The following is a 57,671-nucleotide window of genomic DNA, read 5'->3' on the forward strand; positions in this document are numbered from 1 at the left end:
CGCGCCGCACATGGCGTTATTACGAGGCCTTCGTGACGCCGCAGGAAAACCACCTGCCGCCTGATAACTTCCAGGAAACGCCGGAGCCGATCGTCGCTTCGCGCACGTCGCCCACCAATATCGGCGTCTACCTGCTTTCCATCATTTCGGCGCGCCAGTTCGGCTGGATCAGCTTTGCCGATACTCTGGAGCGGATCGAGAACACGATCCAGACCGTCGAGAAGATGGAGAAACATCGCGGCCATCTCTACAACTGGTACCATACGGACACGTTGCAGACGCTTGGACCCCGCTATGTTTCGGCGGTGGACAGCGGCAATCTTGCCGGTCACCTGATTGCAGTTTCGTCGGCCTGCCGCCAGTGGGCGGAAGCGCCTTCCGCGCATCTTCAGGGCAATCTGGACGGTATCGGCGATCTGGCCGGCATCCTGCGCGAAACGCTGAAAGCGCTGCCTGACGACCGCAAGAACCTGCGTCCGCTGCATCGCCGTCTCGAAGAGCGTATCATCGGGTTCTCGAACGCTCTGGCGTCCGTCAAGCGCGAGCATGAATTCGCATCGATCCGCGTCATCAATCTGGCGGTGCTTGCGCGCGACATCCAGAAACTCGCTACCAATGTCGATCACGAAGTGAAGTCTGCGCAGAGCGCGGAAGTGACCCGCTGGGCGCAATTGCTGGTGGATTGCTGTGAGGCGCATATTTCAGACAGCGCCATCGATCTCACCAATATGGAACCGTTGCGCCAGCGTCTCGCATCGCTGCGCGACCGCAGCCGCAACCTCGCTTTCTCGATGGACTTCACGTTCCTGTACCGCAAGGATCGCCGTCTTCTGTCGATTGGCTATCGCGTCGAAAGCAAGGAGCTGGACGAGGCCTGCTACGACCTTCTGGCGTCCGAATGCCGTCTGACCAGCCTGTTTGCCATCGCCAAGGGCGATCTGCCGACAGAGCACTGGTACCGTCTCGGCCGTCAGGTCGTGCCGATCGGTGCGCAGGGCGCGCTGGTCTCCTGGTCGGGTTCGATGTTCGAATATCTGATGCCCCCGCTCGTCATGCAGGAGCGTCAGGGCGGCATTCTCAACCAGACCAACAATCTGATCGTTAAGGAACAGATGAACCACGGCCGCCGCCTCGGCACGCCATGGGGCATTTCCGAAGCGGCGTTCAACGCCCGCGATCACAACATGAACTACCAGTACACCAACTTCGGCGTGCCGACGCTTGGTCTCAAGCGCGGCCTTGGCCAGAATGCGGTGATCGCGCCCTATGCGTCGATCCTCGCCAGCCAGTACGATCCTGATGGTGCGCTTGAGAACCTCGACAAGCTGCGCAAGCTTGGCGCGCTTGGCCAGTACGGCTTCCATGATGCGGTGGATTTCACACCGACACGTGTGCCTGATGGTAAGGTCTGCGCGGTGGTCTACAACTATTATGCCCACCACCACGGCATGTCGATTGCGGCCGTCGCCAACGTCGCTTTCGATGGCGTGCTGCGCGAACTCTTCCATTCCGATCCGGTGATTGAAGCGGCCGAACTGCTGTTGCAGGAAAAGGCACCGCGCGAAGTGCCCGTCATGAGCGCGAAATACGAGCCGGAAACCCCCGGCAAGGAACAGGCGGACCTGTTGCGTGCGGAAGTGCGCTCCATCGTCGACCCGGCCGCGCGCGACCGCGAAGTGGTGTTCCTTTCGAACGGCCATTATTCGACGATGCTCACCTCGACGGGTGCCGGTTATTCGAAGTGGAACGGTCAGGCGATTTCCCGCTGGAAGGCCGATCCGACCGAAGACCGCTGGGGCACCTTCATCTTCCTGCGCGACACCACCAACGGACAATGGTGGAGTGCGACGGCAGAGCCGCGTGTTATCGAAGGCGAAAAGACCAAGACGATCTTCACCGACGACAAGGCCGAGTTCCACAAGACCACCGGCGATCTGCAGAGCGTGGTCGAATGCATTGTCGCCACCGAGCACGATGCCGAAGGCCGCCGCGTCACGCTGCTCAATGTCGGTTCCGAGGATCGCTATATCGAAGTGACCTCCTATATGGAGCCCGTCATTGCGTCTGAAGATGACGACAACGCCCATCCGCTGTTCTCGCGCATGTTCGTGCAGACCGAGATCGGCCGCCGCGGTGATGTCATCCGCGCCTGGCGCAACCGTCGCAGCCCGAACGAGCCCGGTACCGTCATCGCGCATCTTGCCGCCGACAATGCCGGCCCGTCGCGCCCGACGGAATTCGAGACCGATCGTGCCAAGTTCATCGGCCGCGGCCGCTCGCTGCGCGAAGCGGCGGCTTTCGATGCCGGTGCGACGCTTTCCAGCAACGACGGCTTCACGCTTGATCCGATCCTGTCATTGCGCCGCACCGTACGCGTGCCGGCGGGCAAGAAGGTGAGCGTGATTTTCTGGACGATTGCCGCGCCAAGCCGCGAGGAGGTCGACAAGGCGATCGACCGTTATCGTCATCCGGACGCGTTTGCCCATGAACTCGTGCACGCCTGGACACGCACGCAGGTGCAGATGCGCCATGTGGGCGTCACCTCGCAGCAGGCGGCCGCCTTCCAGCATCTCGGCCGTTATCTGACCTATCCGGACATGCATCTGCGTGCGGATTCGGAAACGCTGAAAACCGGCCTTGCCTCGCAGCGTGCTTTGTGGCCGCTCGCGATTTCAGGCGATTTCCCGATCTTCAGCCTGCGCATCAACGACGATATGGACATGGATATCGCCCGTGAGGCGCTGAGCGCCCATGAATATCTGCGTTCACGCGGCGTGATCTTCGATCTCGTTATCGTCAACGAACGGGCTGCATCCTATGCACAGGACATGCAGCATGCGCTGGATCATATTTCCGAGGCGCAGCGCCGCATCAATCCCGCCGATGGCGGTCGTCCGCACGTCTTCTCCGTGCGCCGCGACCTGATGGACGAAGAGACGTGGAGCGCGCTTCTCGCCGCTTCCCGCGTCGTTCTCCACGTGCGCAACGGCAAGATTGTCGACCAGATCAACCGTGCGGTCTCGCTGTTTGCGGCCCATCGCGGCCCCGATGGCACAAGCGATGCTGCGCAGGCCCGTCTGCCGGTACCGTCCTTCCCGGTTGCGGAACAGGTCGAAGATGCGGGTGATCTCGATTTCTGGAACGGTTTTGGCGGCTTCGCCAGGAACGGCCAGGAATATGTTGTGCGCCTCAATGGCGGGCAGTCCACGCCGCATCCGTGGATCAACGTCATCTCGAACGAGAGTTTCGGCTTCCACATTTCGGCCGAAGGCGCCGGTTTCAGCTGGAGCCGCAATTCGCGCGACTATCAGCTGACGCCCTGGAGCAACGATCCGGTCGTCAACCGGCCGGGTGAGGCCTTCTATGTCGCCGATGTGGAGACAGGAAAGCTCTATACGCCCTGCGCCGCGCTGTCGCGCGATCCCGAAGCCATGTTCGAAACCCGCCATGGTCTGGGTTACTCCGTGCTGACAGGCGTGGCAGATACACTTGAAGTCGAAGTGACGCAGACCGTCGATCGCGAAAAACCGGTCAAGTTCTCGCAGGTCATCGTTCGCAACAAGGGTTCGAAAAGCCGCCGCCTGAAGGTCTACGTCTATGTAGAATGGGTGCTGGGCAACAACGCCCAGAAATCCGCGCCGTTCATTCTGAGCAGGCACGATGCCGGCAGTAATGCGATCTTCGCGTCGAACCCCTACAGCATCGACTATAGCGCCCGCACGGCGTTCCTGACGCTTGACAGCGAGGCGAGCGGCTTCACCACCAGCCGCCGGGAATTCATCGGTCGCTTCGGTTCGGCACAGGCCCCGCAGGGTATCGTATCCGGTGCCGCACTCAGCGGCAGCACCGAGGTCGACGGTGATCCCTGCGCTGCGCTGATGCAGGAAATCCATCTGAAGCCCGGCGAAGAACGGCATATGACCTTCATTCTCGGCGATGCCGACAATGCGGAAGAAGCCGAAACGCTGGTGAAGGACGTTCGAAAAGCGGACTTCCAGACGGTGCTGGACGAGAGCAAGGCATTCTGGACCGGCTTTACCGGCCAATTGCAGGTTTCCACGCCCGATGCCGGCTTTAACCACATGGTCAATAACTGGCTGCCCTATCAGGCGCTGGCGTGCCGTATTCTGGCGCGCACGGCCTTTTACCAGTCGAGCGGCGCCTTCGGCTTCCGCGACCAGCTTCAGGATACGCTGGCCTTCCTGCTCTATCAGCCGGATCTCGCCCGCAAGCAGATCCTGCGCGCAGCCGGTCGCCAGTTCCCCGAAGGCGATGTGCAGCACTGGTGGTTGCCTCTGACGGGCGCCGGTGTTCGCACGACCATCTCGGATGACGTGGTCTGGCTCGCATATGCGATCAACCAATATGTCTCGGCCACGGGTGATGTCGCGATCCTCGATGAAAGCATCCCCTTCCTGAAGGGGGCGGCATTGATGCCCGGCCAGCATGATGCTTTCTTCCAGCCGGAGATCAGCGACAGATCCGCCACGCTTTACGAACATGCGGCGCTGGCGCTTGATCTCGCCATTCATCGCACCGGCGAAAATGGCCTGCCGCTGATCCTCGGCGGCGACTGGAACGACGGCATGAACCGCGTCGGCGTCGGCGGCAAGGGCACCAGCGTCTGGCTCGGCTGGTTCCTTTCCGGGGCGTTGCGCGATTTCATCGAGATTGCGGAAAAGCGTGGCGATACCGACCGCGTCGGCAAATGGGCGGCGCACCGGGAAAGGCTGCGCAATGCGCTGGAAACGGCCGGTTGGGATGGCAGCTATTACCGGCGCGGTTATTTCGATGACGGCACGCCGCTGGGTTCGGCCGAAAGCGAGGAATGCCGGATCGATTCTCTTGGCCAGAGCTGGAGCGTTCTCTCCGGCGAAGGCGAAGAGGGCAGGTCGCGGCAGGCCATGGATGCCGTCATGGAGCATCTGGTCGATGAGCAGACCGGCATTATCAGGCTGTTTACGCCGCCCTTCTCGCGTGCGCCGCATGATCCGGGCTACATCAAGGGATATCCGCCGGGTGTGCGTGAAAACGGCGGGCAATATACCCATGCCGCAACCTGGGTGGTTCTTGCCCTCGCCAAGCAGGGTAGGGCGCAGGAGGCATGGAACTGCTTCAAGCTGCTCAACCCGGTCAATCATGCGCTCGATGCGGCATCGTCAGAAACCTATCGGGTCGAACCCTATGTGGTGACCGCGGATGTTTACGGTGAAGGTGCTTATGCGGGCCGTGGCGGCTGGAGCTGGTATACGGGTTCGGCCGGCTGGCTCTACCGTGCCGCTGTCGAGGGCATTCTCGGCATCACACGCACCGACGGCAAGCTGCATATTTCGCCGTCGCTGCCAGAGGACTGGAGCGGTTTCTCGGTCAAGATCACGCTCGACGGGAAGGCAAAGGACATCGTCGTCAGCCGTAAGGCTGGTGCGGCGGAAGTCTCCGTATCCGTCGATGGCAAGGCTTTGTCGGCAGGCGACAGGGTGATCCCCCTCGACTGAGACGATCAGGTCTCTGTTCGCTTTTAAATTCAGGCTCCTGTGGTGACGCAGGGGCCTGAATTTTTTTGTGGGCTAGCTTGGTTTGCGACTTTGCATATCGGCCGGATCATGGCCTGGAAGCCCGGTTTCCTTCGCAGACATCGGCCGAAAGGTCCTGCGGCACCAAGATAGGTCGTGCAGGCGAAGGCCTTCACGGCGCAGTGCCTGGTTGTCCGGTCCGACCCGTCGTCAATCTTTTCAGGCAGCAGTTGTGAGTGATCAATTACTAAAAACAGGCAACGGTAGGAATCCGTCGTGTATGGTCGGTTTCAGGAATAGCACGCAGGAATCTTGATTGGTCTCCGCGTGTTGCGCGATATTCCCAGTCGATCGGAAAGGGAGTTACCTTGCAATTCAACACCTCTTTCACAGAACCTGCACTGTTGGTGTTGCTCGCCACTCTTTCCCTGGCGTTGTCGTGTTGGTTGGCGCGCTACCCGCGGAAGACGAGCGTCGGAGTAACGCTTGGCGTGGTGCTCGGAGTTTTCCTGACTAATCTCGCAGTAGGTATCGTTGCCTTTCTGGGAAATGTCCTCCCATTCGGGCAGATCGATTTTTGGCTGGCCAGTTCCTTGACCGGAATTCTCCGATAGGAGACCTGTGATCTGGCACTGCCGTCGGGAAGCGGGCAAAGAAAAAGGGCGGACAAGCATGCTGTCCGCCCTGTTCTCATTCTGTCAGCCAAACACTCAGGAAGCTATGGCCTTTGGCCGGGGCTGCTGGCCTTCATCTTCCGTCAGCAGGCCGCTGGTGCGCAGCAGCGAGGTGAAGCGTCCGCCGCGCTGGCTCAGCTCATCGAAAGTGCCCTTTTCGATGATCCTGCCCTGATCGAGGAAGAGAACGAGATCGGCATCGCGGACCGTGGAAAGGCGGTGGGCGATGATGAAGGTCGTACGGTTCTTTCTCAGCGCGTCGACAGCGGCCTTCACGCGGGCTTCCGTTTCCACGTCCAGCGCACTGGTCGCTTCGTCCAGAACCAGAATGGGAGCGTTCTTCAGGATGGCGCGCGCAATGGCGATGCGCTGGCGCTCGCCGCCGGACAGGCGGTTGCCGCGTTCACCGACCTGGGTCAGATAGCCATTGATGCGGCTGTCGATGAAATCCGTTGCCGCCGCTGCCGCCGCTGCTTCCATCACTTCCGCATCGGTTGCCGATTCACGGCCGAGGCGGATGTTTTCGCGGATAGAGCGGTTCAGCAGCCCGGCGTCCTGAAATACTGTGGCGATGGAATTGCGGAGCGAATTTTTCGTCACCGTCGAAATATCGGTGCCATCGATCAGGATCTGGCCGGAATCGGGATCGTAGACGCGCTGCAGCAGATTGATGAGCGTGGTCTTGCCGGCGCCCGTCGGTCCGACGATCGCAATGGTCTCACCGGCCTTGGCCGTGAACGAAACGTCGTGAACGCCCTGCTTGGTATTGGCGAAACCGAAATTGATGTGACGGAATTCCACGGTGCCGGAGACATTCGACAATTCGCGGGCATCGCCCGGCTCTTCCCGTTCCTTGACGGAATCTTCCAGAACAAAGAAATCCTCGAGCTTGGCGCGGGCTTCGAAAATCTGCGTCACGAATTGCCGCATCTGATCCAGACGGCCAATCAGGAGATTGGCGAAACCGATGAAGGCGATGACGTCACCGACGCGCAATTCGCCGTTCTTGACCAGAACGGTACCGATGACGAGGATGATCATCATCGAAACGGTGGAGGCCGTGCGGTTCAGAGCACTCGCAAAGGCCCACCAGTCCAGCACCGGATATTGTGCGCTCAAGAGCTTTTCAGTGAAGGATTTCAGCGCCTTCGTTTCAGCCTCGATGCGGTTGTAGCTGTGCAGCACCGACACGTTGCTGATGGAATCGCTGACATGGGCAAAAACGCTGTGATAGTGCTCTTCAACCGAAGCCTGGCCGTCCTTGGTGCGGCCCATGACCCACTTGCCGATGAACCAGTAGACGATGCCGAGGCCAATCAGAACGAAGCTGAGGCGCATGTCCATGGACATGGCGGTCGGCACAAGCAGCACCAGCGCGACGAAAGTGGCCAGATGCGTGCGCATGAATTCGAGCCAGAGGCCAAACAGCGTTTCGCTGGCGCGCAGCAGCGTGTGGAGGGCGTTCGACGTGCCGCGCTGATGGTGCCAGGAGAGCGGCATCGAGATGATGCGCCCAAAGGCTTCCGTCAGCAGCGAAGCGCGCCGGCCATGGGCCAGCCGGTCGGCCTCGCGGGCGACCGCGACATAAGCGACGGTGTTGAAGACGCCAAAACCCGCCCACAGAATGAGAATGGGCGTGACATTGGAGCCAGAAGAGATGGCGTCAATGATCCGGCCGAACAGTACGGGTTCGGCGATGGTGATCGCTGCAAGAATGACGTTGGCAATGACGACCACCGTCACACGCCATTTATGAACGGTCAGATAGCGCAGAGCGCGTGTATAAACCTGAAACAAGGTCAAATTTTCAATCCAGTCCGTGCGTCTTTTCAAGCGGTTTATTGTTCGGCCTCAACGCCATGCTACTTTAGCAAGGTTGCATGAGACGGCGAATTTTGTGTAATTATCGCTCTTTCTGTCTGAATGGCGGCTTAACAGATTGACCGCGCGTGCGAACCGAAAAAACCGAACCCGATGTTTCCCGGGGCCTGCCGTCACAAGATTTAGCATCTTCGTTTCAGGGATTGATAACGACGATATGTTCAATCTCAACCGACCGGCGCCCGAGTAACATGACGTCATCGCGGGACCATGTCCTCCGTGTCATTCCCTTCAAGCCAAGCTCCGGACCCCGTGTCTTTATGCATGATATTCTTCACTTCATCTCAGCGTGTTACCAGGCGGGAAGCGCCGACCGCGTTCGCTCCGAATTTGCAACGCTCATTCGCGAATACGGTTTCGAATATTTTCTCGTCAGCAGGCGGATGACCGGGGAGATCGCCTCCAGTGGACACATTCTCGCGCAACATCTGCCCGAAGGCTGGCTGGAGGTCTACAGGGCCAAGAAATACAATCTCGTCGATCCCGTCCGCAAGGTGATCGGCATGGTGCACAAGCCGTTTCAATGGAAGGAAGCGCTTGAGGGCCTGCCGCGTGCGATGCATCGCAAAAGGGCGAGCGTCTTTTTCCACGATGCCGGACGTTACGGTCTGCAGGGCGGCTATGCCTTTCCCGTGCACGGTCGTGCGGGATTCATCGGTGCGGTCTTCATTGGCGGTCAGGATCGGCAATTGCCCTCCTTGCAGGTGGAGCTGCTTGATGCTGCCACGCGTGCCGTGTTCTGGCGCCTGCTCGATCTTTCCGGGCAGGCTCATGGCTTCAGCAATGCCCCCGACGTTTCCGCTCTCGAGCTTACGAGGCGCGAAATGGAGGTGCTGACGCTGATGGCAGACGGCATGACCTCGACGGAAATCGGACGTCAGCTATCGATCTCCAACCACACGGTCGACTGGTATATCAACGGAATCCAGCGCCGTTTCAGCGCCAAGAACCGACAGCACACCGTAGCGCTTGCTTTTCGTCATGGATTGCTGAGCTAGCGCAAACAGGACAGTTCTCGCCGGAATTGCCCTTTCCAAGACCGGGTTTTGCTGCTTAATTCCGCAGTGCAGCAGAAGTTTTGTTTTGGCGTGTGGGGAGACCGTCTTGAAGATATCGAAAATACTTGTTGCCAACCGATCCGAAATTGCGATCCGCGTTTTCCGGGCAGCGAATGAGCTTGGGATTAAAACCGTTGCGATTTGGGCGGAAGAGGACAAGCTGTCTTTGCACCGCTTCAAGGCGGACGAATCCTATCAGGTTGGCCGAGGGCCGCATCTCGCCAACAAGGACATGGGGCCGATCGAGAGCTATCTTTCGATCGAGGAGGTTATCCGCGTGGCCAAGCTCTCGGGAGCAGACGCGATCCATCCCGGTTACGGTCTCCTGTCTGAAAGCCCCGAATTCGTGGAGGCCTGCAACAAGGCCGGCATCACCTTCATCGGACCGACGGCGGATACGATGCGCCAGCTCGGCAACAAGGTCGCCGCCCGCAATCTGGCGATCTCGGTTGATGTCCCCGTTGTTCCCGCCACCAATCCGCTGCCTGATGATATAGCGGAAGTGGAACGCATGGCCGAAGAAATCGGCTATCCCGTGATGCTCAAGGCCTCCTGGGGCGGCGGCGGTCGCGGCATGCGCGCCATCCGCAAGAAGGAGGACCTCGCCCGCGAGGTGACGGAGGCCAAGCGCGAGGCGAAAGCCGCCTTCGGCAAGGATGAAGTTTATCTCGAAAAGCTGGTCGAGCGTGCGCGTCACGTCGAAAGCCAGATTCTCGGCGATACGCATGGCAATGTCGTGCATCTGTTCGAGCGTGATTGTTCGATCCAGCGGCGCAATCAAAAAGTCGTCGAGCGTGCGCCTGCACCCTATCTGTCCGAAACGCAGCGCCAGGAACTGGCCGCCTACTCCCTGAGGATCGCCGCCGCGACCAATTATATCGGCGCCGGCACGGTCGAATATCTGATGGATGCCGATACCGGCAAATTTTACTTCATCGAGGTCAATCCGCGTATTCAGGTGGAGCATACCGTCACCGAAGTCGTGACTGGTATCGATATCGTCAAGGCGCAGATTCATATTCTCGAAGGTGCCGCCATCGGCACGGCGGAATCCGGCGTTCCGCGCCAGGAGGACATCCGTCTCAATGGCCATGCGCTGCAGTGCCGCATCACGACCGAAGACCCGGAACATAATTTCATTCCGGACTATGGCCGTATCACCGCCTACCGTTCCGCTTCGGGCTTCGGTATCCGTCTGGATGGCGGCACCTCCTATACCGGCGCCGTCATCACCCGCTATTACGATCCACTGCTTGTGAAGGTGACGGCCTGGGCGCCGCGACCGGATGAGGCGATCAACCGCATGGACCGCGCGCTGCGCGAATTCCGTATCCGCGGCGTTGCCACCAACCTCACCTTCCTCGAAGCCATCATCGGTCACGACAGCTTCCGTAACAATACCTATACGACGCGCTTCATTGATTCGACGCCAGAGCTCTTCGCACAGGTCAAGCGTCAGGACCGCGCCACCAAGCTTCTGACCTATCTCGCCGACGTAACCGTCAACGGCCACCCGGAAACCAAGGGTCGCGCCAGGCCGTCCGAAAAGGCGGCGAAGCCCATCGTGCCTTACATCGATGCGCCGACACCTGACGGCACAAAGCAGCTGCTGGACAAGCTTGGCCCGAAGGGCTTTGCGGACTGGATGCGTAATGAAAAGCGCGTGCTGGTCACCGATACGACCATGCGCGATGGACACCAGTCGCTTCTGGCTACCCGCGTTCGCACCCATGACATCGCCCATGTCGCGAGTGTTTACGCCAAGGCGCTGCCGCAACTTCTGTCGCTGGAATGCTGGGGTGGTGCGACGTTCGACGTTCCATGCGCTTCCTGACCGAAGACCCGTGGGAGCGCCTGGCGCTTATCCGCGAAGGCGCGCCGAACCTGCTGCTGCAGATGCTGCTGCGCGGTGCAAACGGCGTCGGATACAAGAATTATCCTGATAATGTCGTGAAATACTTCGTCCGCCAGGCCTCAAAGGGCGGGGTTGATCTTTTCCGCGTCTTCGACTGCCTGAACTGGGTGGAGAATATGCGCGTTTCGATGGATGCGATTGCCGAGGAGAACAAGCTCTGCGAAGCGACCATCTGCTACACCGGCGATCTGTTGAATTCGGCGCGTCCGAAATATGATCTCAAATATTATACCGGCCTTGCCGCCGAGCTTGAAAAGGCAGGCGCTCATATCATCGCCGTCAAGGACATGGCGGGCCTGTTGAAACCGGCTGCCGCCAAGGTTCTGTTCAAGGCGCTGCGCGAGGCGACCGGTCTGCCGATCCATTTCCACACCCATGATACCTCGGGCATTTCCGCCGCCACCGTTCTTGCGGCCGTGGATGCTGGCGTTGACGCCGTCGATGCCGCGATGGATGCCTTCTCCGGCAACACCTCGCAGCCATGCCTTGGTTCGATCGTTGAGGCGCTGGCAGGGTCGGAACGCGATACGGGTCTTGATACGGAATGGATCCGCCGCATTTCCTTCTACTGGGAAGCTGTTCGCAACCAGTATGCGGCTTTCGAAAGCGATCTCAAGGGACCGGCTTCGGAAGTCTATCTGCACGAAATGCCGGGCGGCCAGTTCACCAACCTCAAGGAACAGGCGCGGTCGCTGGGTCTGGAGAGCCGCTGGCACGAGGTGGCGCAGGCCTATGCCGATGCCAACCGCATGTTCGGCGATATCGTCAAGGTAACCCCGTCCTCCAAGGTCGTCGGTGACATGGCGCTGATGATGGTCAGCCAGGATCTGACGGTCGCCGATGTCGAAAACCCCGATCGTGAAGTGTCTTTCCCGGAATCGGTGGTTTCGATGCTGAAAGGCGATCTCGGACAGTCGCCAGGCGGCTGGCCGGCAGCCCTGCAGAAAAAGGCGCTGAAGGGCGAAGCGCCCTATACCGTTCGTCCGGGTTCGCTTTTGGCAGATGCCGATCTCGACGCGGAGCGGAAGGTGATCGAGACCAAGCTGGAGCGCAAGGTCGACGACTTCGAGTTCGCGTCCTATCTCATGTATCCGAAGGTGTTCACCGATTTCGCGCTCACCGCCGAGACATACGGCCCCGTTTCCGTGCTGCCCACCCATGCCTATTTCTACGGCATGGAGGATGGCGAGGAGCTGTTTGCCGATATCGAGCGCGGCAAGACGCTTGTCATCGTCAATCAGGCCTCGTCCGGCATTGATGACAAGGGCATGGTGACGGTGTTCTTCGAGATCAACGGCCAGCCGCGCCGCATCAAGGTGCCGGATCGTGCCCATGGTGCTTCCGGCTCCGCCGTGCGCCGCAAGGCCGAACCGGGCAATGCTGTCCATATTGGTGCACCGATGCCCGGCGTTATCAGCCGCGTCTTCGTCAATCAGGGTCAGGAGGTCAAGGCCGGTGACGTGCTGCTCTCCATCGAAGCCATGAAGATGGAAACCGCGCTTCACGCCGAACGCGACGGCAAGATCGCGGAAGTTCTGGTGCGCCCCGGCGACCAGATCGATGCGAAGGATCTGCTGATCGCTTACGCCGAATAAAAGCCGTTCGAATCTCTCATTACACAGTCAGACGCCCGTCTTTTTCGGCGGGCGTTTTTTATTGCGCTTCGGTGGAAACTCGAATATGCATGTTCGTGCACGTTTGTTCCTGTTTATGCATGAGTCTCCATGAGTGATCATTTCGTCAGCGAGCGGCAGGCGCTTATCCTCGCGCAGCTACGGCAAAGCGGCCGTGTGCTGGCGCAGGATCTTGCGCAGAACTTCGGCGTTTCCGAAGATACGGTGCGTCGTGACCTGCGTGAGATGGCGGCCCGCGGGGAATGCCTGCGCGTTTATGGCGGGGCGCTGCTTTCCGACAGCAAGACGGTGCCACTGAAGACGCGCATTGCCGAGGATGCGGACCGCAAGGCCATGCTGGCGCGTGCCGCTGTCCCGCTGCTTGAACCCGGCATGGTCGTCTTCATCGATGCCGGCTCCACCAATCTCGCCATCGCACGCGCGATCCCTGCCGGTCTCAACCTGACAGTGGTGACGAATACGCCAGCCATTGCCGCCGAACTGACGGGGCGGGCCAATATCGATCTGGTGCTGATCGGCGGAAAAGTCGATCCGGCTGTAGGTGCGGCTATCGACGCCATGGCGCTTCGGCAGCTCGAACTGATGCGGCCCGATCTTTGCATTCTCGGTGTGTGCGGCGTTGCGGCCGAGACGGGTCTGTCGGCGGATGTTTTTGAAGATGCGGTGTTCAAGCGGCTTGCCTGCAGCGCCAGCCAGCGGATCGTCGCAGCGATTACCACGGAAAAGCTCGGCCATAAGGCTGCTTTCCATGTGCATGATTTTTCTCCACCTCTTTCCCTCGTGCTGGAGCAGGATGCCGACCGCGTATTCGTCGAGGCGCTGTCGGCAAAGGGCGTACAGATTCATTGCGGCGATGAAGACGCCGCCCGATTTTCCCACGGTCAAGTCTGAAGGATATTGCCGATGAATGGCCCCACGACATTTTCGCCGACAGGCATGCGTTCGTCCTATCTGACACGGCACAGGCTGGGCGTTTCCCTGTTGTTCCTGATGAATGGTTTCATGATGGGGTCATGGGCGCCCAAGATTCCGGAATTTGCGGCGCGTCTTTCCCTCAGTGAAAGTGTGCTTGGCCTCATCATTCTGGTTTTCGGCATTGGCTCGCTGGTTCTCATGCCGATTGCCGGTTCGCAGATCGCCCGTTTCGGCTCGCGCACGGTGAGCCCTGTCACCGCCGCGATCTTTCTGCCGACGCTGCTTTTCATTTCCTGGGCCGGCACGGTGTGGGCGGGGGTGATCGCGGTATTTCTGTTCGGCGGGCTGACGGGGGCAATGGATGTCGCCATGAACGCCAATGCCGTGGCGGTGGAACGGGATATGCGCCGCGCCATCATGTCGTCGTGCCATGCCTTCTGGAGCCTCGGCGGTCTGATCGGCGCTGGTCTTGGCGGTTATCTCATTACGGCGATCGGTGTGCAGGGGCATGCCGTTGCGCTGACGGTCATTGCGCTGGTGTTGCTGGTCATTGCATGGCCGCGGGTTCTCGCGGATCGCCCGCATCCTGAGGAGGAACGCCCGAAAGGCGGCCTGCCGCTGACGCCGCTGCCCTGGATCATCGGCCTGATGGCGTTATTCTCGATGATTCCGGAGGGTGCCATCCTCGATTGGGGTGCCCTTTATCTGCGCAACGAACTGGGCGCTTCCGTCTCGCAGTCCGGTTTCGCTTTCGCGGCATTTTCCATGACCATGGCGATCATGCGGTTTGCCGGCGATCTGGTGCGTGACAGGTTCGGGGCGGTCCGAACCCTGCGTTTCTGCTCGGTCATGTCGATCACCGGTCTTCTGATTGCCGGCCTTGCGGGAAATTCCACTTTCGTGATTATCGGTTTCGCCATTGCCGGTATCGGTATTTCCAACATGGTGCCGATCGCCTTTTCGGCGGCGGGCAATATGCCGGGACTGGCGCCTGGCATCGGCCTTTCGGTCGTCACCACCATGGGTTATTCCGGCATTCTGGTAGCGCCCTCGGCGATCGGCTTCATCGCCGAACATACCGGTCTTGCCAGCGTGTTTCTCGCTCTGCCGCTGCTGCATGTGGTCGTTCTGCTACTTTCACGGCTCGCCCGGCATGCTGATGGTGCGGGCAAGGAATAGGCGTCTCGAATTTTGCCATGATTGCGGGAAAGTAGAAGCTCCAGCGCGTTGGGTGTTGACAAGGAGGCCCCCTTGTTTCACCTCAATTGCCAGACCTTGCCGCAAGCTCCAGAGACCGCCATGACGTCACATGCCGATTACGATCCGAAGCCCCGCCGCGCATCCGTCGCCGTAGACGTGGGCGGTGTCATCGTCGGTGGCGGTGCGCCCGTCGTCGTGCAGTCGATGACCAATACCGATACGGCTGACATCGACGCCACCGTGCAGCAGGTGGCGGCGCTTTTCCAGGCCGGTTCGGAAATGGTGCGCATCACCGTCGACCGCGATGAGAGCGCTGCCGCCGTGCCGAAAATCCGCGAGCGGCTGCTGCGTCTCGGCATGGATGTGCCGCTGATCGGCGATTTCCATTATATCGGTCACAAGCTTCTCGCCGATCACCCTGCCTGTGCCGAGGCGCTGGCGAAATACCGCATCAATCCCGGCAATGTCGGCTTCAAGGACAAGAAGGACAAGCAGTTCGGCGAGATCGTCGAAATGGCGATCCGATACGACAAGCCGGTGCGAATCGGCGTCAACTGGGGGTCGCTCGATCAGGAATTGCTGACGACCCTGATGGACAAGAACAAGGAGCAGGGCTTCCCTCTCTCCGCTCGTCAGGTCACGCGCGAGGCGATCGTGCAGTCGGCGTTGATTTCCGCCGAGCTTGCCGAAGAGATCGGCCTGCCACGAAACCGCATCATCCTGTCGGCCAAGGTCAGCCAGGTGCAGGACCTCATCGCCGTTTATTCGATGCTGTCGGAACGCTCCGACCACGCCCTGCATCTCGGTCTCACCGAAGCGGGCATGGGCTCGAAGGGCATCGTCGCTTCATCCGCCGCCATGGGTTACGTGTTGCAGCATGGTATTGGCGATACGATCCGCGTTTCGTTGACGCCGGAGCCGAATGGCGACCGCACCCGCGAGGTACAGGTGGCGCAGGAATTGCTGCAGGTCATGGGTTTCCGTCAGTTCATTCCGGTCGTTGCGGCATGTCCCGGTTGCGGGCGCACCACGTCCACCGTCTTCCAGGAACTTGCCCAGAATATCCAGAACGATATTCGCAAGAACATGCCGATCTGGCGTGAGAAATATCCTGGTGTCGAGGCGCTCAATGTCGCCGTCATGGGTTGCATCGTTAATGGCCCCGGTGAAAGCAAACATGCCGATATCGGCATTTCCCTGCCCGGAACCGGCGAAAGCCCCGCGGCGCCCGTCTTCATCGACGGAGAGAAGGCGCTGACCCTTCGTGGCCCCAATATCGCCGCCGATTTTGAAGCGCTTGTGATCGATTACATCGAAAAGCGTTTTGGCCGGAAAGATGCGGCGGAGTAAAGAGTACCGTGAAAAGGCCGGAATTCCACTGTCATACCTCCTGAACCTCTCGGAGCATCAAAACACATGATCAAAAAAATCGCGATCGTCGCCCTTTGCGGGACCTATCTTTCCGCCTGCACCACCACCGATCCCTATACGGGTGAGCAGAAGATGTCGAACACCGCCGGCGGTGCCGGCATCGGCGCCGTGGTCGGTGCTCTGGGTGGTCTGGCTGTCGGCGGTTCGCCGACCGGTCGCCGCAATGCCGCGCTTATCGGCGCGGGCATCGGCGCGCTCGCCGGCGGCGCTATCGGCAATTACATGGATGGTCAGGAAGCCGAGCTTCGCGCCCAGCTTCAGGGAACGGGTGTTTCGGTTACTCGCCGCGGCGACAGCATCGTTCTCAACATGCCGTCGAACATCACCTTCGCGACGGACCAGGATCAGGTCATTCCGCCATTCTACCCGACGCTCGATTCTGTCGCCATTGTGCTGAACAAGTTCAACCGCACGCTCATCGACATCAACGGCCACACCGATTCCACCGGCAGCCTGCAGCATAACCAGGCGCTTTCCGAGCGTCGCGCCGCATCGGTTGCGAATTATATCGGCGCGCGCGGCGTCGACCAGCGCCGTATTTCGACGCTCGGCTTCGGCCCGTCGCAGCCGATCGCCTCGAATGCAACGTCTGACGGTCGCGCCCAGAACCGTCGCGTCGAAGTGCTGATTTCGCCGCTCAAGGGCTGATTGGATGATGGGAAGCTGAGAGGAGAACCGGCTCAGCTTTTCCGTTCAGCGATGAATCTTGCGGCCGCGATGAGAATCGCGGCCTTTTCGCCATAGGGAGCCAGCAGTTCCGCAGCTTCCGCCACCTGCTCCTGCAGCTTGCGGCGCGCCCAGTCTTCGCCGCGCAATGCCACGAGCGTTCCCTTGCCGCGCGCGGCATCCTTGCCGGTCGCCTTGCCCATGGTGGCGGCGTCGGCCGTCAAATCCAGAAGATCGTCGGCAAGCTGGAAGGCGAGGCCGATCTTTTCGCCGAAGTGACGCAACCTTTGCCTTTCGGAAACATCGCTTCCGGCGATGATTGCGCCCGCTTCGCAGGCAAAACGCAGCAGTGCGCCAGTTTTCATAGCTTGCAATGTAATGACGCCGGCCTCATCCGGCGCTGTCTTTTCAGCAGCGAGATCGAGGGCCTGGCCGCCGGCCATGCCGCCGATGCCCGCTGCGCGGGCAAGCGAAAGCACGAGCGCGGCCTTGCGTTCGGCCGCGAGCGGATTTTCGTCCGAGGCGATGATATCAAAGGCAAGCGTCAGCAGGCTGTCGCCGGCGAGAATAGCGGTCGCCTCATCGAATTTGCGATGCACCGTCGGCTGGCCGCGGCGCAGGTCGTCGTCGTCCATGGCCGGCAGATCGTCATGAACAAGCGAATAACAATGGAGGCATTCCAGCGCGGCGCCAACATAATGGGCAGCTTCGGCATTTCCGCCCGCAAGGGCGGCACTTTCGATGACGAGGAAGGGTCGCAGGCGTTTGCCGCCGTTCAGCACGCCATGGCGCATGGCGTCGAGCAGGTTTTGCGGGCGCGTGATCTCGTCTGCGCGTGCTTCGCCGGAAAGCAGGCGGCCAAGCAGGGCTTCGGTTTTAGCCGCGTTTTCGCGCAGCTTCGTTTCGAAATTTGTCATCGCAGCGTCCATGCCGCGCTCTTTGGCATGCCGCGCGAATGCAGGCAAACCTTTTCGTGATTCCAGAGGCGCAACTATTTGACCGGACTCGCCTTGAAGGCGGCAATGGACTATGAAAGGCTTCAACTGGTGCGGGGCTTTGACGAATATTGAGCAGTACGCCTGAAAGCGACGCAGATTACGCCGTGCTGGCGGAAGACCGGAGCAGTCCGAAGGTGGATTTTCGCACGTTGGCAAAGCGCATCATCATGACCTTGCTGGCTTTGCTGATCCTGCCCTATCTGCTGATCCCGGTCTATGCACTGCCGTTTTTCCGGCCGGTCTCGACGCTGATGCTCGCCGATCTGGTGACCTTTCAGGGTTATGACAGGCGCTGGGTGCCGCTCGAGGATATTTCCCCGCGCCTTGTTCAATCGGTGATGATGTCCGAGGACGGGCAATTCTGTTTCCATGGCGGCGTGGACTGGAACCAGATGCAGTCCGTGGTCAGCAATGCGCTCGACGGGGCCTCCACCCGTGGCGCGAGCACCATTCCGATGCAGACGGCCAAGAACCTGTTCCTCTGGAACGGCCGCTCTTTCCTGCGCAAGGGGCTGGAATTGCCGCTGGCGATCGCCGCCGATTTCGTCTGGTCCAAAAAACGGATGATGGAGATTTATCTCAACGTTGCCGAATGGGGACCTGGCATCTACGGCATTGAGGCCGCAGCACAGCACCATTTCAAGGTGCCGGCCGCAAAGCTCAGTTCCCGCCAGGCGGCGCTGCTGGCTGTTTCACTACCTAATCCCATCGACCGCGTCGCCAGCAAGCCGGGACGCGGATTGCAACGGCTTGCCGGCCTTATCGAGCGTCGCGCTCGCGCCTCCGGCGGCTATGTCGGCTGCGTGCTGGACTGACCCTAGCGCGCTGGTTCAGCCTTTCTTGAAAATATAGTCGGTTTCCTGACGCAGCGTTTCGCCCGGCCGCAGGATTGCATGCGGAAAATCCGGGTGATTGACGGCGTCTGGCCAAATCTGCGTTTCCAGGCAGAAACCCGCAAAGGGGCCGTAGTGACGGCCATCGAGGCCGGGAACCGGGACGTCCAGTTTAAAGGCCGAATAAAGCTGTACACCGGGTTCGGTGGTGTGAACCTCAAGAGCGATATCGGAGGCTGGCGAATAGGCGCGGGCGACCTTGCGCTTGGCGCGACGTTCGGGCGAAAGGCAGAAATTATGGTCGTAGAGGACCTGCTCGCCATTCTCCTTGCGCCGCATCGGTGTTGTCTGGCGAAGGTCGAACACGGTTCCTTCGACGGAGCGGATTTCGCCCGTCGGTATCTGCTTGTCGTTGGTGGGCAGGTAGAAGTCAGCAGCGATGCTGATCTCATGCCCAAGTGCGGTATCTGCCCCATCGAGATTGAAATAGGAATGCTGGCAGACATTGGCGATGGTCGGCCTGTCGGTCACCGTTTCATAGACCACCGAAAGCACACCGCCGTCGAGGATCGTATAGGTGGCCGTGACCGTGCAATTGCCGGGATAACCGGCGCGGCCATCGGGATCGATGATCTGCAGAACCGCATGGCTCTCGCCATGTTCCATCAGCATCCAGTTGCGTTTGCCCATGCCGTCGCTGCCGCCATGCAGGTGGGTTACGCCCTTTTCGTTCAGTTCCAGCTGGTATTCGTGCCCGTCGATCGAGAACCGGCCGTCACCGATACGGTTGGCGTTGCGGCCGGGGGTGGCGCCGAAATAGGAGGAATATTTGTAATCCTCGAACTTGTCGAAGCCGAGCACGAGCGGCGGCTGGTGGCCCTCAAGACGCAGATCCTGAATGACGGCACCCCAGGTGATGACCTTGGCCGTCAGCCCGCCTTTCGAGATGGTGACGCGTTCGACTTTTTCGCCGGTCGCCGTGAAACCGAAATTCTCCCGTGCCGCCTCGTCGCCCATAACATCATTCTCCCGGTTGCCATGAATTGCCGGCGGACGTTGCGTCATTTTCCGGCAATTCGCAATCCCGCAATTCAAAGCATGTCTCCCAAAAGTGTCCTGCGGTTTTGGGACAAAGACATGCTTAAAACAAAGAAGAAAGCGCGTCGCATGCGTTTGACCAAACGCGACGCGCTTTAAGCGGCCAGTTGCCCGATGGCTTCTAGATCATAGGGCGTCGTCTGGTATATCTCGTTGATCCAGTTGCCGAAAAACAGATGGGCATGGCTGCGCCAGCGGTTGAGCGGGGCAAGTTCCGGGTCGTTGTGCGGAAAATAATCATGCGGCAGCTTGATGGGCACGCCGGCATTCGCGTCCCGGAAATACTCGTCCGAAAGCGACGTCGAATCATATTCGACATGGTTGAACATATAGAGCCGGTTGCCCTCCTTCTCATGCACCAGACAAACGCCCATTTCCTCTGACTCCATCAGGATTTCGAGTCTCGGATGTTTTTCGATATCGGCGCGGCGTACTTCAGTCCAGCGCGAGACAGGAACCTGGAAATCATCCGAAAAGCCGTTCAGGTAGATCGACGAGGGGCAAAGATTGCGGTGACGATAGACCCCGAAAGCCTTTTCCTTCAGTTCGTGCTTCGGCACGCCATGGAAATGATAGATGGCGGCCATCGCCCCCCAGCAGACATTCAGCGTCGAATGGACATTGGTCTGCGTCCATTCGAAAATCTTCTGCATTTCGTTCCAGTAGGTCACGTCTTCATAGGCCAGCGTCTCCACGGGGGCACCGGTAATGATGAAACCGTCAAACTTGCGGTGGCGCACTTCCTCCCACGTCTCGTAGAAGGACAGGAGATGCTCTTCCGGCGTGTTCTTGGCGCGATGGCCGCCGATCCGCACCAGCGACAGTTCTACCTGCAGCGGCGAAGCGCCGACGAGGCGTGCCATCTGGATTTCCGTCTTGATCTTGTTCGGCATGAGGTTGAGAAGCCCGATCTGGAGCGGGCGGATATCCTGCCGGATAGCAGCCGTTTCGGTCATGACCCGCACGCCCTCGTGAACGAGGGTCTCAAAAGCGGGAAGCGTATCGGGAATCTTGATCGGCATGTCGAACTCTCTTTTCCGGATCACGTAAAGAACGTTGCGAAAACAAAAAAACCGGCAGCGAAATCGCGACCGGTCCCAGGAAATTGCCTTTTTCCTCGACCCTTTAGCGACTTCTTTAAAGTGGCTGCAAGCCGGTCGGCAAATCACCACTGAGGCGTTTCATAATCCCGAAGCCGGCGAAAATCAATATAGGCTGATTTCATCGGGGTTTCGGCTTTCCATTTTTGGCCGAGGTGCGGTAAGGCAGGGCATGGATAAAGAGCGTTTCACCATTCTGCTTGGCGGCGATGTCACGGTGACCGATCGTCTGAAAGAGGCGGTCGCGGATAGCCGCGTGATTGCGGCCGATGGCGGCATGCGCCATGCCCGGCCGCTTGGCCTTGCGCCGGAGCTGTGGGTCGGGGATTTCGATTCCGCCAGCAAAGAGTTGCTGGACGCCTGGCCAGATGTGGCGCGGCAGCCGTACCCGGCCGCAAAGGCGGTGACGGATGGCGAGATCGCGGTATCGGAAGCTCTCTCCCGTGGAGCGCATTCGCTGGTGCTTGTCGGTGCGCTTGGAGGCGAGAGAAGCGACCATGCGCTGCAGCACCTTCTTTACGCGGTGGCGCTGGCCGAACGTGGTATCGACGTTACGCTGACGTCAGGTGAAGAAGAGGCCCGGCCGCTGCTTCCCGGTTTGCTGGATGTCGATCTGCCGCCCGCTTCGCTGTTTTCTGTTGCCGGATTTACCGCCCTTGCGGGGCTTGATATCGGCAATGTGCGTTATCCGCTGAAGGATTTCGCGCTTGCTTTCGGCTCCTCCCGCACTATTTCCAATGTCGCGAATGGCGGCCCCGTGCATTTCTCGCTGAAAAGCGGAAAAGCCATCGTGCTCGCCCGCCCTTATGATCTGACCGGAGCCTGACACCTTGGCACCCCCAATTTTGAAACTCGATGACATCAAGCTGACCTTCGGCGTGACCCCGCTGCTCGATGGCGCCAATCTCCAGGTAGAGCCGGGCGATCGCATCTGCCTTGTCGGGCGCAACGGTTCGGGCAAGTCGACGCTGATGAAGATCGCTGCGGGTCTCGTTGAAGCGCAGTCGGGTGAGGTTTTCCGGCATCCGTCCGCGACCATCCGTTATCTGGAACAGGCGCCGGATTTCAACGGTTACGACACCGTGCAGGCCTATGCCGAGGCTGGGCTCGGACCCGGCGACGATCCCTATCGCGTCACCTATCTTCTTGAGCATCTCGGCCTCACGGGGCAGGAACATCCGGCAAGCCTTTCCGGCGGTGAGGCGCGACGTGCGGCCCTTGCCCGCGTGATGGCGCCGGAACCTGATATCCTGATGCTCGACGAACCCACCAACCATCTGGATCTGCCGACCATCGAATGGCTTGAGAGCGATTTGCAGCAGAGGCGCAGCGCGCTGGTGCTGATTTCGCACGACCGCCGTTTTCTCGAAAAAGTCTCGACTTCGACCGTCTGGCTCGATCGTGGCCAGTCCCGCCGTCTTAATCGCGGCTTTGCCCATTTCGAGGAATGGCGCGACAAGGTGCTGGAAGAGGAAGAGCTGGAGCAGCACAAGCTCGGCAAGGCCATCGAACGCGAAGAACACTGGATGCGTTATGGCGTGACCGCGAGACGCAAGCGCAACATGCGCCGCGTCGGTGAGCTTCAGGCCATGCGCGCGGAATATCGCGGCCATAAGGGGCCGCAGGGCACGGTGCAGGCGACCGTCACCGAAGGGCGCGAATCCGGCAAGCTGGTCATCGAGGCCGAGGCCATCACCAAGGCCTACGGCGAGCGCGTGATCGTCGCGCCGTTTTCGCTGCGTGTCCATCGCGGGGATTGCATCGGCTTCGTCGGCCCCAATGGCGCCGGTAAAACCACGCTTCTGAAGATGCTCACCGGCCAGCTTGAGCCCGATAGCGGCATGGTGAAGCTCGGCACCAATCTGGAGATCGCGACGCTCGACCAGAAACGTGAGGATCTCAATCCCAACGATACGCTCGCGCATTATCTGACCGATGGTCGCGGCGAAAACCTGCTGGTCAACGGCGAATTGAAGCATGTGACGGGCTATATGAAGGATTTCCTGTTCCAGCCGGAACAGGCCCGTACGCCGATCCGCAACCTTTCCGGCGGCGAGCGCGCGCGCCTTATTCTGGCACGCATCCTGGCGCGGCCGACCAATCTTCTGATCCTCGATGAGCCGACCAACGATCTCGATATCGAAACGCTCGATCTTTTGCAGGAAATCGTCGCTGGATTTTCCGGCACGGTCATTCTCGTCAGCCACGACCGCGATTTCCTTGACCGCACCGTCACCTCCACCATCGCCCCGGTCAATCCGGACCAGCCGGATGGACGATGGATCGAATATGCCGGTGGCTATTCGGACATGATGGCGCAGCGCAAGGGTGCTGCGGAAGAAAAACGCAAGGCTGAGAAGCAGGAAAAAGCGAAGGCCGCACCTTCGGCCTCCGCGTCGCAGGATCCTTCAAAGGCCAAGGGCAAGCTTTCCTTCAAGCAGAAATTCGCGCTCGAAAATCTTCCGAAGGAGATGGAAAAGGCGCAAGGCGAAATCGCCAAGCGCGAGGAGCGCATGGCTGATCCTAATCTCTTCACCAAGGATCCGGCCACTTTCAACACGCTGGCGAAGGAAATGACGAAGCTGCGTGAAAAGCTCGAGACCATGGAAGAAGAATGGCTGGAGCTGGAGATGCTGCGCGAGGAACTGGAAGGCTGAAGGCCGCAGGCCCCTCGTTTGATCGCCCCCTCCTTCGGTCTTTGACAGAAAAGCGGAATTGCCGTTCTATGCCGGTTCGTTTGGAGGAGTTGTGAAAATGCGCATGATTTTCGTCAATCTGCCGGTCAAGAATATCGAGAAATCAAGAAGCTTCTTCACGGCTCTCGGTTTCAGCTTCAATCCGGAATATTCTGACGACCGCACGCTCTGCATGATCGTGGAAGAAAACATCTTCGTGATGCTTCTTCAGGAAGGGCGTTTCCGCGATTTCATCAACGGCGACATCGCCGATGCGACGCGCACCACCGAGGTTCTGACGTGTCTCACGGCGGGAAGCCGCGACGAAATCGACCGGATGATCGCAACGGCGCTTGCCTCCGGTGGCAGTGATTGGAAACCCGTGCAGGATCACGGCTTCATGTATGCCGGCAGCTTTCAGGATCCCGACGGGCACGTCTGGGAGCTGGTGCATATGACGGAGCAGGGCTGACGGCGGCCATCTTGCCAAGCAGTGACGACGGGACTACACCATCATCTTGATCTAACGGGGTGTCTTTTGCGCTTGCGTGCAAAAGGCTGAGAGGCTTGCCAACCCGAAGAACCTGATCCGGTTCATACCGGCGGAGGGATTAGACGGCTTCAAGGCAGGCGGCTATTTCCCTTTTTGTTTTGAGGAGATACCCGTGCGCCGTCGTCTTTTCCTGAATTCCCTTGTTGCCGCTTCGCTGTTCCTGCCCGGTCTTGCCGCCGCGCATGACAAGCAAGAATTGACAGTCTATACCTATGAGAGCTTCGTTTCCGAATGGGGTCCCGGTCCCAAGGTAAAAGAAGCTTTCGAGAAGGTCTGCGGTTGCACGGTCAATTTCGTCGGTGTTGCGGATGGTGTGGCGCTTCTTAACCGTCTGAAGCTTGAAGGCGCAGGGTCCAGGGCGGATGTGGTCGTTGGTCTCGACACCAATCTTGTTGCCGAGGCGAAACAGACCGGTCTTTTTGATGTCAGCGGCGTCGATGCGTCGGCCGCCAAGGTGCCGGGCGGTTACAGGGACGATGTTTTCGTGCCTTACGACTACGGGCATTTTGCCGTCATCTATGACACGCAGACGGTGAAGAACCCACCGGCGAGCCTGAAAGAGCTGGTGGAAGGCGACCCCTCGCAGAAGATCGCCATTCAGGACCCGCGCACCTCCACGCCGGGGCTCGGCCTGCTGTTGTGGGTAAAATCGGTCTACGGTGACAAGGCCCCGGAAGCATGGGCAAAGCTCAGGAAGCGCATTCTCACCGTCACGCCGGGCTGGTCGGAATCCTACGGCCTTTTCACCAAGGGGGAGGTGCCGATGGTGCTCTCCTACACCACCTCGCCCGCCTATCATATGGTCGCCGAAAAAACGGATCGTTATCAGGCCGCGGCTTTTTCCGAAGGGCATTATATCCAGATCGAAGTGTCCGGCCTTCTCAAAAACGCGCCGCACAAGGAGCTGGCAAAGCAGTTCCTCGCTTTCACGCTGACATCAGGTTTTCAGGATGCCATTCCGGAAAACAATTGGATGATGCCGGTTGCGGCAACGTCCAATCCCTTGCCGGAGGCTTTTTCCAAACTCGTGGTGCCGCAGAAGACTTTCCTGATGGATCCGGAAGAGGTGGCGAAGAACCGCAAGGCGTGGATCGATGAATGGCTCGCGGCCATGAGCATGAATTGAGGAAGAGGCACGCCCGCACATGATGCTGCGTCGCGATTATCGGCGATCGATCATTTTCGGAACGGCGGCTTTTGCCGCCGTTTTCCTATTCATGGCGCTCGCCGTTGCGGCCCTCCTGTCTTTTGATGCGGGCGCGTCTGCTGCCGGTATCATGGATGCCTATACGCTGCGCATCCTGCGTTTCACGCTTTATCAGGCAACGCTTTCCACCCTTCTTTCCATTGTTCTTGGCCTGCCGGTGGCGCTGGCGCTTTCCCGGCGACGCGAGTTTCCGGGAAGGATCTGGATCATCAGGCTGATGGCGGTGCCGATGGGTCTGCCTGTCATCGTTGGCGCCTTCGGCATCATCACCATCTGGGGCAGGCAGGGTGTTTTGAATACGGCCCTCGTTTTTGCCGGTGCGGATGAACCTTTCAGCATTTACGGCCTTTCCGGCATCCTTATCGCCCATGTGTTTTTCAATCTGCCGCTTTCGGTCCGGCTGATGCTGGCCGGGCTTGAACGTATTCCAGGCGAATATTGGCGCATGGCGGCAAGCCTCGGCATGGGGCCGGTCTCGGTTTTCCGTTTTATCGAATGGCCGGCGGTCGCGCGTCTCGTTCCCGGCATTGCCGGGCTTATCTTCATGTTGTGCGCCACCAGCTTCACGCTCGTGCTTCTTTTAGGCGGCGGGCCGGCAGCCACGACACTGGAGGTGGCGATCTATCAGGCGCTGCGGTTCGATTTCGATCCGCAGCGGGCGATTGCGCTTTCGGTTTTGCAGATTGCCCTCACCGCAATTCTGCTCGGCCTTCTCGCCTTTTTGCCGTCGCCCGAAGCGGAAATCCCTTCGCTTGGTCGTTCCCTTCGCCGTTTCGACGGCAAGGGCGTCGGCGCCCGTTTGTGGGATGGGGCGGCCATTGTCTTCGCTATTCTGCTGATCGGCCTGCCGCTTGTCGCCATAGCTGTCTCGGGTTTGAGTGCCGATCTGCCGCGTCTTCTGTCTGCGCCGATTTTTCTGCGCGCGGCGGCGACCAGCCTTGCAATCGCCGCGCTTTCCGCAGCCCTTGTCGTGCTCTGCTGCATGGCGATCATCGGCGCGCGCCAGGCGGTAGGCTCCAGACGGCAGGTGGGGCAGCCTCTGCGCTTGCTCTCCGCCATGCTTGGGGCGGGGTCTTCGTTGGTGCTCTTGGTGCCGCCTGTCGTGTTGGGAAGCGGGTGGTTCCTGTTATTGCGGGTTTTCGGTGATGTCAGCTTCTATGCTCCCGTTCTCGTGGCGCTTATCAATATGTTGATGGCTTTGCCGCTTGCCATGCGGGTGCTGGAGCCGGCCTTCACCAGTCATTTTTCACGCACCGGCCGGCTTTCCGCCAGTCTCGGGCTTCAGGGCCTCACGCGGCTGCGGTTTGCCGATCTGCCGGTTCTGTGGCGGTCGCTGGCTATGGCGTTTTCATTCGCCATGGCCCTGTCGCTCGGCGATTTAGGCGCGGTTGCCCTGTTCGGCTCGGAAAATTTCGTCACCCTGCCGTGGCTGGTCTATAGCAATATGGGCAGCTACCGCACCAATGATGCCGCCGGTTATGCCTTCCTTCTCGGCATCGTCTGCCTGCTGCTTGCCGCAGGCGGCGTTTCACGGCAGTCCCAATCAGCAAGGGCGAGCATATGACAGGCGATGATTTTGCCGTTGAACTGGACAAGGTCAGGCTACGGCTTGGAACACAGGATTTCGAACTTGATTGTTCGTTCCCTAAGGGGCAGATAACCGCCGTTGTCGGGGCATCCGGCTCGGGAAAATCCACGCTTCTCAATCTCGTCGCCGGTTTCGAGGAACCGGATTCCGGGCGCGTGATGATCGGCGGGCAGGACATGACCGCGCTTGATCCTTCGGAAAGACCGGTCTCATCAATCTTTCAGGATAATAATCTTTTCGCCCATCTCGATATCTTCACCAATGTCGCTCTCGGTGTCAGCCCCGGGCTGAAATTGCGGGTGGAAGACCGGCAAGAGATTGAGATGGCCCTCGTCCGTGTCGGTCTTGCGGGTTTCGACAAACGCTTGCCGGGCACGCTTTCCGGTGGAGAAAGACAGAGGGCGGCGCTGGCGCGCGCGCTGGTCAGGAAAAAACCTGTCATGTTGCTCGACGAACCTTTCGCGGCACTCGATCCGGGATTGCGAGCGGGCATGACCTCCCTGCTTCTCGACTTGCACGCCGAAACAAAAAACACGGTGATTATTGTCACCCACCATCCCGAAGACATAAAGAAGCTGGCGCAGCGGGTGGTGTTTCTTGAACGCGGCCGTGTTGTCTATACCGGTTCGACCGCAGATTTCTTCACCACACAAAATGTGAAGGCGGTCGACAGTTTTCTGAACGGGTGATCGCCTTATTTTCGACGCGTGCCGCTGGCAATCGCTTTAGATGACTTCAATGGCGCTAATTTGCACTTGCCAGTTTCAAGTTGTTGCCTGAGAAAAGATGGGAATTATTGCGTTCTTCAGGAATATTCCGGACTTGATGGATCGTTTTTACCGTTTTGGCATTCATCGCCCGTTGGGGCGAATCTGTTATTCTGGTCTGCAATTAACGGATGATCAGGAACGTTAGGGGCAGGCATAGAGAATGAGAAATAGCATGACTGCACAGTGGAGGCTCTTCTCCCGTTCAGGCCTTCGCCGTTCGGGCAGGATGGCTGCGGCCTGTTCCGTGCTGACAGCGTCTGCCGTGTTCCTGTCGTCGTGCCAGTCCCTCTTCAGCCCGGCCTACCAGTCCACCCTGCGCCCCTCGGATAATCCGCAGACCGTGGAAGAGGTGCAGAAGAATGATCCCCGCGCCCAGATGGGTGCGCGCGAGCATCCGCGCATCGTGGCGAGTTATGGCGGCGAATATCGTGACGCCAAGACGGAAAGGCTCGTCGCCCGCATCGCCGGCGCGCTGACGGCGGTTTCGGAAAATCCGCAACAGTCCTACCGCATCACCATCCTGAACTCGCCGGCCATCAATGCCTTTGCGCTGCCGGGCGGATATCTTTACGTGACGCGTGGGCTTCTGGCGCTTGCCAACGATGCTTCGGAAGTGGCTGCCGTGCTTTCGCATGAAATGGGCCATGTCACCGCCAACCATGGCATTGAACGCCAGCGCCGGGAAGAGGCGGAGGTGATTGCCAGCCGCGGGGTTGCCGAGGTTTTGTCGAGCGATCTCGCCGGCAAGCAGGCGCTTGCGCGCGGCAAGCTGCGGCTCGCGGCCTTTTCGCGTCAGCAGGAATTGCAGGCGGACGTGATCGGCGTGCGGATGCTGGGCGAGGCCGGTTATGACCCCTTTGCCTCGCCGCGTTTTCTGGATTCCATGGCGGCCTATGCGCGGTTTTCCTCGGCCGATCCCGAAAACGACCAGAGCCTCGACTTCCTTTCCAGCCACCCCAACACGCCGCAGCGTATCGAACTTGCGCGCCGTCATGCCCGCGCCTTCGGCCAGGACGGCCAGGTCGGGGATCGTGGTCGCGAGTGGTTTCTGGACGGCATAGACGGCCTGCTTTATGGCGACAGCCCGCAGGAAGGGTATGTCCGGGGCCAGACATTCCTGCACGGAACGCTCGGCATTCGTTTCGATGTGCCGGAAGGTTTCGTCATCGACAACAAGGTTGAGGCCGTTCTGGCGACGGGGCCGGGCGATATGGCCATCCGCTTCGACGGCGTCGCCGATCCGAAACAGACAAGCCTTGCCAATTATCTGACCAGCGGCTGGGTTGCCGGCCTGTTGCCGGAAACCGTCAAGGAAACCCAGATCAACGGTCTGGAGGCTGCGACGGCGCGGGCAAGCGCGGATAAATGGGATTTCGACGTGACCGTCATTCGCGTCGGCCAGCAGATATTTCGTTTCCTGACGGCCGTGCCGAAGGGCAATACCCAGCTCGATTCCATCGCCAACACATTGCGCACCAGCTTCCGCAAGATGACGCCGCAGGAAATAGCCTCGCTGAAGCCGCTCAGGGTGCGGGTGGTGACGGTGAAGCCCGGTGAAACCGTGGCGACGATGGCGGCGCGGATGATGGGAACCGACCGGAAGCTCGACATGTTCCGAATGATCAACGCCATGAGCGCCACGGCCACCATTCAGCCGGGCCAGCGGGTGAAGATCATTTCGGAATGAGTTGATGGCCTCTCATTCACCGGTTGTCTGCGACAGGTAGGCGTGAACCAGTGCGATCATTTCCCGCCTGACTTTGGGCGACTGCAGCTCTCCGCGGCGGGCGGCATTGTGAATGATGCCGTCAATGGCATCCGATACGATCCGCGCTGCGGTTCCGCTTTCGACCTTTGAACCGGCTGTCATATGTGCCGCGATCGCTGCCGCATAGAGACCGAGATATTCCTGTTCGAAAGCGCTGTTGGGATCGTTCGTTCCTTGGTGGCTCGGCGCATCATCCAGAAGGACCTTGTGAAGGCCGGGATGGATGCTGTGGACCCCGATCATGCCGGTCACGAGCTCTTCAACGAATCTAGCGAGCGATTGCCGCTTTTGCGCGATGCTCTTCATGATGGAGAGACAGTCCTCGAGGTGACGATGGCGTACCGCTTCCACGATCGAAACCTTGTCCGGGAAATATTGATAGAGCGAGCCGATGCTGACGCCGGCCGTTTCGGCGACCCTGTTCGTGGTAAAACCCGCCCAGCCGTGATCGCTTAAAATGCGAGCCGCCGCATGGATGACAGCATCGACCGTTGCCCTGGAACGCTCCTGACGCGGCTCCTTGCGCATCTCGGTTTTCCGCTTTGCAATGCGAGTAGACAAGGCATCCTCCATGACGAAAATATAAACATAGTGCTCACATTTTTCAGATGTAAAGGATATTGTCATGAGGGATTTGCTCAGGAGCCTGCTCGGCTATCACGCATGGGCGAACAGGGACTTGTTCGAGAAGCTGCAACAACTCGATCCCGTCCAGAACGCATCCGAGCGGCAAATGGCAATTCGGCTGATCAATCATTATTACGTGGTCGCAAGGATTTTTTCGGGCCATCTCACCGGAGCGGCGCACGGTTTTCTCTCCGACAATACCGAGGCAACGCCGCAGCTGGATGATCTTGCGAAGGATGTCGCTGCTCTGGATGGCTGGTATCTCGACTACATCGGGAAAACATCACCGGCATCGCTTGGCGAATTTGTCGCCTTCACCTTTACGGATGGTGACAAAGGTTACATGTCCCGTGCCGAGATGATCTCGCATATGGTCCTGCATGCCGGCATTCACAGAGGGGAGGTCGCGCGTATTCTGAGCCAGCTCTCCATCACGCCGCCCTGGGATACTTTTGCTGTGTTTCTGCACGGCACGCAGCCGCAACGGCGTTTGCAGGGGGCATAATAAAAAGCCACCCGCCCCTGTGTGGGACGGGTGGCTTTCCTGAAACGATGGTGTCAGGAACCTATTGCCACTCGCGCACGTCGACGAAATGACCGGCGATCGCCGCCGCTGCTGCCATGGCAGGGGAGACGAGGTGGGTGCGGCTCTTATAGCCCTGGCGGCCCTCGAAATTGCGGTTTGAGGTCGAGGCACAGCGTTCGCCGGGCTTCAGGCGGTCGTCATTCATGGCAAGGCACATGGAACATCCCGGTTCGCGCCATTCGAAACCGGCTTCGAGGAAAATCTTGTCGAGACCTTCCTTTTCCGCCTGTTCCTTCACAAGACCGGAGCCGGGTACGATCATTGCCGAGACCGTGGGGGCGACCTTGCGGCCGTCGACGATTTTCGCCGCCGCGCGCAAATCTTCGATGCGGCCATTGGTGCATGAGCCGATGAAGACGCGGTCGATGGCGATATCGGTGATGCGCGTTCCGGGCTTCAGGCCCATGTATTCCAGCGCACGCCATTTGGAGGTACGCTTGTTTTCTTCCTCGATATCATCCGGATTGGGAACGATCCCTTCAACGGAGGTCACGTCTTCCGGCGACGAGCCCCAGGAGACGATCGGCGGCAGATTGGCCGCGTTCAGTACCACGACCTTGTCGTAATGTGCGCCTTCGTCGGACTTCAACGTTTTCCAATAGGCGATGGCCTGTTCCAGCGTTTCGCCCTTCGGCGAGCGCGGCTTGTCTTTGATGTAATCAAAGGTGGTTTCGTCAGGTGCAATAAGACCTGCGCGGGCTCCGCCCTCGATGGTCATGTTGCAGACCGTCATGCGGCCTTCCATGGAGAGCGAACGGATCGCCTCGCCGGCAAATTCGATCACGTGACCGGTACCGCCAGCCGTGCCGATCTCGCCGATAATGGCGAGGATGATGTCCTTGGCGGTAACACCATCCGGGATTTTGCCGTCGACACGCACCAGCATGTTCTTGGCCTTTTTCTGGATCAGCGTCTGGGTCGCCAGAACGTGCTCCACTTCCGAGGTGCCGATGCCATGCGCCAGTGCGCCAAAGGCGCCGTGGGTCGAGGTATGACTGTCGCCGCAGACGATCGTCATGCCCGGCAGGGTGAAACCCTGTTCGGGGCCGACGATGTGAACGATGCCCTGGCGCTTGTCGCGCTCGGAATAATATTCGACGCCGAAATCCCTAGCGTTCTGCGCGAGCGCTTCTACCTGAATGCGGCTTTCTTCGTTCTTGATACCTTCCAGCCGGTCGGCCGTGGTTGGAACGTTATGGTCGACGACGGCCAGCGTGCGGGCAGGTGAATGCACGGGGCGACCGGCTATGCGCAGGCCTTCGAAGGCCTGCGGGCTCGTCACCTCATGGACGAGGTGACGGTCGATGTAGAGAAGACAGGTTCCGTCGGGATCACGATTGACGACGTGGTCGTCCCAGATTTTGTCATACAGGGTGCGGGGTGCGCTCATGGCTCTGTGCCTTGTCATATAAAAGGGTAATGAGGGTTCAGTAAGGCGGTGGACAGCGTGCTGCTGTCAGGCGAGCCTAAGTCGGCTGGTGAGCGCCCCGGAAACGCGCGCAAAGAACCGTGCCGGCAGACGCTTGTGGTCCTGCAGCACATAAACATTCTGCGCGAGACATCCGAATTTAGATCCCATGGCAGCGTTCATAGCAGATCGCCGGTTTTACGGCAATATGAATGCGTACAGCCTTGAACGCGACGGCTCGGCATTTTCTATATGCACTGCATCATGGCCGAAGCCCCTGACGGGCCTGCCTTCTAGTTGTCGCCGCTGGTTATGATGCAGTGCAACTTGCGTATTTTGCAATGCACATATAGATGGGTTCCCTTATCATTTGCATTTCGACGAGCAATCGAAGGGAGGGAAAAGCATATGGTATCCGAAAAAGCCCTTATCTCGAAGATCACTTGGCGGCTGATGCCGTTTCTTGGCCTTCTTTATCTCATCGCCTATATCGACCGCCAGAATGTCAGCTATGCCAAGCTGCAGATGGTTGATGCGCTGAGCCTCAGCGAATATGCCTACGGCCTTGGCGCTTCGCTGTTCTTCATCGGCTATTTCCTCTTCGAGGTGCCGAGCAACCTTTTCCTCAACCGTTTCGGCGCCAGCAAATGGTTCGCCCGCATTCTGGTTTCCTGGGGCGCCGTCACCATCGCGCTTGCCTATACGCAGAACGCCACGATGTTCTACATCCTGCGCTTCCTGCTCGGGCTCTGCGAGGCGGGTTTCTTCCCCGGCGTTTTGTTCCTGATGACGCTCTGGTTCCCGCGCGATTATCGTGGCCGCATGATCGGCCTGTTCATGATCTTCAGCGCGCTTGCCAATGCTATCGGCGCGCCGCTTGGCGGCATGCTGCTCGATCTGGATGGTTTCCTCGGTTATGCCGGTTGGGAATGGGTATTCCTCGCCACGGGTATTCCGGCCGTCATCGCCGGTATCGCCACCTTCTTTTATCTTGATGATACGCCGGAAAAGGCGAAGTTTCTGACGCAGGATGAGAAAACCTGGCTGAAGAACCGCTTGGCCGAAGAGAACAAGGGCATGGAAGAGCATGCGGAGGACGGCTTCAAGGCGCTGGTCAATCCGCGCGTTCTGTTCATGGCGCTTTGCTATGTCGGCTTTCCGCTGGCCGCCTATGGTCTCAGCTACTGGCTTCCGACGATCGTGAAGAGCTTCGGCGTTTCCAACACCGCTAACGGCTTCATCAACATCATCCCCTGGGTGATCGTCGCCGTTGCCCTGTTCGTCGTGCCTTTGGCAGCCGACAAGGCAAAGAACAAGACGCCCTATATCGTCGGCCCTGCCTTCATCGGTGCGTTTTGCCTGTTGATGTCGGCATTGCTCAGTGATCCGGTCCTGCAGTTCGCTTTCCTCTGCATCGCCGCCGCAGGCATCTTTGCCGGCCAGCCGGTATTCTGGAGCCTGCCCGGCCGCTTCCTCAAGGGAGCAGGTGCGGCTGCCGGTATCGCTGCGATCAATTCCGTCGGCAATCTGGGTGGCTTCGTGGCGCAGAATGTGGTGCCCTGGATCAAGGATCAGACCGGCAGCACCATTGCGCCGATGTTCTTCCTTGCTTTCTGCCTGGCGCTTGCCGGGGTGCTTGTCATCGTCGCAACGCGCAGAATGGGCAATCAGGTCGGGGCCGCCTGACTTTGGAAGATCGCGACAGCTGACACGATTGCCGACCGTCGCACCTGTAAAAAATCGTGGCCCGGATGTTTCCGGGCCACGATCATTTTAAGCGGCAAATAATGAAATTCTCTTCGAGAGAATTACGCGGTGAACCAATCGCTACCGGTCAGGTGAACACCGGAGACAACGATCTTTTCGCCCTTGTGCTCGCCAGTGACGTTGTAGCTGAGGATGGTGTCGTTATCGATCGTCGATACCGCCCAGTTATCGATCACCGTGCCGACCAGCTTGAGCTTGTCCACGGCGGCGTTGAAGCCTTCGATGGTATCAGTCGCAAAGCTCTTGGCCATGTCGCCGAGATTAAAGACGAAGGTATCGGCGCCACCGCTTGCGATGATGTGATCGATACCCTTACCGCCGGTCACCAGTGAGGACGCAAGTTTCACGCCGCTCAGGTCGATCGTATCGTTACCGGCACCTGCATCGATCTTGACGGAAGTGAAGCTGCCGTCGGTGATGCCAGCACCGCCATTCACGGCACCGGTATTGGCGGCAAGACCGCCCGTCCCAGCCGAAGAGGCGTCGTTAAATGCCGCGCCAGCCTTGACTTTGATAGTGTCGTTGCCTGCCCCGGTATCGATGTTGAAATTGTTTACCCAGGTCTTTTCATTTGAAACGACAGAGACGGTGACCGTGTCATTGCCAGCGCCGGTCGTGATGTTGCCACGCTTGGCATTGAGAACTTCCACGGTGGACGAACCGGTGCCGCCAAGATGAACGTCGACCTGAACGAAATCCTTGAAGATAAGGTTTTCAGAGGTGTCGGACTGGGCGAGAGCGTTCTTTACCGAATTCCATGCAGACGAGACGTCAAATTTGAAGCCGTTCGAGCTGGGGTCATAACCAACATCGACTGTGCCACCCGCGCCGGTGCCGGCAACAGATACAGCGCCGACATTGACGCTGCCGGCATCCATCGAGGAACCGTTTTTGACCTGAGCGGTCGATTCCGTGAGGAGCTTATAAGCTTCCTGGTCGATCAGGCTGGTAAGCGAGGAAACCGAAGCGGCGCCGCCATTACCGAAAGTTACTTTTAACGCCATTTTAAACTCCTATAAATCTTTGAGAAATTGATGAATTGAAATTAAATTAATAGTAATTATTGCGGGTAATATTTAATACATAAAAAACGATAATACAATATAAGAAATACGTTTTTTTCGAAAAATCGCGTATTTGGTGTATTGAGAAACTTTCTCTAAAATTCGCTTTTTCTGAATAAATCATTCCTGAACGAAGGTTTTTCTGAGCCTGTCTTGGAATGGTTTTACGAAATAAGAAAGAACACTCCTCTCGCTGGTCTGGATAAATACTTCTGCCGGCATGCCAGGATATAACTTCCCGCCAGGTAGGTGCGTCATGCCGGCCTTGTTGGGTTTGATGCGCAACGCGTAATAAGATGTGCCAGTTCGGGAATCCGTCTGCAGATCGGGGGCAACGACAGCAACCTCCGCGCTCAAATCCGGCGTCGTGCTTTGGTTGAACGCCGTAAAGCGAACGGTGACCGGTTGCCCGACGTAAATCTGATCGATGTCTCGCGGGGTTATATTGGCCTCGATCGCAAGCTCATCCCGCTCCGGCACCACCAGCATCAGCACTTCGCCGGATTGAATGACGCCATTTATATTGTGCACTGAAAGCTGGTAGATGCGACCGGCAATCGGCGAGCGGATGTCGAGGCGATCCAGCTGGTCGCGCGTCGCCGCCAGCCGTTCTTCATATTCCGCAACGGTCGCTTCGATTGATGTCAGATCTTTCGTGACTTCCGATTTGCGGTCTTCGTCGAGCTGAAGCAGTTGCAGATCCAGTTCGCTCAGCTTGCCCACCGTTTGCGCACGAGCGGCGATATATTGGCCCTGCTGGCCTTCGAGATTGGACAGCTGGCGTTTGAGGAGATTGAGGCGCTGGAGCGTCACGAGCCCTTTTTTGAAGAGCTCGTCCGTCTTGGAAACATCGTCCTTTACAATGGCAAGCTCATTGTCCGTCGCCTCCACCTGCACCTCGAGGCCACGCGCCTCGTCACCGAGTTGGTCCTTGCGCGTTCCCAACTGCTTTTTCATGCCGACCAACGCGTTGCGACGGCTATTAAAAAGGTTCTGTTCGCTGTCGATGAAGGTCTTGGCCGCCTTCGAACTCGTCAGCGCCGCCAGGTCTTCCGTTACAGTGAAAGACGGTGCTTCGGCAATCTCTGCACGGAGACGGGCCCGACGCGAGTAGAGCTGCGCAAGCGTATTCTCGATGATGGAGAGGTTCGCCTGAACGACGGTGGCGCTCAGCCGCAGGAGGATCTGGCCGGCCTCTACCCTGTCACCTTCGGCGACATTGATCTCGCTGACGATGCCGCCGGAAAGATGCTGGATTTTTTTTGAATTGCCTTCAACGACAACCCGGCCCGTGGCCACCACCGCACCGGCAAGCTTTGCGAAAGCAGCCCAGCCGCCCAATCCGACCAAAAGGCCAAGGGCGAGAACGACCACTGCCGTCGAATGTCTGAGAATGGACGCATTCGTCATGCCGGGTTTTTCCGCTTCAACCATTTTCGCTCACCCGGTTTTCAATCTTGCGCGTTTCTTCCTCCTCAGGCACCTGGCGGATGTTCTGCCGCAGGATTTGCGCGAGCACCTCCTCCTTCGTGCCAAAGCGCAGCATCCGGCCGTTGCTCATCACCATCACCAGATTGACGCTTTCGATGGCGCTGGGGCGATGGGCAATGACGACGACGATGCCGCCGCGCGCCCTGATGTCGCCAATCGCATTGCGCAGGGCTCCTTCGCCTTCACTGTCCAGATTGGAGTTCGGCTCATCGAGAAGGACGAAGAAGGGTTCGCCAAACAGGGCACGGGCAAGGCCGATGCGCTGCTTCTGCCCGCCCGACAAAGCCTCGCCGCGGTCGCCAATATAGGTATCGTAACCGTTGGGCAGGTTCAGGATCAGCTCATGCACCTGCGCAGCCTTGGCTGCGGCGACGATTGCTTCCGCAGTCGCATTGCGGTCGAAGCGCGCAATGTTCTGCGCCACCGTCCCCGGCATCAGTTCCACCTGCTGGGGCATGTAACCGATGGATTTGCCGAGAAACTCGAAATCCCACTGGTTGAGTGCGGCCCCATCAAAGCGGACGGAGCCACGTTCATAGGGCCAGATGCCGGTCATCAGGCGTGCCAGCGTGGACTTGCCGGACGCGCTTGGGCCAATGATGCCTAGCCCGTCGCCTGCGTTCAGCGTGAAGGAAATATCGGCGACCGTATCGCGTGCGCCATTGGGCGGCCCACCCGTTACACGATCGACTGCGACGGTAAATTGCGGGCGCGGCAGGGAGAGCGGCGGTGTGGGTTCCGGCACCAGCTCCAGGAACTCGTTGACGCGTTTCCAGCCCTGTCTTGCGGTCATGAAGCTGCGCCAGTTCGCGATTGCATGTTCGACAGGGCCGAGCGCCTTCGCAGAGAGAATCGAACCTGCGATGATGCTGCCCGCCGATGCATGGCCGTCGATGACAAGCACGGCGCCGATGGCCATGACGCCGGATTGCAGCAACAGGCGGAAGGTCCTCGACATGGCACCGAGCATGCCGGCCGTATCTGAAGTCGACAGGGTGACGGAGCGATATCTGGAGTGCAACTCGTCCCACATGGACGTCACTGCATCCATCATGCCCATGGTCTTGATGGATTCAATGTTGCGCTGACTGCTGCCGACGAGGACGTTTCTCTGCCCTCGCGCAGTATAAGCCTGCTTTGTCGCCCTTTCGGTCAGCCAATTGGTCAGAAGCGTCAGCACGATGAGAACCACGGCTCCGCCGAGCACAGCGAACCCGATCCACGGATGCAGGGCAAAACAGATCAGGAGATAGATGGGCAGCCAGGGAATATCGAAAAAGGCCGCAAGCCCCGGCCCTGAGAGAAACTGGCGGATCTGATCGAGATCACCGACGATCTGCAGCCCATCGATCTTCCCGGAAGCAAGGAGCGGGGCGCTGATCGACGCCCTGAAAAGCTTCTGATTGAGCGCGTCGTCCATATTGTCCGAGATGCGCGCCAATATACGGCCTCGCAGCGCGTCGAACCCCATGAGAAACGCGTAGAGAACGATCAGCAGAACGACCAGCGCCACAAGAGAGGGAATGCTCTTGCTGGGCAGAATGCGGTCGTAAACTTCCAGCATGAAAAGTGAGCCGGAAAGATTAAGGATGTTCATCAACGCGCTGGCGAGGCCAACTGCCAGGAAAGCGGATTTATTTCTTGTTAAAAAAGAATTAAATAAAAACATAATAACACCTAAAACAGCAAGAAAATTGCACAATTAAGGGAATTAGGCAATGCTATTCGAGGATGGGCTAAAACACCCACACGAAAAAATTAAGTAGGTATCTGTAGTTGATTGGAATCTTTCTGCATCCTTTCATGAGAAATGACTGAAAGGTCGCGCGGCAGGCGGGCAATAAGGCGAGTTTTCTTTCGATTTTCCAAGCTGCATAAAACCGCTCGTGCAGCATAGTTCCAGGCCGCTTGCCAATTCTCAGTCTGCGGCTTTAGGTTTGCAGCGAGACACCACAAAAAAGGCGGCCCGAAGGCCGCCTTTTCTTTAATCCATCGAAATGGAAATCTTATTCGGCTGCGGTTTCAGCAGCCTTTGCTGCTTCTTCTGCTGCCTTGGCTTCTGCGGCTTCGGCTGCTGCCTTCTCGGCGGCGAGAGCCTGTGCTGCTGCTACCTTTTCGGCTTCCAGACGTGCCTTTTCTTCGGCTGCTGCCTGGCGCTCGGATTCGTTCAGCTTGCGGGCGCGCGTACCGGTGTTTTCAACGATACGGGCAGCCTTGCCGCGACGGTCGCGCAGGTAGTAGAGCTTCGCGCGGCGAACCTTACCGCGGCGAACGATTTCAACGCCTTCGACCAGCGGGGAGTAGATCGGGAATACGCGCTCGACGCCTTCGCCGTAGGAGATCTTGCGAACGGTGAAGCTTTCGGAAAGGCCACCGCCGGAACGGGCGATGCAAACGCCTTCGTAAGCCTGAACGCGGGTACGGTTACCTTCGGTAACGCGAACGTTGACGCGCAGGGTGTCGCCCGGAGAAAACTCGGGCAGGGTGCGCTTTGCTTCGATCTTGGCGGCCTGTTCGGCTTCCAGCTGCTGAATGATATTGGTCATGTTAACCTCTGATTTCTTCTGAAACAGCCAGAGCGCTCAACGGTTCGTCCTTCGGTCAAAGCCTTGGGATCATGCCTTGCGGCAGGAGCGGGTTCGCCATTCTTTGCTTGCGGTTAAAGGGGTAAACCACAATTCCACGCGGGCACATACACGAGGCAGCGCCGTTTGTCATCCCTTTCATGACAATATTTTATCAATTGCGCACCGCGTTCCTGCAGTTGCGAAGCGGCTTTCTGCCGGATATGGCATGAAAACCTTGGGAGGGGCCATGTCCGTATTCATCGTTCTCGTGCTGTTTGCGACCGGCTTTCTGTCGGGTGTCGTCAATGCCATTGCCGGCGGCGGCACTTTCCTGACCTTCGGGGCGATGACGCTGGCCGGCCTGCCGCCCATCGTTGCCAATGCCACTTCGGCTATCGTGCAGTTTCCGGGTTATATCACCTCGGTCATCGCCTATGGGCCGGAAATCCGTGCGCATTGGCGCGAGGCGATCCTGCTGTCAGCCGTTTCCGTCGTTGGCGGGCTGGCCGGCTCGCTGCTTCTGCTGTCGCTCGACAATCCTTCCTTCCGCCAGCTGGTTCCATGGCTGCTTCTTGCCGCCCCCGCCGTTTTCGCCGCCGGCCCGTGGCTGCGTCCGAAGGTCAGTACGGAGCGGTCTCCCGGCAATCTTCCGAGCCTCGTCTTTCAGGGGCTCGCCTCCATCTATGGCGGTTTTTTCGGTGCCGGCATGGGAATCATGATGCTCGCCATCCTCGGGATCACCTCGGGCGGCAGCTATCATCATCTGAACGCGCTGAAGAACCTGCTGTCGGTGGTGATCGCCATCATCGCGATTACGATCTTCGTCAGCGGCGGCGTCGTATCCTGGTGGGCGGCGCTCATCATGTTCCCGGCAGCGGCACTTGGCGGCTATGCGGGCGTGCACACGGCAAGGCGCGTGCCGCAATGGATCATTCGCTGGCTGGTCATCGCGGTCGGCCTGGTGCTGACGGCCTATTATTTCGTCTCGGCCTGAGCCTTTTTAAGAAGGTCTGGCCGTCTTTCCTTCGTCAGCGCCAGCGCCTGTTCGTGCCGCCATTTGTCGATGGCAGCGTGGTTGCCTGACGTGAGGATGGCGGGAATATCGCGGCCCTCCCAGTTCTGCGGGCGGGTATAATGTGGATGTTCCAGCAGCCCGCCCTCGAAGCTTTCATGCACACCTGACAGATCGTTGCCCATGACGCCCGGCAGGATGCGGACGATGGCGTCCAGAAGCGTCAGTGCGGCCGGCTCGCCGCCTGAGAGGATGTAGTCGCCGATCGACACTTCCTCCAGCCCGCGCGCCTCTATGACCCGCTGATCGACGCCTTCGAAACGGCCGCAGACGATGATCGCACCGTCGCCAGCCGCCAGTTCGCGCACACGGTCCTGCGATAGTGGTTTGCCGCGTGGGCTCATCAGCAGGCGCGGTCGCGTATCGCCATCCGAAACATGGTCGATGGCTGCAGCAAGAATGTCGGGTTTTAGTACCATGCCGGCACCGCCGCCTGCCGGGGTGTCATCGACGCTTCTGTGCTTGTCCGTCGCGAATTCGCGAATCTGCACGGCCTCAAGCGACCATTGTTCGCGTTCCAGCGCCTTGCCCGCCAGCGAATATCCCAAATGCCCCGGAAACATTTCCGGGTAGAGCGTCAGAACGGTGGCCTTGAAAGTCATTGCTTTATTTCTTGCCGAAAGGCGATGCGCCGGTTTCGTCTTTGTCGTCGGGATTGTCGATCAGTCCGGCGGCCATCGGGTCGATGAGAATGCGGCCGCCTTCGAGATCGATTTCAAGCACGGCTGCTTCCGAAAAGGGTATGAGGGCAGGGCGACGGCCCGCACCTTTCAGTTCCAGCAGATCACCTGCACCGAAATCGTAGACGGCGCTGACGGCGCCATAGCTTTTGCCTTCGGCATCAACGGCTTCCAGCCCTTCGAGATCGGCATAATAAAACTCGTCGTCGTCAAGCTCGTCGTCAGGAAGGTTGTCCCGGTCGACGAACAGTTCCAGCCCGTTCAGGCTTTCGGCCGCATTACGGTCGTTGATGCCCCTGAAACGAACGACGACAACGTTCTTGCCCTCGCGCACCTCAAGAATTTCGAAGATGCGGCCATCGGCGGTGACCAGATTGCCATAATCGCCGAGCGCCATCGGATCGGCCGTATAGGTGCTGACACGAACCTCGCCGCGCAGGCCCTGCGCGCCGCCGATCTTTGCCATGAGTACCGGGTTTTCCAGCTTTGCCATCGGGCCGTCCGTCTTCTGGTGGTGGTTGCGTCAGCTTTAAGGTTTGTTGACGCCAAAATAAACAAAAAACGGGCGGCATGGAAAACCACGCCACCCGTTCTTCAAAAGATTCTGCGCAGATTATTCTGCGGCAGAGGCTTCCGCAGCAGCAGCGGCTGCATCTTCAGCCTTCTGCTTCTTTTCAGCGACGCGTTCCAGAGCGCGCTTGCCCGGCTTTGCCTTTTCCGGGTTGCTGCGAGCGGCGCGCTCGGCAAGACCGGCTTCTGCGAGGAAGCGCAGAACGCGGTCGGTCGGCTGTGCGCCCTTGGCGATCCATTCCTTGATGAGGTCAGCCTTCAGCTCGATGCGCTGCGGGTTGTCCTTGGCAAGCATCGGGTTCCAGGAACCGACCTTCTCGAGGAAACGGCCGTCGCGGGGCGAACGGGCGTCAGCAACGACGATCTGGTAGTACGGGCGCTTCTTGGAACCACCGCGTGCGAGACGAATTTTAAGTGCCATGTCATTTACTCCTTAGGATGGCTTGTCCGCCTTTCAGGCGGTCTTTTCGGTGCCGCCATGTTCGGCGGCGATTGCTTCATGATGCCGGATGACTTCCTTGATGATGAAGTTCAGGAACTTCTCGGCGAAATCCGGATCCAGATTGGCATCCTTTGCCAGGTGGCGAAGGCGTTCAATCTGGTATTCCTCGCGCGCCGGGTCGGCCGGCGGCAAATTGTACTTTGCCTTCAAAACGCCCACCGCCTTGGTACAGCGGAAACGTTCGGCAAGAATGTGAACCAGTGCGGCATCGATATTGTCGATCGACTGGCGGTATTCGGAAAGCTGGGCTTTCACCTCTGCATTGTTCACTGGTGTCCCCCTCACTTCTTTTTCGGAAAGCCGGGCAGGCCCGGCATGCCGCCAAGACCTGGCAGCTTGGCGCTGCCGAGGCCCGGCAATCCGCCCGGCATGCCGCCGAGGCCGGGCATCCCGCCCGGCTTGCCGAGACCGGCGGCTTCTGCCTGCTTCTGGAGCGCTTCAAGCTGCTTCGGATCGATGTTCGACAGATCAGGCATGCCGCCGCCAAGACCACCGAGGCCCATCTTGCCGGCAAGGCCGCCCATCATCTGCTTCATGATGCCGCCTTTGCCCTTGCCGCCCATGGCCTTCATCATGTCGGCCATGCCGCGATGCATCTTCAGAAGCTTGTTGATTTCAGCGGCATCGGTGCCGGAACCGGCGGCGATGCGCCTCTTTCGGCTGTGCTTCAGAATATCGGGATTGGCGCGTTCCGCCTTGGTCATCGACGAGATGATGGCGATCTGGCGGTCGAACATCTTGTCGTTGAGGCCAGCGGAAGCCATCTTGTCCTTCATGCCGGCCATGCCGGGCATCAGCCCCATGATGCCGCCCATGCCGCCCATCTTCTTCATCTGGGCAAGCTGGTCGGAGAGATCGTTGAGGTCGAACTTGCCCTTGGCCATCTTCTCGGCCATGGCACGGGCTTTTTCCGCATCGATGTTCTCGGCGGCCTTCTCGACCAGCGAGACGATGTCGCCCATGCCGAGAATACGGTCGGCGATACGGCGCGGATGGAACTCGTCGAGTTCGTTCATACGCTCGCCGATACCGATCAGCTTGATCGGCTTGCCGGTGACGGCGCGCATGGAAAGGGCGGCACCGCCGCGTCCGTCGCCGTCCATACGGGTGAGCACAAGACCGGTGATGCCGACGCGCTCATCGAAATTGCGTGCAAGGTTGACGGCGTCCTGACCGGTCAGCGAATCCGCGACGAGCAGGATTTCGTGCGGATTGGACTTCTTCTTGATGTCGGCCATTTCCAGCATCAAGGGTTCGTCGATGTGGGTACGGCCGGCGGTGTCGAGAATGACGACGTCATGGCCGCCGAGCTTTGCAGCCTGCACGGCGCGCGCGGCGATATCTGTCGGCGACTGGCCGGCAATGACCGGCAACGTATCGACGCCGGTCTGCACGCCGAGCTGGCGAAGCTGTTCCTGTGCGGCCGGACGACGCGTGTCGAGAGATGCCATCAGCACCTTCTTCTTGTCACGGTCGGTCAGGCGCTTGGCGATCTTGCCTGTTGTCGTGGTCTTGCCCGAACCCTGCAGACCCACCATCATGATGACGACGGGGGCGGCCGCATGCAGGTCGATCGAGACGCCTTCGGTGCCGAGCATTTCGACAAGCTCGTCATGCACGATCTTGACGACCATCTGGCCGGGCTTGATGGATTTCAGAACGGCTGCGCCGACAGCCTTTTCACGCACCTTGTCAGTGAAGGAACGCACGACTTCCAGCGCAACGTCCGCTTCCAGAAGCGCACGGCGAACCTCGCGCAGGGCGGCAGCAACATCGGCTTCCGTCAGCGCGCCACGGCCGGTCAGTCCATTCAGAATGGAACCAAGGCGGTCCTGGAGGTTTTCAAACATCGTTTCTTCCTTCTTCGTTCCGGGGTTTCCGAAACGTCGGTGCTTTCGCTGCCAAAAACAAGACGCAAAGCCAAAAAGCACCCGAGGGCGCATCGCGCTGTCGGGTGTTGACCTCCGGGATCTCTTTATACCTTTGCGGGTCCCGGTCGGCGGCTTGGAGTCGTGAAACTGCCAGCTGATTGGCGGCGATAAACAGGAAAGCGCGGGAAAAGTCAAGGCGGTGCCGGGTTTCAGGCGCGAAGGCCTGCATTTCATCTTTGCGTGATTGGTCGCCGGCCACCATTGGCGGTGCTTGAACGGCCCTCTTTCGCTCCCTATACATTTGTCATGAACCGTCGAAAATTTTTTCGTTTTTCCGCTCTTGGCCTGCTCGCTCTGGCGGGTGGTGGCCTTTATGCCCGCCGTTCGAGCGCCAGCGCCTATTATAGCGGCCCGATCTCCGATCATTTCGACGGGATGCGCTTCTTCAACCCCGGCGGTTCGCCGCCCGGCAATTTCATGGGGCTGCTGAAATGGCGCTTCAATGGCGAGCGCGCCACATGGCCGGAAAGCTATCCGAGCCCCTTTCCCTTCGCAAAGCCGGAAGCCCGCATCGAAGGCAGGGACATGCGCGTCACCTTTGTGGGCCATGCTTCATTTCTCATCCAGACGGCGGGTTTGAATATTCTCGTCGATCCGGTGTGGTCGCAGCGCACCAGCCCTTTCAGTTTTGCCGGTCCCAAACGGGTCAATCCGCCCGGCATCCGTTTCGAGGATCTGCCGCCCATCGATCTGGTGCTGGTGACCCATAATCACTACGACCATCTGGATATGGAAACGTTGAAGCGCCTGCATGTGGCGCACAAGCCGCTTTTCATCACGCCGCTCGGCAATGACGCGATTATTCGCACCGGTGTCGAGGCGGCGCGTATCAAGGTCGGCGATTGGGGCGATGTGGTGGAGACAGGTTCGGTGAAAATTCATTTCGAACCGTGCCACCACTGGTCGGCCCGCGGTCTTAACGACCGACGCATGGCGCTCTGGGCCGCCTTCGTCATCGAAACGCCAGGCGGTAAAATCTACCATATAGGCGATACCGGCTTTCACGAGGGCCTCAACTATCACGCCGCGCGCAAGAAGCACGGTGAGTTCCGTCTCGCCAACCTGCCTTTCGGTGCCTATGAGCCCCGTTGGTTCATGAAGGGCCAGCACCAGAACCCGGCGGAAGCCGTGGAAGGAATGAAGCTTTGCGGCGCGGCGCATGTTTGCGGGCACCATTGGGGGACAGTACAGTTGACGGACGAGGCCGTGGATGCGCCGCTTGCGGCCCTCAAGGTTGCGTTGACGGAGCAGGGGGTCGACGAAAGCCGTTTCCGGCCAATGCGTCCCGGTGAAGTTTTCGACGTGCCTTCCGTCTGACCGCAGCCCCGTTTGCGCCGCAACAGTCTGGTAATTTGCCGGTCTTTCCGCCATATAGGGCGAAAGCGCGGGGCAAATCCCGAATGCAAACCGGTTTTCAGACAGTTTTCAGGTTTAAGGCGATGGCGGATACGGTCGAATTTGCGAAGATGAACGGGCTTGGCAACAAGATCCTCGTTATCGACATGCGCGGCCGTAAAGATATGGTCACGCCGGAGGCGGCGATTGCGCTGAACGCCGATGCTGCCACACAGTTCGACCAGATCATGGCGATCCACGATCCGCGTGTTGGCGGCACGGATGCCTTCATCGATATTCTCAATTGCGACGGCACGAAGGCGCAGGCCTGCGGCAATGGCACGCGCTGCGTGGTGCAGGCGCTGTCTTCCGAAACGGGCAAGACTAGCTTCACCTTCCAGACGGTGGCGGGCATCCTGAACGCCGTCGAACATGAAGATGGCATGATATCAGTCGATATGGGCCTGCCGCGGTTCCGCTGGAGCGACATTCCGCTTTCGGAGGAGTTCCACGATACCAGCCGCATCGAATTGCAGATTGGCCCGATCGATGCGCCGATCCTGCACTCGCCTGCTGTGATGTCCATGGGCAATCCGCACGCGATCTTCTGGGTGGATCGTGATCCGATGGAATTCGACCTCGAACGTTTCGGGCCGCTGCTCGAAAACCATCCGATGTTTCCGGAGAAGGCCAATATCACGCTGGCGCAGGTGATTTCCGACAGTGCGCTTCGCACCCGCACCTGGGAGCGCGGCGCAGGGCTGACACTCGCCTGCGGTTCGGCCGCCTGCGCATCAGCCGTTTCCGCCGCCCGCACCGGCCGTACCGGCCGGAAGGTCACCATCGATGTCGCCTCCAGCCCCATCCGCGTGCCGCTGACCATCGACTGGCGTGAGGACAATCACGTCATCATGACCGGCCCTGCCGAATGGGAATGGTCCGGCATGGTCGATCCCGTTACCGGCGTCTGGTCGCGTGATGCTGCGGCCGAACAGGGGGCCGTATGAGTGGCGTCGAGGTCATAACCTTCGGCTGCCGTCTCAACACCTATGAATCGGAAGTGATGCGGGCGGAGGCCGAAAAAGCCGGGCTCAACAATGCCGTGCTGGTCAATACCTGTGCCGTGACGGGCGAGGCGGTGCGTCAGGCGCGCCAGGCCATCCGCCGCGCACGGCGCGACAATCCGCATGCACGCATCATTGTTACCGGCTGCGCCGCACAGACGGAAAAACAGACCTTTGCCGAAATGCCCGAGGTGGATGCGGTGCTGGGCAATGAGGAAAAGCTGAAAAGCGCCTCCTATCGCGCGCTACCGGATTTCGGCGTCTCGGCGGAAGAAAAGCTGCGCGTCAACGACATCATGAGCATCAAGGCGACAGCGCCGCAGATGGTGAAGCACATAGACGGGCATGTGCGCGCCTTCATTCAGGTACAGAATGGCTGCGATCATCGCTGCACCTTCTGCATCATTCCTTATGGGCGCGGCAATTCGCGCTCGGTGCCCATGGGTGCGGTTGTGGATCAGGCGCGCAGGCTGACGGAAAGCGGCTATTGCGAAATCGTGCTGACCGGGGTGGATGCGACCAGCTATGGCGCTGACCTGCCCGGTGAGCCGTCGCTTGGTTATCTTGCCAAGACATTGCTGAAGCAGGTGCCGGATATTCTGCGCCTGCGCCTTTCCTCCATCGATAGTATCGAGGCCGATCATCATCTCATGGATCTGATTGCTGATGAGCCGCGTTTCATGCCGCATCTGCACCTGTCCCTCCAGCATGGCGACGACATGATCCTGAAACGCATGAAACGCCGCCATTCACGGGCCGATGCCATCCGCTTCTGTCGCGACGTGCGGGCGCTGCGGCCGGAGATCGCCTTCGGCGCGGATATGATCGCCGGTTTTCCGACAGAGACGGAAGAGATGTTCGAAAATGCCGCGACGCTGGCGGAGGAATGCGGCATTTCCAGCCTGCATGTGTTTCCCTACAGCCCGCGTGCCGGCACACCTGCCGCTCGCATGCCGCAGCTTGACCGCGCGCTGGTGAAGGAGCGGGCGGCGAGGCTTCGTGAACGCAGTGAGGCGCTGCGGCTCGCGCATCTGCAGGGCATGGTCGGTTCGGTGCAGACGATTCTTGTTGAAAACAACGGTTTTGCCCATACCGACAATTTCACGCTGGTGGCGGCGCCTGATCTTCCTGCGCGCACTCTTGCGCAGGTTGCGATTACCGGCCACAACGGCAAACATCTGAACATGAAGCTTCTGGCGGCAAATGCGGCCTGAGGCGGCTAAAGAGAAAAGACACGGGAACGACCATGGCCCTCGGCTTCATCAAAAAAGTCTTTTCGTTCGGCAAGGACAAGGCCGCAACGGAAGAGCGGCCGCAAGAGGATGCCGCGTCTGAGCGCGGCAATGAAAACGCCTCCTTCGAAGCGGCGCTGAGCGACGCCGAAGCGCATGGCACTGTCGACAAGGACCCGGTTTCCGAACTGGAGATGGAGACGGCCGGTGGCCCGGCCCCGGACGAAGCGACGGGTGTAGTTCTCTCCGAAGAAGATGAGCAAGAGGACGCACCGCTTCTTCCCGGTGCCGAGCTTTCCGGCGATATGGGCGTGGTGCCATTGTCGTTGCTACAGGCGGAAGCAGCCGCTGAAGAGCAGGACGATGCTTTGCCGGAAGCAGCGGATGTCGTGCTGGATACGGATGCGATGGATGCGCTGCTCGACGAGGCGGAAGCCGCGAGCGCGGTCGAACCCCCTGCGGTTCCCACGGCTCTGCCCAAGGGTTTTTCGTCGGCAAGTGAACGGCAGGAGCCTGCGCCTGTAGCACCGCAGGTAAAACTGACATGGTTTCAGCGCCTGCGCGCCGGGCTTTCCCGCACGTCGTCGCAGCTGACGACGCAGATTTCGGCGCTCTTCACCAAGCGCAAGCTGGATGAGGACACGCTCGATGAGCTGGAAGATCTTCTCATCCAGTCCGATCTGGGTGTCGAGACCGCCATGCGCATCACCGGCGCCCTGTCTTCCGAACGTTACGGCAAGGATGTCAGCGGCGAAGATGTGGCGCGCATCATGGCGGGCGAGATCACCAAGGTCCTGAAGCCTGTCGCCAAGCCGCTGGAACTCGATCTCTCGCACAAGCCGCATGTCATTCTCGTCGTCGGCGTGAACGGTACCGGCAAGACGACCACTATCGGCAAGCTTGCCGCCAAGCTCTCGGGCTCTGGCCTCAAGGTCATGCTTGCGGCCGGCGATACCTTCCGCGCGGCGGCCATCGAACAGCTCAAGATCTGGGCTGATCGGACCGGTTCGCAATTCATCGGTACCAAGCTCGGCGCAGATGCGGCTGGGCTTGCCTACGACGCTTATGAGCAAGCGCGGGCGCAAAAAAGCGATGTGCTCATCATCGATACGGCCGGCCGTCTGCAGAACAAGACGGAACTGATGGCGGAGCTGGAAAAGATCGTGCGCGTGCTCGGCAAACTCGATCCGGATGCGCCGCACACCGTGCTGCAGACGCTGGATGCGACGACCGGCCAGAACGCGATGAACCAGGTGGAAATATTCCGCAATGTCGCGGGCGTTTCGGGCCTGATTATGACAAAATTGGATGGCACGGCGCGGGGCGGTATCCTCGTCGCCATCGCTGCCAAACACAAGCTGCCGGTTTATTTCATCGGCGTGGGTGAAGGTGTTGATGATCTGGAGCCCTTCGAGGCGGAAGATTTCGCCAAGGCCATTGCGGGAGTGTGAGTATGGATATTGAAAGCAATTCCAAGGAAAGCGAAAAGATGGTGGCGGAAATCAGCCCGCTCCTGAAATTCGTGCTCGAGCTTGGCCCGCTCATGGTGTTCTTCTTCGCCAATTCCCGCGGCGAATGGCTGGCCTCCACCTTCCCCGTGCTGACGGAATTCGGCGGGCCGATCTTCATTGCCACCGGCCTGTTCATGATCGCAACGGCGCTGGCTCTCTCGGTTTCATGGGTGCTGACGCGGAAACTGCCGATCATGCCGCTGATATCAGGCATCGTGGTGTTCGTCTTCGGCGCGCTGACCTTGTGGCTGCAGAACGACACTTTCATCAAGATGAAGCCGACCATCGTCAACACGCTGTTCGGCGTCATTCTGCTGGGCGGCCTGTTCTTCGGGCAATCGCTGCTGGGTTACGTCTTCAATTCGGCCTTCAGGCTGACGGATGAGGGCTGGCGCAAGCTGACGCTGCGCTGGGGCGTGTTTTTTCTCTTCCTTGCGGTGATGAACGAGGTTGTGTGGCGCATGTTCACCACCGACACCTGGGTCGCCTTCAAGGTGTGGGGCACGATGCCGATCACCATCGTCTTCACCATGGCGCAAATGCCGCTCGTCATGCGCCATTCGCTGGAACCGCTCAACAAGGACGAAAAATGACAATTGCAGAGATGTCGGCTTCCCGTTCGCGCTCGCTTAAATGGTTCGGCGTGGCCGCCGGCCTGCTTCTTCTGCAGATCGTCATCCTCTACGCCATGGGCCGCATTCCGATCTGCGAATGCGGTTATGTGAAGTTGTTCGAGCCGGGCGTGAACACGCCGGGCAATTCCCAGCATCTGGCCGACTGGTATACGCCCTCGCATATCATTCACGGCTTCCTGTTCTACTGGTTCGCCTGGCTGCTCTTTCGCAACAAACCGCTTTCCATGCGGCTGTCACTTGCGGTTCTGGTGGAAGCGGCATGGGAAATCCTTGAAAACTCGCCTCTCATCATCGATCGTTACCGCACCGCGACCATGGCGCTGGGTTACACCGGCGACAGCATCCTTAACTCGGCGATGGACACGGTTTTTATGGTGCTGGGTTTCCTCTTCGCCGCCCGCGTGCCGGTGTGGCTGACGGTTGTGATCGCCATCTTCTTCGAAATCTTCACCGGCTGGCTAATCCGCGATAATCTGACGCTGAACGTCGTCATGCTGGTCTGGCCTGTGGAGGCGATCAAGGAATGGCAGAACGCGCTCCCGCAAATGTGAACGCAGCTGCCGGGATTTTGGCCGGGATGAGCTGAAACCACGCGAGACATGTAGGCTTTCTTAAGGGCATTGCGGTATCGTCCGGGTTCAAAGACCCGTCTCTTCCTGGCAGAACCCGTTGCAAGATAATTTCGCCTATCTTCTCCCCTTCATCATGCTGACATTCGGCGTGGTGTTCCTGTTCCTGCAGAGGATCGGTCACGCTTCCGCCCGCTATTGGGGTATCGGATATCTTTCGGCGGCCTTTGGTTTTGCGACGCCTCTGGTGCTCGGTGGCCTGCCTTTCGAAGTCCAGGCGATCCTTTCGAACCTGTTGTTCTTCTCCGCCTTCTTCCTCTATGGCCATGCGCTGCTTACCCATTTTGGCCGGCCGCTTCATACCGCGGCCCGATTGTCGATCGTTGTGGTTGCGGTGTTGCTGGTCTCTTTCCATGTTTTCATCACGCCGGATCTGAAGCGCGAGCTCGTCATTGGCGATCTCGTCTGCGCCCTTTTGCTTGCGATCCCGGTCTGGCTCGTGCGAAAGCGCCCCGTCGCGCTCGCCGACAGGCTGATGGTGGGAATTGCCTGTCTTGTGGTGGTGGAAACGCTGGTGCGCATCGGCATGCTGCTGGTGATGACGCCGGGGGGCTCGATGATAGAGCTCAGCGAATTCTTCGAGTCGGATTATGCCTTCTACATGCAGCTCGCCGCGAGCATTTTCGGCTTCCTGCTTGCGCTTTCCGTGCTCGCGAGCCAGATTTCCGTCACCGTCGACCGTCATCTGCATGCGGCGGAGCATGACCCTCTGACTGACGTGCTGAACCGCCGCGGCTTCGACCGGCGTGTTCCCGATTTTCGCAACGATACGCCTGAGGGTGCGGTCATTGCCTGCGACATAGATCATTTCAAGCGCATCAACGACGTCTACGGCCATGCGGCCGGTGATATCGTGCTCATCGGCCTTTCCGATCTTCTCAGACGAAACGCGCCCGGGGATGCGCTGGTGGCGCGCTTTGGCGGTGAGGAATTCGTTGTCTTCCTGCCCGGCCAGACGGCCGCCGCAGCCGGGCAGCTTGCCAATAGCATGCGTACAGGTCTCTCGTCGCTCGATTGGCGCAACCGGGGTGTAAGCAGCCAGATAACGGCAAGCTTCGGTGTTTCGGCCGTCGCAAAGGGGGGATCATTCCATCCACGACGCCATCAAGCGTGCCGATGACAGTCTTTATGCCGCAAAACATGGCGGTCGCGACCAAGTCGTGCTGGAAGGCATGCGTCTGCCGGCTGAAGGCCCGTCGCTGAGGGTCGTTACCAAGGGGTGATGCCTTGCGGGAGCGGGTTATTTCCCCGCTGCGGCCGCGATCGCTGGCAGCAGGTCCCGTTCGACGCTGCGGGCATCGAAGGGGCCGACCTTTTTATAGAGGATCGTGCCGTCCGCGCCGACCAGATAACTTTCGGGAATGCCATAGACACCCCAGTCAATAGCAGCCTTGCCGTTCGGATCGACGCCTATCGCAGCAAATGGATTACCGAGCTCGCCGAGGAAGCGCAGCGCATTATCCTGCTTGTCCTTGTAATTGATGCCGACGACGGTGATGCGGTCGTCCTTCGCCAATTCCTGAAGCAGCGGATGCTCCTGCCGGCAGGGAATGCACCAGGAAGCGAAGACGTTGACCAGCGTCAGCTTGCCTTTGATGGCGGCATCGGTCAGCGCCGGAAGGTTCGAGCCCTCCAGCGGCGGCAGCGACAGGGCGGGTGCCTTAGTGCCGATAAGCGCCGAGGGAATGGCGCTGATGTCAAGCCCGTTCACGTCCTGATCGTAGAGCATCTTGCCGGCGATGAGGGCGAAACCGCCAAACAGCAGCAACGGGAGAAGCGCCAGCGCATAACGTGTACGGCCCGTCGTTTTGGCTTTTGTGTCGTCCCGGTTGGCCTGCGTCATTGCGCGTCACCTGCGGAACCGGCTCTTGCCCTGCGGCGCACACCGGAGGCCTCCAGTTCCTTCAGTTCCCGTTTGCGTGCCTGACCGTCCACGACGACCCAGGCGATGAGACAGAGAACGACAAGGCCCGTCGCCGCATAGGACATTCCGATATAAAAGGCGTGTGTCATCCCCTCAGCCCTCCCGGTTCGCCATGCGGGCGGCAAGCCGCCGTTGCGCGGCGACACGCCGGCGCCAGATTTCATTGCGCATGGCGGCGATATGCAGGGTGAAGAACAGCAGCGTGAACCCGATGGCCATCGTCAGAAGCGGCCAGAGAAATTCCGCATCGATGGCGGAACCGCCCATGCGGATGACGCTTGCCGGCTGGTGAAGCGTATTCCACCACTCGACCGAAAATTTGATGATGGGGATATTCACGAAACCGACGAGGATCAGCACGGCGCTGACACGGGCGGCCCTGGACGGATCATCCATGGCGCGGTTGAGCGCGATCAGCCCCAGATACATCAGGAACAGCACGAAGACGGAGGTCAGCCGAGCGTCCCATACCCACCAGGTTCCCCACATGGGTTTGCCCCAGAGCGAGCCGGTGATGAGTGCGATGAGCGTGAAGGCGGCGCCGATGGGGGCGGCGGCCTTGTGGCTGACATCCGCGAGCGGGTGACGCCAGACGAGGGTGCCGATCGCGGAGATCGCCATGACCGAATAACACATCATGGCGAGCCAGGCGGAGGGGACATGCACATACATGATGCGCACCGTATAACCCTGCTGGTAATCGCCCTCAGTGGTGAAAGACAGATAAAGACCTGATGCCAGCACCAGTGCTGTCAGAGCCGCGAGCCAGGGCAGAATGCGTGCCGCCAGCGCCAGAAACCGCGTGGGATTGGCGAGATCACTGAATTTGGTGATGGTGAAGGTCTGCTCGTTCATGCCGTTTGTGTAACCCGAGAATGGCCGCCCCGCAATTGATCCCTGTCAATCGGGGACCGTCCATTGCAGTTTCATCAATCCATAACATTGCGCAGTGCCAAAGCGGCAAAGAAAGGACCGGTCACGGCTGAAAATAACGTGATCGCACAGAGAATGAGGAATGGCGGCATGAAGGGCGCCGGGTCCTGCACGGCTGCGTAGGAAGCGCTGACGCCGAAGATCAAGACGGGAATGGCGAGCGGCAGGACGAGGATGGAGACCAGAAGGCCGCCGCGCGGCAGGGCAACGGCAACCGCTGCGCCCACCGCGCCGATGAAGGTAATGGCGGGTGAACCGACGAGAAGGGTGAGCATGACGGCGCCGATCGCCACCTCGTCCATGTTCATGAACAGGCCGAGCAGCGGCGAGGCAAGCACCAGCGGCAGACCGGTCGTGACCCAGTGCGCCAGGCATTTCACGAAGACGGTCAGGACGAGCGGGGTTTCCTGCATCAGGATCAGATCGAGGGATCCGTCATCCCGTTCGGCCTGGAACAGCCGGTCGAGGCCGAGAAGAGCTGATAGAAGCGCGCCGATCCAGACGATGGCAGGGCCGATGCGGGCGAGCAGGTTGAGATCGGGACCGACGCCGAACGGGATGACGGCAACCACGGTCATGAAGAACAGCACGCCGATCAGCGCGCCGCCGCCGGCGCGGATGGAGAGTTTGATATCGCGGAGGAAGAGGGCGGTCATTGGGGCGTCCTCGTGTTCGCGGCGTTACCCCCCTCTGCCCTGCCGGGCATCTCCCCCTCAAGGGGGGAGATCAGCAGGAGGCTTTCCCGACGCTTCATTCTCAAACGTTGAGATTGTCGAGACCTAACCGCGAGTCGATCTCCCCCCTTGAGGGGGAGATGCCCGGCAGGGCAGAGGGGGGTAAGCCGCACGCACATCACCATCATGCCCAAGCCTCCACCCCTGCAAACCCCGTCATCTGCAATTCCTGCGTATTCTCCAACCCTAAAGGCTGATGGGTCGCAGCAAGTACAATCCCGCCCCTTCCAAGGTGGTTTTTCACAAGATCGGTAAACATTCCGTCCGCAGCCTTATCAAGTGCCGCGGTCGGCTCATCAAGAATCCACACCGGTCGCCAGGCAATCAAAAGCTTCGCCATGGCAAACCGCCGCTGCTGGCCGGCGGAGAGATAACCGAAGGGCAGGTGGGTAATGCCGGCAAGGCCGACAATCTCCGCGGCCTCATCAATCGCCATGCCCCTGCCGCCGGGAAAGTCACCGAGGAAATCCTTCCAGAAGCGCAGGTTTTCCGAAACGGTCAGTTCGGTTTTCATGGCATTGCGATGGCCGAGATAATGGCAGGCCTCCGAGGGGCGCATGTCCGGCTCAATTCCTTCGCCGGCTATCTTAATCCGTCCCTGCTCGGGACGCAGCAGACCCGCTACCGTGCGCAGCAGCGTGGATTTTCCCGAGCCGTTGCGCCCGGTCAGCACCAGCGCCTCTCCGTCGCTTAACTTGAAGGAAATATTCATGAATATGAAATCTTCGCCGCGTCGCACGCCAAGATTTTCCGCCGTCAAATCCATGCTGCGGTTCCGTTTCAGATTTCGTCGTCTCGATAAAAAAATCGATTAGCTTGGTTGAATGGTCTGGCACGTTTCTCTGAAATTATCTATATGGGTGTCAACACGCCAGCGGCCGGCGTGAACATCATCTTGCGCCGGACTTGACGATTGCGAGGAGCAATTTTCACGTGCGGACAGCGGAAATGGTCGTACCCGCATCCTGATGTGCATGAGTGCATAGGTGTCCGCACGAACGTGTTGGCTATCAGTGTAAGCGGGGTTTTTATCCATGCCCAAATCACTCGACAGTTTCAAATGTCGTTCCGTCCTTACCGTTGGCGGTAAGGATTACGTCTATTTCAGCCTTCCCAAGGCTGAAGCAAATGGCCTGAAGGGCGTTTCCAAGCTGCCCTATTCCATGAAGGTTCTTCTGGAAAACCTGTTGCGTTTCGAGGACGGCCAGTCCGTCACCAAGGAACATATCCTTGCGGTGTCCGAATGGCTTGGTAACAAGGGCCTGACCGAAACCGAAATCGCCTACCGCCCCGCCCGCGTTCTCATGCAGGACTTCACCGGTGTTCCCGCCGTGGTTGATCTTGCCGCCATGCGTGACGGTATCAAGGCTCTTGGCGGCGATCCGGAAAAGATCAACCCGCTGGTTCCCGTCGATCTCGTCATTGACCACTCTGTTATCGTCGATGAATTCGGCACGCCGAGCGCCTTTGCCCGCAACGTCGAACTGGAATATGAGCGCAACGGCGAGCGTTACCGCTTCCTGAAGTGGGGCCAGCAGGCGTTCAAGAATTTCCGCGTGGTTCCGCCCGGCACAGGCATCTGTCACCAGGTCAACCTCGAATATCTCGGCCAGACCGTCTGGACGAAGGAAGAGGACGGCGAGACGATCGCTTATCCGGATACCTGCGTCGGCACGGATTCGCATACGACCATGATCAACGGTCTCGGCGTTCTCGGCTGGGGTGTCGGCGGTATCGAGGCTGAAGCTGCCATGCTCGGCCAACCGGTCTCCATGCTTCTGCCCGAGGTCATCGGCTTCAAGCTGACCGGCAAGGTGAAGGAAGGCGTCACCGCGACGGACCTCGTTCTGACGGTCGTGCAGATGCTGCGCAAGAAGGGCGTGGTATCGAAGTTCGTCGAATTCTTCGGCCCCGGCCTTGATTCGATGTCTCTGGCCGACCGTGCGACCATCGGCAATATGGGTCCGGAATATGGCGCGACCTGCGGCTTCTTCCCGGTTGACGGCGAAACCATCAACTACCTGACCATGTCCGGCCGTGCCAAGGATCGTATCGCGCTCGTCGAAGCCTATTCGAAGGCGCAGGACATGTGGCGCACCGGCGATGGTTCCGACCTCGTCTTCACCGACACGCTGGAACTCGATCTTGGTGACGTCGTGCCCTCCATGGCCGGTCCGAAGCGCCCGGAAGGCCGTCTGCCGCTCGAAACCATCGCACCGAATTTCGCGACGGCTCTCGAGAACGACTACAAGAAGCCCGGCCAGATCAACAGCCGCTATGCTGTCGAAGGCGAAGCTTTTGATCTCGGTCACGGCGATGTGGCGATTGCCGCCATCACCTCCTGCACGAACACCTCCAACCCCTCGGTTCTCATCGCCGCCGGCCTTCTCGCCCGCAACGCTGTCGCCAAGGGGCTGAAGTCCAAGCCGTGGGTGAAGACCTCGCTGGCACCGGGATCGCAGGTTGTTGCCGAATATCTCGACAAGTCCGGTCTGCAGAAGGATCTCGATGCGATCGGCTTCAACCTCGTCGGCTTCGGCTGCACGACCTGCATCGGTAACTCCGGTCCGCTGCCGCCTGCGATCTCCAAGACGATCAACGACAAGGGCCTGATCACATCAGGCGTTCTCTCTGGTAACCGCAACTTCGAAGGCCGCATCTCGCCTGACGTGCAGGCGAACTATCTGGCCTCGCCGCCGCTCGTCGTGGCCTATGCGCTTGCCGGCACGGTCCAGAAGGATCTGACCAAGGAGCCGATCGGCGACGACCAGAACGGCAACCCGGTCTATCTCAAGGATATCTGGCCGACCTCCAAGGAAATCCAGGAATTCATCCTGAAATACGTCACCCGTGAGCTCTACGAAACCAAGTATGCTGACGTGTTCAAGGGTGACGCGAACTGGCAGGCTGTTCAGGTTCCGCCGGGCCAGACTTATGCCTGGGACGACAAGTCCACCTATGTTCAAAACCCGCCCTATTTCGTCGGCATGGGCAAAAAGGGCACCGGCCTCAAGAACATCAAGGGCGCGCGCGTCCTCGGTCTCTTCGGCGACAAGATCACCACCGACCATATTTCTCCGGCCGGTTCGATCAAGGCTGCTTCGCCTGCTGGCGCCTATCTGACGGAGCACGGCGTTGCCGTGGCCGACTTCAACCAGTACGGCACGCGCCGTGGCAACCATGAAGTGATGATGCGCGGCACCTTCGCCAATATCCGCATCCGCAACCACATGCTCGGCCCGAACGGCAAGGAAGGTGGCTACACCATCCACTATCCGTCGAAGGAAGAGATGTCGATCTATGACGCCGCGATGAAATACAAGGCGGAAGGCGTTCCGCTCGTCATCTTCGCCGGTGTCGAATATGGTAACGGCTCGTCCCGCGACTGGGCGGCGAAGGGCACCAACCTGCTCGGCGTCAAGGCCGTCATCGCGCAGTCCTTCGAACGCATCCACCGTTCGAACCTCGTCGGCATGGGTGTCGTTCCCTTCGTTTTCGAGGAAGGCACGACCTGGGCGAGCCTCGACCTCAAGGGCGACGAAATCGTCGAGATCGATGGTCTCGAAGGTGAAATCAAGCCGCGTGAAAAGAAGATCGCCAAGATCACCTACAGCGACGGTACGGTGAAGGAAGTTCCGCTTCTCTGCCGCATCGATACGCTTGATGAAGTGATCTACATGAACAATGGCGGCATTCTGCAAACCGTTCTTCGCGATCTGGTCGCGTAAAGCTTTGAAAATCGAGGGCGCCGGGCGGAATCCCGGCGTCTTTCCGTTTCAAGTCTCTTTTTTTGTGATTGTCGCTCACCCCTTCGTGACTTTCTATTGAAGGGCAATAGACGTTATTTTCCGGTTTGCATCCCGGCAGGATTGATCGCATCAATTCGTCTGGATCTCTTCCGGACAAAGGTTTTTGTAATGCCGCTGAAATTC

Annotated in this window: 46 protein-coding genes, 2 pseudogenes and 2 riboswitches (2 of these 50 running past the window's edge); of the genes and pseudogenes, 27 read left to right on the forward strand and 21 right to left on the reverse strand. The window is 59.3% G+C overall.

Features of this window, described 5'->3' with window-relative positions:
* Positions 1-5,495, forward strand: the 3' portion of a protein-coding gene (locus tag ASB65_RS21840) for a GH36-type glycosyl hydrolase domain-containing protein (RefSeq protein WP_060725354.1). 3,001 nt of this gene lie to the left of the window's left edge; the window shows 5,495 of its 8,496 coding nt (coding positions 3,002-8,496); the start codon falls outside the window, past its left edge; its stop codon occupies positions 5,493-5,495.
* 728 nt (positions 5,496-6,223) lie between these two features.
* Here the strand turns inward: ASB65_RS21840 and ASB65_RS21850 are convergent.
* Complete coding sequence (locus tag ASB65_RS21850; RefSeq protein ID WP_060725356.1) at positions 6,224-7,990, reverse strand: glucan ABC transporter ATP-binding protein/ permease; 1,767 nt, start codon at positions 7,988-7,990, stop codon at positions 6,224-6,226.
* A gap of 338 nt (positions 7,991-8,328) precedes the next feature.
* Here ASB65_RS21850 and ASB65_RS21855 point away from each other — a divergent pair, with 338 nt between their 5' ends.
* The 6 genes and pseudogenes from ASB65_RS21855 to ASB65_RS21880 all read left to right on the forward strand — a co-directional run bounded on the left by ASB65_RS21855 (position 8,329) and on the right by ASB65_RS21880 (position 16,869).
* Positions 8,329-9,066 carry a helix-turn-helix transcriptional regulator gene (locus ASB65_RS21855; RefSeq protein ID WP_003505141.1) on the forward strand — a complete coding sequence of 246 codons (738 nt, stop codon included), beginning with the start codon at positions 8,329-8,331 and terminating at the stop codon, positions 9,064-9,066.
* A gap of 106 nt (positions 9,067-9,172) precedes the next feature.
* Positions 9,173-12,636, forward strand: a pseudogene (gene pyc, locus ASB65_RS21860) (pyruvate carboxylase).
* A gap of 129 nt (positions 12,637-12,765) precedes the next feature.
* Positions 12,766-13,566 (forward strand): DeoR/GlpR family DNA-binding transcription regulator, encoded by an 801-nt coding sequence (locus ASB65_RS21865; protein WP_003505138.1) that lies wholly within the window; start codon positions 12,766-12,768, stop codon positions 13,564-13,566.
* 12 nt (positions 13,567-13,578) lie between these two features.
* Positions 13,579-14,769 carry an MFS transporter gene (locus tag ASB65_RS21870; protein ID WP_060725357.1) on the forward strand — a complete coding sequence of 397 codons (1,191 nt, stop codon included), beginning with the start codon at positions 13,579-13,581 and terminating at the stop codon, positions 14,767-14,769.
* Between the two features lie 120 nt (positions 14,770-14,889).
* Positions 14,890-16,140: a flavodoxin-dependent (E)-4-hydroxy-3-methylbut-2-enyl-diphosphate synthase gene (gene ispG, locus ASB65_RS21875; protein ID WP_003505135.1), complete on the forward strand. Its 1,251-nt coding sequence runs from the start codon at positions 14,890-14,892 to the stop codon at positions 16,138-16,140.
* Positions 16,141-16,206: 66 nt separating this feature from the next.
* Positions 16,207-16,869: an OmpA family protein gene (locus tag ASB65_RS21880; RefSeq protein WP_003505133.1), complete on the forward strand. Its 663-nt coding sequence runs from the start codon at positions 16,207-16,209 to the stop codon at positions 16,867-16,869.
* Between the two features lie 32 nt (positions 16,870-16,901).
* Here the strand turns inward: ASB65_RS21880 and ASB65_RS21885 are convergent, their stop codons facing one another.
* Entirely contained in the window at positions 16,902-17,816 is a 915-nt protein-coding gene (locus ASB65_RS21885; protein ID WP_060725466.1) for a polyprenyl synthetase family protein, read from the reverse strand.
* A 137-nt stretch (positions 17,817-17,953) separates the two neighbouring features.
* On the opposite strand from ASB65_RS21885, the gene mtgA reads away from it, so the two are divergent.
* Positions 17,954-18,700, forward strand: a complete 747-nt coding sequence (gene mtgA, locus ASB65_RS21890) for a monofunctional biosynthetic peptidoglycan transglycosylase (RefSeq protein WP_020010807.1) — start codon at positions 17,954-17,956, stop codon at positions 18,698-18,700.
* A 15-nt stretch (positions 18,701-18,715) separates the two neighbouring features.
* Here the strand turns inward: mtgA and ASB65_RS21895 are convergent, their stop codons facing one another.
* Entirely contained in the window at positions 18,716-19,735 is a 1,020-nt protein-coding gene (locus ASB65_RS21895; RefSeq protein WP_060725358.1) for an aldose epimerase family protein, read from the reverse strand.
* A gap of 176 nt (positions 19,736-19,911) precedes the next feature.
* A complete protein-coding gene (metA, locus tag ASB65_RS21900) occupies positions 19,912-20,838 on the reverse strand; it encodes a homoserine O-acetyltransferase MetA (RefSeq protein ID WP_003505125.1) in 927 nt (308 codons plus the stop codon).
* An 83-nt stretch (positions 20,839-20,921) separates the two neighbouring features.
* A riboswitch (SAM riboswitch) is annotated at positions 20,922-20,998 on the reverse strand.
* 90 nt (positions 20,999-21,088) lie between these two features.
* On the opposite strand from metA, the gene ASB65_RS21905 reads away from it, so the two are divergent.
* From ASB65_RS21905 to ASB65_RS21935, 7 genes are all read left to right on the forward strand, one after another.
* The gene (locus tag ASB65_RS21905) at positions 21,089-21,742 is read left to right on the forward strand and encodes a thiamine diphosphokinase (RefSeq protein WP_003505123.1); all 654 of its coding nucleotides are present in this window, start codon (positions 21,089-21,091) and stop codon (positions 21,740-21,742) included.
* 4 nt (positions 21,743-21,746) lie between these two features.
* The gene (locus ASB65_RS21910) at positions 21,747-23,573 is read left to right on the forward strand and encodes an ABC-F family ATP-binding cassette domain-containing protein (RefSeq protein WP_060725359.1); all 1,827 of its coding nucleotides are present in this window, start codon (positions 21,747-21,749) and stop codon (positions 23,571-23,573) included.
* A gap of 97 nt (positions 23,574-23,670) precedes the next feature.
* On the forward strand, positions 23,671-24,063 hold the full coding sequence (locus ASB65_RS21915; RefSeq protein ID WP_003505120.1) for a VOC family protein: 393 nt from the start codon (positions 23,671-23,673) through the stop codon (positions 24,061-24,063).
* 45 nt (positions 24,064-24,108) lie between these two features.
* Positions 24,109-24,219, forward strand: a riboswitch (TPP riboswitch).
* A gap of 37 nt (positions 24,220-24,256) precedes the next feature.
* Complete coding sequence (gene thiB, locus ASB65_RS21920; RefSeq protein ID WP_060725360.1) at positions 24,257-25,270, forward strand: thiamine ABC transporter substrate binding subunit; 1,014 nt, start codon at positions 24,257-24,259, stop codon at positions 25,268-25,270.
* A 19-nt stretch (positions 25,271-25,289) separates the two neighbouring features.
* Positions 25,290-26,915: a thiamine/thiamine pyrophosphate ABC transporter permease ThiP gene (gene thiP, locus ASB65_RS21925; protein WP_060725361.1), complete on the forward strand. Its 1,626-nt coding sequence runs from the start codon at positions 25,290-25,292 to the stop codon at positions 26,913-26,915.
* Positions 26,912-27,628 carry an ATP-binding cassette domain-containing protein gene (locus tag ASB65_RS21930; RefSeq protein ID WP_060725362.1) on the forward strand — a complete coding sequence of 239 codons (717 nt, stop codon included), beginning with the start codon at positions 26,912-26,914 and terminating at the stop codon, positions 27,626-27,628. Before thiP ends, ASB65_RS21930 begins: the two co-directional genes overlap by 4 nt.
* A gap of 307 nt (positions 27,629-27,935) precedes the next feature.
* Complete coding sequence (locus tag ASB65_RS21935; RefSeq protein ID WP_060725467.1) at positions 27,936-29,396, forward strand: M48 family metalloprotease; 1,461 nt, start codon at positions 27,936-27,938, stop codon at positions 29,394-29,396.
* A 12-nt stretch (positions 29,397-29,408) separates the two neighbouring features.
* On the opposite strand, the gene ASB65_RS21940 is transcribed toward ASB65_RS21935, so the two are convergent.
* Positions 29,409-30,005 carry a TetR/AcrR family transcriptional regulator gene (locus ASB65_RS21940; RefSeq protein WP_060725363.1) on the reverse strand — a complete coding sequence of 199 codons (597 nt, stop codon included), beginning with the start codon at positions 30,003-30,005 and terminating at the stop codon, positions 29,409-29,411.
* A gap of 97 nt (positions 30,006-30,102) precedes the next feature.
* On the opposite strand from ASB65_RS21940, the gene ASB65_RS21945 reads away from it, so the two are divergent.
* A complete protein-coding gene (locus tag ASB65_RS21945) occupies positions 30,103-30,609 on the forward strand; it encodes a DinB family protein (RefSeq protein WP_060725364.1) in 507 nt (168 codons plus the stop codon).
* A 61-nt stretch (positions 30,610-30,670) separates the two neighbouring features.
* Here ASB65_RS21945 and leuC read toward each other — a convergent pair whose 3' ends face one another.
* Entirely contained in the window at positions 30,671-32,080 is a 1,410-nt protein-coding gene (gene leuC / locus ASB65_RS21950) for a 3-isopropylmalate dehydratase large subunit (protein WP_003505108.1), read from the reverse strand.
* A 426-nt stretch (positions 32,081-32,506) separates the two neighbouring features.
* On the opposite strand from leuC, the gene ASB65_RS21955 reads away from it, so the two are divergent.
* On the forward strand, positions 32,507-33,784 hold the full coding sequence (locus ASB65_RS21955; protein ID WP_003505106.1) for an MFS transporter: 1,278 nt from the start codon (positions 32,507-32,509) through the stop codon (positions 33,782-33,784).
* A 122-nt stretch (positions 33,785-33,906) separates the two neighbouring features.
* Here the strand turns inward: ASB65_RS21955 and ASB65_RS21960 are convergent, their stop codons facing one another.
* From ASB65_RS21960 to rplS, 4 genes are all read right to left on the reverse strand, one after another.
* A complete protein-coding gene (locus ASB65_RS21960) occupies positions 33,907-34,869 on the reverse strand; it encodes a hypothetical protein (RefSeq protein ID WP_060725365.1) in 963 nt (320 codons plus the stop codon).
* 180 nt (positions 34,870-35,049) lie between these two features.
* Positions 35,050-36,363, reverse strand: a complete 1,314-nt coding sequence (locus tag ASB65_RS21965) for an HlyD family type I secretion periplasmic adaptor subunit (protein ID WP_060725366.1) — start codon at positions 36,361-36,363, stop codon at positions 35,050-35,052.
* A complete protein-coding gene (locus tag ASB65_RS21970) occupies positions 36,356-38,089 on the reverse strand; it encodes a type I secretion system permease/ATPase (protein ID WP_060725367.1) in 1,734 nt (577 codons plus the stop codon). Before ASB65_RS21970 ends, ASB65_RS21965 begins: the two co-directional genes overlap by 8 nt.
* Positions 38,090-38,426: 337 nt before the next feature.
* Positions 38,427-38,966, reverse strand: a complete 540-nt coding sequence (rplS, locus tag ASB65_RS21975; RefSeq protein WP_003505101.1) for a 50S ribosomal protein L19 — start codon at positions 38,964-38,966, stop codon at positions 38,427-38,429.
* 268 nt (positions 38,967-39,234) lie between these two features.
* Here rplS and ASB65_RS21980 point away from each other — a divergent pair, with 268 nt between their 5' ends.
* Positions 39,235-39,981: a sulfite exporter TauE/SafE family protein gene (locus ASB65_RS21980; protein ID WP_060725368.1), complete on the forward strand. Its 747-nt coding sequence runs from the start codon at positions 39,235-39,237 to the stop codon at positions 39,979-39,981.
* On the opposite strand, the gene trmD is transcribed toward ASB65_RS21980, so the two are convergent.
* From trmD to ASB65_RS22010, 6 genes are all read right to left on the reverse strand, one after another.
* The gene (gene trmD, locus ASB65_RS21985) at positions 39,963-40,661 is read right to left on the reverse strand and encodes a tRNA (guanosine(37)-N1)-methyltransferase TrmD (RefSeq protein ID WP_060725369.1); all 699 of its coding nucleotides are present in this window, start codon (positions 40,659-40,661) and stop codon (positions 39,963-39,965) included. The two genes, ASB65_RS21980 and trmD, sit on opposite strands and share 19 nt — an antisense overlap.
* Positions 40,662-40,665: 4 nt before the next feature.
* Positions 40,666-41,232 carry a ribosome maturation factor RimM gene (gene rimM, locus ASB65_RS21990; protein ID WP_060725370.1) on the reverse strand — a complete coding sequence of 189 codons (567 nt, stop codon included), beginning with the start codon at positions 41,230-41,232 and terminating at the stop codon, positions 40,666-40,668.
* 120 nt (positions 41,233-41,352) lie between these two features.
* Complete coding sequence (gene rpsP / locus ASB65_RS21995; RefSeq protein ID WP_003505093.1) at positions 41,353-41,730, reverse strand: 30S ribosomal protein S16; 378 nt, start codon at positions 41,728-41,730, stop codon at positions 41,353-41,355.
* Positions 41,731-41,763: 33 nt separating this feature from the next.
* Entirely contained in the window at positions 41,764-42,081 is a 318-nt protein-coding gene (locus tag ASB65_RS22000) for a chorismate mutase (RefSeq protein ID WP_003520511.1), read from the reverse strand.
* A gap of 11 nt (positions 42,082-42,092) precedes the next feature.
* A complete protein-coding gene (gene ffh / locus ASB65_RS22005) occupies positions 42,093-43,661 on the reverse strand; it encodes a signal recognition particle protein (protein ID WP_060725371.1) in 1,569 nt (522 codons plus the stop codon).
* Entirely contained in the window at positions 43,654-43,944 is a 291-nt protein-coding gene (locus tag ASB65_RS22010; protein ID WP_077998725.1) for a hypothetical protein, read from the reverse strand. The genes ffh and ASB65_RS22010 overlap by 8 nt, the downstream gene beginning before the upstream one ends.
* A 44-nt stretch (positions 43,945-43,988) precedes the next feature.
* On the opposite strand from ASB65_RS22010, the gene ASB65_RS22015 reads away from it, so the two are divergent.
* The 7 genes and pseudogenes from ASB65_RS22015 (at position 43,989) to ASB65_RS22045 (ending at position 51,371) form a co-directional block, all read left to right on the forward strand.
* Positions 43,989-45,059 carry an MBL fold metallo-hydrolase gene (locus ASB65_RS22015; protein ID WP_080868365.1) on the forward strand — a complete coding sequence of 357 codons (1,071 nt, stop codon included), beginning with the start codon at positions 43,989-43,991 and terminating at the stop codon, positions 45,057-45,059.
* Positions 45,060-45,181: 122 nt separating this feature from the next.
* Entirely contained in the window at positions 45,182-46,084 is a 903-nt protein-coding gene (dapF, locus tag ASB65_RS22020; RefSeq protein ID WP_060725469.1) for a diaminopimelate epimerase, read from the forward strand.
* Positions 46,081-47,355 (forward strand): tRNA (N(6)-L-threonylcarbamoyladenosine(37)-C(2))-methylthiotransferase MtaB, encoded by a 1,275-nt coding sequence (gene mtaB / locus ASB65_RS22025; protein ID WP_060725373.1) that lies wholly within the window; start codon positions 46,081-46,083, stop codon positions 47,353-47,355. The genes dapF and mtaB overlap by 4 nt, the downstream gene beginning before the upstream one ends.
* Before the next feature lie 32 nt (positions 47,356-47,387).
* Positions 47,388-48,824 (forward strand): signal recognition particle-docking protein FtsY, encoded by a 1,437-nt coding sequence (ftsY, locus tag ASB65_RS22030; protein ID WP_060725374.1) that lies wholly within the window; start codon positions 47,388-47,390, stop codon positions 48,822-48,824.
* 2 nt (positions 48,825-48,826) lie between these two features.
* Positions 48,827-49,477: a septation protein A gene (locus ASB65_RS22035; protein ID WP_060725375.1), complete on the forward strand. Its 651-nt coding sequence runs from the start codon at positions 48,827-48,829 to the stop codon at positions 49,475-49,477.
* Positions 49,474-50,070: a DUF2585 domain-containing protein gene (locus ASB65_RS22040; RefSeq protein ID WP_035212820.1), complete on the forward strand. Its 597-nt coding sequence runs from the start codon at positions 49,474-49,476 to the stop codon at positions 50,068-50,070. The genes ASB65_RS22035 and ASB65_RS22040 overlap by 4 nt, the downstream gene beginning before the upstream one ends.
* A 118-nt stretch (positions 50,071-50,188) precedes the next feature.
* Positions 50,189-51,371: pseudogene (locus ASB65_RS22045) on the forward strand (diguanylate cyclase).
* A gap of 17 nt (positions 51,372-51,388) precedes the next feature.
* Here ASB65_RS22045 and ASB65_RS22050 read toward each other — a convergent pair.
* The 5 genes from ASB65_RS22050 to ccmA form a co-directional block, all read right to left on the reverse strand.
* Positions 51,389-51,991: a DsbE family thiol:disulfide interchange protein gene (locus ASB65_RS22050; protein WP_060725376.1), complete on the reverse strand. Its 603-nt coding sequence runs from the start codon at positions 51,989-51,991 to the stop codon at positions 51,389-51,391.
* Positions 51,988-52,161, reverse strand: a complete 174-nt coding sequence (ccmD, locus tag ASB65_RS22055; protein ID WP_060725377.1) for a heme exporter protein CcmD — start codon at positions 52,159-52,161, stop codon at positions 51,988-51,990. Before ccmD ends, ASB65_RS22050 begins: the two co-directional genes overlap by 4 nt.
* Positions 52,162-52,165: 4 nt before the next feature.
* The gene (locus ASB65_RS22060) at positions 52,166-52,927 is read right to left on the reverse strand and encodes a heme ABC transporter permease (protein ID WP_060725378.1); all 762 of its coding nucleotides are present in this window, start codon (positions 52,925-52,927) and stop codon (positions 52,166-52,168) included.
* A gap of 74 nt (positions 52,928-53,001) precedes the next feature.
* Positions 53,002-53,661 (reverse strand): heme exporter protein CcmB, encoded by a 660-nt coding sequence (gene ccmB / locus ASB65_RS22065; RefSeq protein ID WP_003505065.1) that lies wholly within the window; start codon positions 53,659-53,661, stop codon positions 53,002-53,004.
* A gap of 202 nt (positions 53,662-53,863) precedes the next feature.
* The gene (ccmA, locus tag ASB65_RS22075) at positions 53,864-54,505 is read right to left on the reverse strand and encodes a heme ABC exporter ATP-binding protein CcmA (RefSeq protein WP_060725379.1); all 642 of its coding nucleotides are present in this window, start codon (positions 54,503-54,505) and stop codon (positions 53,864-53,866) included.
* Between the two features lie 268 nt (positions 54,506-54,773).
* Here ccmA and acnA point away from each other — a divergent pair, with 268 nt between their 5' ends.
* Together acnA and ASB65_RS22085 are read left to right on the forward strand one after the other, a co-directional pair.
* Positions 54,774-57,467: an aconitate hydratase AcnA gene (gene acnA, locus ASB65_RS22080; RefSeq protein ID WP_003505059.1), complete on the forward strand. Its 2,694-nt coding sequence runs from the start codon at positions 54,774-54,776 to the stop codon at positions 57,465-57,467.
* A 189-nt stretch (positions 57,468-57,656) separates the two neighbouring features.
* On the forward strand, positions 57,657-57,671 hold the beginning of the coding sequence (locus tag ASB65_RS22085) for a DUF1223 domain-containing protein (protein WP_060725380.1). 726 nt of this gene lie beyond the right edge of the window; the window shows 15 of its 741 coding nt (coding positions 1-15); the start codon lies at positions 57,657-57,659; its stop codon lies off the right edge, out of view.

The sequence above is a fragment of the Agrobacterium tumefaciens str. B6 genome (assembly GCF_001541315.1).
Lineage (GTDB): Bacteria > Pseudomonadota > Alphaproteobacteria > Rhizobiales > Rhizobiaceae > Agrobacterium > Agrobacterium radiobacter.

Excerpts from the sequence above, each read along its gene's own strand:
- ASB65_RS21960 (WP_060725365.1), bottom strand. The coding sequence starts at position 34,869 with ATGGCGTTAAAAGTAACTTTCGGTAATGGCGGCGCCGCTTCGGTTTCC.
- trmD (WP_060725369.1), bottom strand. The coding sequence starts at position 40,661 with ATGACTTTCAAGGCCACCGTTCTGACGCTCTACCCGGAAATGTTTCCG.
- ASB65_RS21945 (WP_060725364.1), top strand. The coding sequence starts at position 30,103 with ATGAGGGATTTGCTCAGGAGCCTGCTCGGCTATCACGCATGGGCGAAC.
- rimM (WP_060725370.1), bottom strand. The coding sequence starts at position 41,232 with ATGGCAAAGCTGGAAAACCCGGTACTCATGGCAAAGATCGGCGGCGCG.
- mtaB (WP_060725373.1), top strand. The coding sequence starts at position 46,081 with ATGAGTGGCGTCGAGGTCATAACCTTCGGCTGCCGTCTCAACACCTAT.
- ccmA (WP_060725379.1), bottom strand. The coding sequence starts at position 54,505 with ATGGATTTGACGGCGGAAAATCTTGGCGTGCGACGCGGCGAAGATTTC.
- ASB65_RS21885 (WP_060725466.1), bottom strand. The coding sequence starts at position 17,816 with ATGGACGCTGCGATGACAAATTTCGAAACGAAGCTGCGCGAAAACGCG.
- ASB65_RS21905 (WP_003505123.1), top strand. The coding sequence starts at position 21,089 with ATGGATAAAGAGCGTTTCACCATTCTGCTTGGCGGCGATGTCACGGTG.
- ASB65_RS22035 (WP_060725375.1), top strand. The coding sequence starts at position 48,827 with ATGGATATTGAAAGCAATTCCAAGGAAAGCGAAAAGATGGTGGCGGAA.
- rplS (WP_003505101.1), bottom strand. The coding sequence starts at position 38,966 with ATGACCAATATCATTCAGCAGCTGGAAGCCGAACAGGCCGCCAAGATC.
- ASB65_RS22060 (WP_060725378.1), bottom strand. The coding sequence starts at position 52,927 with ATGAACGAGCAGACCTTCACCATCACCAAATTCAGTGATCTCGCCAAT.
- rpsP (WP_003505093.1), bottom strand. The coding sequence starts at position 41,730 with ATGGCACTTAAAATTCGTCTCGCACGCGGTGGTTCCAAGAAGCGCCCG.
- leuC (WP_003505108.1), bottom strand. The coding sequence starts at position 32,080 with ATGAGCGCACCCCGCACCCTGTATGACAAAATCTGGGACGACCACGTC.
- ffh (WP_060725371.1), bottom strand. The coding sequence starts at position 43,661 with ATGTTTGAAAACCTCCAGGACCGCCTTGGTTCCATTCTGAATGGACTG.
- ASB65_RS22050 (WP_060725376.1), bottom strand. The coding sequence starts at position 51,991 with ATGACGCAGGCCAACCGGGACGACACAAAAGCCAAAACGACGGGCCGT.
- ccmB (WP_003505065.1), bottom strand. The coding sequence starts at position 53,661 with ATGACCGCCCTCTTCCTCCGCGATATCAAACTCTCCATCCGCGCCGGC.
- metA (WP_003505125.1), bottom strand. The coding sequence starts at position 20,838 with ATGCCGATCAAGATTCCCGATACGCTTCCCGCTTTTGAGACCCTCGTT.
- ASB65_RS21955 (WP_003505106.1), top strand. The coding sequence starts at position 32,507 with ATGGTATCCGAAAAAGCCCTTATCTCGAAGATCACTTGGCGGCTGATG.
- ASB65_RS21880 (WP_003505133.1), top strand. The coding sequence starts at position 16,207 with ATGATCAAAAAAATCGCGATCGTCGCCCTTTGCGGGACCTATCTTTCC.
- ASB65_RS21895 (WP_060725358.1), bottom strand. The coding sequence starts at position 19,735 with ATGGGCGACGAGGCGGCACGGGAGAATTTCGGTTTCACGGCGACCGGC.
- dapF (WP_060725469.1), top strand. The coding sequence starts at position 45,182 with ATGGCGGATACGGTCGAATTTGCGAAGATGAACGGGCTTGGCAACAAG.
- ASB65_RS21915 (WP_003505120.1), top strand. The coding sequence starts at position 23,671 with ATGCGCATGATTTTCGTCAATCTGCCGGTCAAGAATATCGAGAAATCA.
- ispG (WP_003505135.1), top strand. The coding sequence starts at position 14,890 with ATGACGTCACATGCCGATTACGATCCGAAGCCCCGCCGCGCATCCGTC.
- ASB65_RS21870 (WP_060725357.1), top strand. The coding sequence starts at position 13,579 with ATGAATGGCCCCACGACATTTTCGCCGACAGGCATGCGTTCGTCCTAT.
- ftsY (WP_060725374.1), top strand. The coding sequence starts at position 47,388 with ATGGCCCTCGGCTTCATCAAAAAAGTCTTTTCGTTCGGCAAGGACAAG.
- acnA (WP_003505059.1), top strand. The coding sequence starts at position 54,774 with ATGCCCAAATCACTCGACAGTTTCAAATGTCGTTCCGTCCTTACCGTT.
- ASB65_RS21930 (WP_060725362.1), top strand. The coding sequence starts at position 26,912 with ATGACAGGCGATGATTTTGCCGTTGAACTGGACAAGGTCAGGCTACGG.
- ASB65_RS22040 (WP_035212820.1), top strand. The coding sequence starts at position 49,474 with ATGACAATTGCAGAGATGTCGGCTTCCCGTTCGCGCTCGCTTAAATGG.
- ASB65_RS21965 (WP_060725366.1), bottom strand. The coding sequence starts at position 36,363 with ATGGTTGAAGCGGAAAAACCCGGCATGACGAATGCGTCCATTCTCAGA.
- ASB65_RS21980 (WP_060725368.1), top strand. The coding sequence starts at position 39,235 with ATGTCCGTATTCATCGTTCTCGTGCTGTTTGCGACCGGCTTTCTGTCG.
- ASB65_RS21970 (WP_060725367.1), bottom strand. The coding sequence starts at position 38,089 with ATGTTTTTATTTAATTCTTTTTTAACAAGAAATAAATCCGCTTTCCTG.
- ASB65_RS21940 (WP_060725363.1), bottom strand. The coding sequence starts at position 30,005 with ATGCGCAAGGAGCCGCGTCAGGAGCGTTCCAGGGCAACGGTCGATGCT.
- ASB65_RS22010 (WP_077998725.1), bottom strand. The coding sequence starts at position 43,944 with ATGGTGGCCGGCGACCAATCACGCAAAGATGAAATGCAGGCCTTCGCG.
- ASB65_RS21865 (WP_003505138.1), top strand. The coding sequence starts at position 12,766 with ATGAGTGATCATTTCGTCAGCGAGCGGCAGGCGCTTATCCTCGCGCAG.
- thiP (WP_060725361.1), top strand. The coding sequence starts at position 25,290 with ATGATGCTGCGTCGCGATTATCGGCGATCGATCATTTTCGGAACGGCG.
- ccmD (WP_060725377.1), bottom strand. The coding sequence starts at position 52,161 with ATGACACACGCCTTTTATATCGGAATGTCCTATGCGGCGACGGGCCTT.
- ASB65_RS22015 (WP_080868365.1), top strand. The coding sequence starts at position 43,989 with ATGAACCGTCGAAAATTTTTTCGTTTTTCCGCTCTTGGCCTGCTCGCT.
- ASB65_RS21935 (WP_060725467.1), top strand. The coding sequence starts at position 27,936 with ATGGCTGCGGCCTGTTCCGTGCTGACAGCGTCTGCCGTGTTCCTGTCG.
- ASB65_RS21855 (WP_003505141.1), top strand. The coding sequence starts at position 8,329 with ATGCATGATATTCTTCACTTCATCTCAGCGTGTTACCAGGCGGGAAGC.